A 55786-nucleotide genomic window follows, 5' to 3' on the forward strand; every position below is an offset into this window, starting at 1 on the left:
CCCCGCCATCCTCCAACTCAAACTCGGCACAGACCCCAACGGCCACTTCACAGCCCTAGAGGCCAACGTAACCCTGAACACGGGGGGGTATGCCGTGGAAGGCTCTGGAGTGATTGGAGCCTGCTACTCCTTCATTTTCGGCCTTTACAGGTTTCCCGCCTACAGGTTCGAGGGCAACGTCGTCTACACCAACCGCCCTCCCAGCTACGGCTTCAGAGGCTACGGCAACCCCCAGGCCCAGTGGGCTTTGGAGCAGCTTGTGGACATGGCTGCAGAGGAACTAGGCCTAGACCCCCTGGAGATACGGAGGAGAAACCATGTGAGAATCGGAGACCGCATGGTCTTCGCCCCCAAGGTCACCATTGAAACCTGCGGCTTGGAGGAGTGTATGGACCGGGGGGCTGAGCTCATCGGCTGGAAGCGGAGATACGACCCCGCCTACCGGGGAAAAGGCGCCAAAAGAAAAGGCATAGGCATGGCCGCCATGGCTGGGAACAGTGGATTGGGCGCAGCCGCAGCGTCTGTACCTCCGGAAGTCTCCAATGCATTGCTGGTGTTGAACGACGACGGCACATTCAACCTGCTGATGGCTCTGCATGAAATGGGGCAGGGAATCAAGACGGTGATACTTCAGATGGCCGCGGAGGAGTTAGGCGTACCTCTGGAGGCCATCAAGCTGAGCGCTGAGGTGGACACGGAGTTTCACCCCTTCGACCACGGCTCCTATGCAACCCGCGCCACCTACGTGTGCGGCGCAGCGGTGAGACTTGCGGCCGCTGATGCTCGAAGGCAAATTCTCCAACGGGCAGCGCGAAGGTTAGATGTCAAACCGGAGCGCCTCGAGATGGCTGATGGAAAAATCTACGTTAAAGACGACCCAGAGACGGCGATAACTCTTCAAGACCTAGCTGAATACATCCGGTTCCACGAACAGGAAGACGCAGGGACTATCGTCGGCCGCGGGTCCTATACGGCTAACATCAACTCCCTCCCCTTCGGAGCTCAGTTTGCCGAGGTGGAGGTGGACATGGAAACGGGGGAGGTGCAACTCCTCCGCTTCGCAGCAGTTCACGACATGGGCACGGCTGTCAACCCTCAGATGGTGGAGGGACAGATTGAAGGCGGTGTGACCCAAGGCCTAGGCTACGCCCTCACCGAAGACACCGTGGTTGATCCCCAGACGGGAGCAATTCTCACCACCAGTTTCCTCGACTACAAAATCCCTTCCTCCCTAGATATTCCTCCTCTTCACGTGGTTTTAGTCCAGCCTTCTGATCCCCACGGACCTTTTGGGGCGAAGGGCATAGGGGAGCCGCCTATTGTTCCCACAGCGCCAGCTGTCGCCAACGCTGTGTACAATGCTGTGGGCGTCCGAATTAAGGACCTGCCCATCACTCCTGAGAAGATTCTAAAGGCATTAAGAGAGAAGAAATCAGCGAGGACCTGAAAAGAGCTGAGAGGGGGACGAAGCCACATTAAGCCTTAGGCTTCGCTACGATGAAACTGTGGTCTTTGTCGTAGGGCTCCAAGCTTATCTTCTCCAGTACGGTCATTCCCCAGCCTTCTAAGACTTGAACTTCTTTTCGGAAAACCTCTGAGGGTTCTTTGGTGACGTCGATGCTTCGGGCTTTAACCGCCAGCATGGTTCTGCCTCCTGGTTTAAGAAACATCTCAGCGTTGTCCACCAACACTCTCGCCTGCTCCGGCTGGGCGATGTCACAGTAGATAGCGTCCACCTTCTCCACAGACCATCGATAGGTTTCCGGCTTTCTAGCGTCAGCCATCAGAGGTATCATGTTTTTCCTGTAGGCGCAAACATTGCTGACGAGCTCCCGTATCACTCTCTGAGCAAACTCCACGCAGTAGATTTTACCCTCGGAGCCTATGATGTCCGAAACATGGCTGGCTGTGGTGCCTGTGGCAGCCCCTAAATAGAGAACACGGCTGGAAGGCTGGAAGGGAAAGGTCTTCAACCCCTTCCAAAGGGCGGCGGCCAGCTTGCTTCGGTAGGGGTCCCAAAGCCTGAACTCCAGTCCTCCCACCCTCACCAGCTTCTCTCCGTAAACTCCCCTACCGGGGGTCAGGTTTTGGGTAGCCAGTTTTCGCGTTCCTTCTAAGCCGTAGACCCAGTAGACTCCTTGAAAATTTTCATGGGGCTTTATTCTCAGCGCCGTCGACCTGACCTCCCCTTGCCTTTCTTAGGTTTCTTGGCCTTGGGAGGCTTAACGGGAGGCTTCTTGTATTTCTCCCTAATCTCCTTTACTCTCCGCTCCAGCTCAGCCTTCAACCTAGCTCCCACATCCGACCCTGTTAGAGCGTCCACCCGGCTGGCGATGGCGATCTTCCCAGCCAACGCCCTCGCCATCTTTCCTCGCTGCCATCTCGGCGCTTGATGGACAAGAGGATGCTGGAAAAGGACTCCGTGCTTCGGAGGTCTAGCACCTGTTTTAAGAGACCTGAAAAGAGCTTTTTCCGCCCCTAAAACTTGAAGCTTGCTTGCAGGCATCATGGCCATCTTCTCCAATCCGCCGCTGAGGGCCAGCATCCGGGAGCCTAGGCTGGCGCCCACCAAGGCCTTCAGGTTTGGAGCAACCTCCTCCATGAGGCTTTCAGCTTTTTCCGCAAGTAGTTTTCGGGTTTTCCAAGTTTCGGAGTAAAGCTTGCAGAGGAGTTGGAGGCTTTTCAGGTCTTCTTCTAGAAGAGGGGCTCCCACAGAGTTTTGAGCCAAGGCTTCCAGCTTCTTGGATTTTGACTCGGGAAGGCCGAGTTTAATCAGGTTTTGAGCGTTAAAATTTTCCCTCAGCCCCAAGGTCTCCACCAGTCTGGCGTAGGTTTCATGGGACTCCACCGCCCTGTCCAGCTCTGGAAAATGGAGACCGTACCATTCTCGAAGCCTTCCCGCTAAGATGTTCAGAGCCTTATCCAGCTCGTCCACAGCGTTTATGGCTTGGATAATTATTTTATCCCTCTTCCCCGCCGCCCTCCGGATTTTAACCCTTGTCACCGCTGTAGAAACTTCCCGGAGGACGTCGTAGACTTCCTCCTCCCTCTCCGCATAGCCCACTTGGACAGCTACGTAGGCGAGGTTTGACCGCAAAAATTCTCCGGCGCCAGTAGACTTTTCCACGGCAACCTCTACGCCTAGCTGCTCGCGAAGGCCTGAGGCTAGGTTGCTGTTTTCAACAATGAAACCTTCGCAGCTACCTTTGAGCCTTTGAACCATCCCCCGAACTGCATCATCCACTTTCCCCTCTAAGGAGAGAATGCGCTCTGCCGCCTTTTCAGGGTCTTTAGGAAAAAGGACTTTATCTACAACCTTGCCGGCTTCGTCGAAAGCTAAAACCCCAATCACCGAATCAACTAGGTACACTTTTCCCATAGTCGTAGCCTCAGAAAGTTCCGCTACTCCATCATATAATAAAGGCTCTTATAAAGCTGTCAGGAAAAACTTTGCTCCTTCAGAAAGGAAGCTTGAATAAGCTGGAAAGCGAAAAGTTAAAGGGGTCTCACGTGTGAGGACGCCTCGCGAAGCTCCCTGCCTCACCGTAGAATTAGCCAGCGTTAGACTTAAGAATCCCCTAATGAACGCGGCTGGCATTTTAGGGTTGACCGCCTACTCCCTGAAGAGGTTGGCAGACGCAGGATTAGGAGCTGTGGTAACTAAGTCCTACGGCTTGAAGCCTAGAGCGGGTCATGCCAACCCCACCATCGTCCAAGTGGAAGGCGGGCTTCTGAATTCAATGGGCTTGCCCAACCCAGGAGTCGAAGCCGCTGCCTCGGAATTGAAAGAAGCCGTAGCCATGACAGACACGCCCATCGTCGCCAGCATCTTCGGGTTTAAACCTGAAGATTTTGAAGTGGTAGCCAAACGGCTTGACAGCCTCAAAGTCGCTGCCTTTGAAGTCAACGTTTCATGCCCCCACGTCAAGGAGGTGGGTGTGGAAATAGGGCAGAAAAAAGAAGCCTTAGCCGAAGTTGTGAAGCAAGTGAGGCGTGCCACAAAGAAGCCCATAATCGTCAAGCTAAGCCCTAATGTGGCTCAGATAACCGAGATGGCCAAGGCTGCCCAAGACTCGGGGGCAGAGGCTGTTACCGCCATCAACACTCTCAAAGCCATGGCCATCGACATCGAAACGGGGGCCCCCATTTTGGCAGGTGTTTTCGGCGGCCTTTCAGGGCCGGCTATAAAGCCGATAGCTGTTCGATGTGTTTACGAGCTTTTCAAGGAGATTCAGATTCCCATCATAGGCTGCGGAGGCATCAGCAACTGGGAGGATGCTGTGGAATTTATGATGGCCGGCGCCTCCTTTCTTCAAGTGGGAACAGCTGTCATGTTCAAAGACCTCGCCGTCTTCGGGGAAATCCTCCACGGTCTTCGAGATTACCTGAAAAAGAAAGGACTTCGCAGTGTAGAAGAGTTAGTGGGGCGGGCTCATTAAACGCGAAGGAAGTAGGTCATGAGCAAAAATATTCAGCTCGCTGCAAGGCCTCGAATGGTGAAGGTTCAAGCCGTCAGAGAGGAAACTCCCTCCATTAAATCCATTTTCTTCCGCGACAAACCCTGCTCCCAAGCTGAACCCGGGCAGTTTATCATGGTTTGGATTCCGGGTGTAGACGAAGTTCCCATGAGCCTCTCTAAAATTGGAAAAATAAACGGCGTGGAAATTTCAGGTATAGCCGTCAAAAAAATAGGCGAAGCTACGGAGGCCCTTCACAGATTAGAGAAAGGCAACCTTATCGGGGTTAGGGGACCCTACGGCGTCGGCTTCAAAATGGTGGAAGGCAGGGTTCTGGTGGTTGGCGGAGGAGTGGGCATTGCCCCTCTTCTTCCCTTGGTGGAAACGCTGAAACGGAGGAAAGGCGCTTTAACCGTGGTATTAGGCGCCGCTACCGGAAAGGAGCTTCTCGGTGCAACCGAAGCTTCCAAGGTTCTCCGAAAGGGAAAAGACAAACTTTTCATGGTGACGGAGGATGGAAGCCGGGGAATTAAAGGAATAGCCTCCCAAACGGTCGAACGTCTGTTAGAGGAGGAAGAATTCAGACAAATTTACGCCTGCGGCCCTGAAGCCATGCTTAAGAAAATTTTAGATGCTTCACTTAAGCACAATGTTCCAGCCCAGATGAGCTTGGTCCGCTACATCAAATGCGGTGTCGGCCTATGCGGAACCTGCATGCTGGGTAAACACCGCGTCTGCCGAGAAGGCCCTGTTTTTTCAGGGAAAACCTTGGCTCAGATTAGAGAATTCGGTAAAACTGTTAGGGATTCTTCAGGGCGGCTGACGCCTCTTTGACTCGGTTTTCGCCATTCAAAAAATAAATATAGTAAATTTTTCGAGTATTTTTTATTGTCATATATATAATTAGGGAGAAAAAAATAAAAACCATTGACTATATTTATATTAACGTGTCTAAATTTGTCTCTCGAGAAAATGGATGTAAAAGAGACGGAAGTGCACAGGGCTCTTTCCGTTGAGCCGAGAAGACAGGTTTTAGGTCTTCTCGCCAGCTACGGGCCATTAAGTCTGGAGGACCTTTCGCGAAAAACTGGTTTGAAGACGATAACCCTCCGCCATCATATGAGGATACTGGAAAACACAGGCTTGGTGGAATCCTTTTTGAAGGGACGGGATGGCCCTGGGAGGCCTACGCAGCTTTACACAATTGTGAGCCGATACGTGAACCTCAGTTTTCCTAAACGCCAATATGAAATGCTTACTCAACACTTGCTAGAGTTTCTTCTCAAAAAGAAAGGTGAGAAATATACCGTTTCCATCTTAAGGGAAATCGGGGCAAAACTGGGAGAACAGTTGATGAAGAATCTCAGCTTTCAATATGGAATTCAACGCTGGGATGAAGACAAATTCAGCGAATACGTGCTCCCCGAGATCGCTAAGATGGGCTCATATCCTTCCTTGACCAAGAGGGCTGATGGGAGTTTAGAAATAAGAATATCCAACTGCATTTTTTACGAAGTCGCTAAGGCTAACCCAAAAATCGTGTGCGAAGGGCACAAAGCCTTCTTCCAGACTATAGCCAATTATTTAGGGAAATACGAGGCTGTAAACGAATACTGCATCGCGGAAGGAAATAGACACTGTATAACCATCCTCAAAAACCTTGAAGCCGCGCGCAAAGTTTAATTATGCATCCAAACTTCCAAACATAGGTGAAGCGCCATGCCGACCCACGGATCCCTTACCAAAGCCGGGAAAGTCCGCTCCCAAACGCCTAAAATCCCAGCTAAGGAACGACATTCCCCCATTCCTAGGTTTAGAGTTAAAAGAAACTATGAAAAAAGGGTCCTTTTGAAGAGGGAAGTAGGCCAAAACTGGATGAGGCCTAGGGGAAGAAGGTTTAGGTAATATCTCTTCAGCGAAAAAGTCTCCCTAGGAATAAAGGCTCCCCAGCCTTTTTAAAGCATCCAACTTGTCTTTTCTCCCTAATTCCGCTGCCTCCACAGCCTGTTTAAGATACTCAGCCGCCTTCTCCATGGCCCTCTTCCTAACTGGAAAGGGAACACCGTCCTTTCCGCCGAAGGCAAAGGAAAATCTGAGAGGGTCCTTCCAACTGGGTTTGGCTCCGTAGATGAGCTGGGAAACCAAGGCCAGACCCCTCACCGTCGCGGGGCCTATTCCCTTCACGGCTAAAACTTCTTGGAAGTCCTTAGGCTTAACCTCATAAGCTTCCCGGAGGGCTTGCCAGTTGACTTTTCCAGAATATACCCTGTAAAACTTCGCAGCAGCTACTGAACTAAGCCAGCCTTCTAAGGTCTGCTGGCTTGGGGGCGCAACCACCAAATAGGGCCGGAGGGTCTTGTCCGGATTGTCGACCACTAGGTCTCTGCAGGTTTTCCGGCATTCTCCGCTTTCTTGAGCCGTCATGTCTAAGACTTGCTTGTGAACTTTTTCACCCCATATGCCGCTGTGAGGCTCCTCTACGAAGCTTTTCAAGTTTCGGCTCTGCCAATGATATCTTCGAGCTGTTCTGGTGGCCGGGTTCAATCCCTGCTGAACGACCACCCAACTACCTCCCTCTGCCATGAAGAGGGTGTGATGGTAGATCTGATATCCAGCTTGGATGGCGGCGCTGTCCACCTTAGCTGTCATGCGGCTGGCGTATTTCAGCTCTTCCACCCGGCTGGTGGAGAGCCCCAGCGGCTCGCTGAGTGTTTCAATTTCTTCAAGGGTTTTCTTGGAGGCCTCTCCCTTCCCTCCCGCAGCCTTAATCCCCAAGTCCTCCTCCCTGAAGACGTCTTTCAGCACTCCGCATGTCACCGTGGTGGAGCCGCTACTGTCCCAGTCGAATCCTAAGACATTGGAGCAGGCTTGAAAGAATAAGGGGTCGGACAGTCTGACCAGAAGTTCTTCAACCCCAAGCTCGTCGACCATAACTCTGAAGATGACCTTAGCTAGCCTCACCATCCTTGAAACAAGCCATTGGGGGGCGGTGCCGTAGTGTAGCTTTAGCTCTAGTACTCCGGAACGCCGCAAGGAATCCCACCTAGGCGAGCTGAATTCCTGTCTTCCAGTGTTTTTAGGATAGGTTTAAACTGGAGCAAGTTTGAAAATACCCCTAGGTTGGGTTGAGCCTGATATCAGTCGTGTTTACTATATATATTGGGTTATGGTGTGGGGATACTTTTCGTAGAGAAGCCTCTCCAACTGTCTCCTAAGCTCCGAGTCTAACTTTCTATGGCCTTCGGAAAGAATGCCTAAAGGCTTCTCAGCATGCAAAATTGGGCCTTGCATGACGATGGGGCTGTTCAGCTGGCGGAGGGAAGTAGGCTGGGTGGCGAAAAGGCTTTGAACGACTTTCTGAAGGTTATCCCCGGTCCGGAAGACTTCAGCCAACTGGGCTGTTTGATGGCGGGTTAGAGGCCTGAATCCGTAGGGAAACTCGGCGGAAAGGCCGGGAGGCAGCTTGCGGTCTTCCAGTATTCCATGGACACCGAAACCTACGGTTTCATAGGGGTTGAGGCTTTGCTCTTTGATATGCCAGAATTCAGAGTTGTGGATGACTAAGATGTCATGGTAGCCTTTGACATCCCTTCCAACCAGCATATGCCAGCCTTTAGGGTCCTCCTCGTAGATTCTGGCAATCGTCCTCTTTACCTTGTCGGTTGGCAGAATTCTGCTCATCAAATAAAAGTTTTTCTGGGCGACTTTTAAACCTATTCCGAGGGCTGGAAGGCTCCGGGGGAATCACCCAAGATTTTAAATAGTTCGAGAAGGCAAGAAATGTTTCTAATGAGGGGTTTTGACAAAGAAAACCATCGCCGTCCTCTTGGCGATAAGCTTCCTCTTGCTACCGGCGGCCAACGTTCACTCTGAGGAAATAGCGGCGCCTCTTACCGCAGCTATGGCTTTCTCATCCAGTCAAGTCTACCCCGGAGAGTCCGTGGTCGCTGTTATCGTTTTGGAGAATATAGGCGTAGAAGAGATAAAACAGCTACGGGTAGAACTGGTTCTGAGCAGCGGCTTAACAGCCTCCCACGAGGCTTGGAATATTCCCTCCCTTCCTCCCGGAGGGTTGGAAACGTTGACTTTCGACGTGACAGCGGAAGAAGGCGCTCATGAACGGGGAGAAGTTAAGGCTAGGATCACCTACGATTCTGAGTCGTTTTACTTGGCCAAGGAGTTAGCTGTTAAAAAGGTGCCGCTGAAATTTGAAGTGGATGAACCTCTCCCCAGTAGCATAAAGTTGGGTGAAGTGAAAGAGATCAGCATTCCTTTCCGCCTTAAAAATGTAGGAGAAGAAAAACTAAGCAATGTCGTGGTCTCGGTGGAAGTAGACAGGGCTGCCTTCGAAGTTTTAGGAACCAAAGTTTACGAAACCATGGATAAAGGGGACGAGCATAGGGAAAACCTCAAAATAAGGTCCTTGGAAACTACCGAAGCCAAAGAATACAGCTTAAAGGTAAAAGTGGAGTTCACGGACTCCACGGGAAGACACGTCCTTACCGAAACAGAGAAAATCAACGTGGAAGAGGATAAGGAATGCATCATCGCCACCGCCACCTTCGGCTCCCGGCTTTCCTCGGAGGTTCAATTTCTAAGAAACTTCAGAGACCAGATCGTCTATTCAACCTTCGCCGGAGGAAGGTTTATGGTGCTTTTCGATCGGTTCTACTACTCTTTCAGCCCCCAGGTAGCCGGCTTCATCGCCGACCACGGTGCCGCTCGAACCGTGGCTAAAGGCTTTTTGTATCCGCTACTGGCCATTCTTCACGTTTCAGCCTTGGCCTACAACTTCTTCAACTTCGAAGAAGAATTCGGTATAGTCGTAGCCGGCTTAACCGCCAGCGCCCTCATCGGCTTGGTGTACTTAGCGCCTCCCTTAACCTTATGTTTCACCCTCTGCCGACGCCTAAAGAAGACGTTTACAATCTTCAACCGCTGGTGGCTTAGAGGCCTCTTTTTATTATGGGCGGGCTCAGGTGCTTTAATGGCCGCCAGTTCCCAATTCTTTCTGTCTGAAGTCATGATGGCTTCCTCAGGAGCCTTGGTCATTGCCACGATGAGTCTATCTGCCTGGTTGGCGGCCGGTTGGGCTCTAAACGGATTCCCTCTTAGAAGAGGAAGCCGCTGATCCGTCTGTCTCCCTCTTGCTATGTTTCTTTTCTTCATGTTTTCAGCGATTTTTCGGCTTCCGGTAATACATAAATAGGCGCGAAGGCTTGAAATGAATCGTGGTATCAGGCAGATGAATGTACTGGATGCAATAAAGACTAGGAGAAGCATCAGAAAGTACACGTCGGAAAAAGTCGACCCTTCGCTGCTGGAAAAAGTCCTCGAAGCCGGTAGGCTGGCGCCTTCCGCCCACAACAAACAGCCTTGGCATTTCGTCGTCGCCACGACCCCTCAAGCTGTGGAGAAGGTGAAAAACGCCTATGTGGGAAGAACCGAAATCAACGCCCCAGTCTTCATCGTGGTCTGCGCCGACCCCAAAGAGGCTTGGGTCAGGGAAGTGGATGGGGAGGAGTTCTGGAAAATCGACGCCTCCATCGCTATGCAGAACATGATCCTCGCCGCTACCGAACTGGGGCTTGGAACATGCTGGATAGGGGCCTTCAAAGAAAAGGCCTTGAAAAGGGCTTTGAAGATACCCCGCCGCATTCGCATCGTGGCTATAACCCCTCTGGGCTATCCGGCTGTTAAGAAGGGGGAAGTTGTCGACAGAAAGCCTCTGAGCCAGATTGTTCACTACGAACACTGGTAACTTGTGTGCGGAATCACATGTTCTACTCGCCTTCCGCCAATTTGGACGAGGTTAAAAGTATTTAGAAATGAAGATAAGTCTCCTCTAGGGAGACGGGGAGGGAAGTGGCTTGCTGGTTGTGGTGAAAGGCGGCGGAGATGTGGGCAGTGGTGTAGCCCACAGGCTGGTTAAAGCCGGAATGCATGTGGTCATCACTGAAATTGAAAGACCCACGGTGGTTAGGCGGGCGGTATCGTTCGCTGGAGCCGTGTATGAGGGGGAAGTTGAAGTGGAAGGAGTGAAGGCTAAACGCGCCGAAAACCTCGACCAAGCTCTCATCCTCCTGAATGAAGGTTGGATCCCTGTCGTCGTGGACAGCAGAGCTGAAACCGTAAAGACCATGCGCCCCGACGTGGTCGTGGATGCTCTCATGGCGAAGAAAAACCTAGGGACAAAAATGACGGACGCCCCCATCGTGGTCGGTCTAGGACCCGGCTTCACGGCCGGCCTAGACGTTCACGCTGTGGTGGAAACGAAGAGAGGCCATTACTTGGGAAAAGTCATCTACGAAGGGAAGGCTGAAAAAGACACAGCAACCCCGGGGCCTATAGAAGGCTACACGGTGGAAAGAGTGCTGAGAGCTCCGGCGGACGGGCTGTTTCGTTCCATAAAAAAAATCGGCGACAAAGTAGCTAAGGGGGAGCAGGTTGCCTCCGTGGAAGGGCATCCCATCTTCAGCCAAATTCCCGGAGTGATCAGAGGGCTGCTGCGAGACGGTCTTCAAGTGGTGAAAGGACAGAAAGTTGGCGATGTGGACCCTAGGGGCATTGTTGAGTACTGTTTCACTATTTCCGACAGAGCTAGGGCGATAGGCGGAGGCGTCTTGGAGGCCATCCTCAACCTGCAAAGAAAGGCTCGCAAACAGAGTTAAAAACAGGGTTTAAACTGTGCAAGTAATCCCTGTTCTAGACGTTAAAAAAGGCAAAGCTGTGCAGGCTGTGGCGGGTAGGAGAGAACGTTACCGTCCTCTCAGAAGCTGGCTTTGCTCAGATAGTGATCCACTTCAAGCAGCTCTAAATTTCAAAAACGTATTTGGCTTCAGAGAATTGTATATCGCAGACTTGGAAGCCATTGCCGGGAAGAAGCCGGATCTCCCCCTCATTGGGGAATTGGCTCGCTGCACAGGTCTAAAGCTTCTGGTGGACGTGGGAGTCAGAAAGGTTGCCGACGCATTGGCTGCTGTGAACTCAGGAGCATCGGAAGCGGTCATCGGAACAGAAACCTTACCTGAAATAAAACTTGTGGAAAACTGCGTAAACCGGCTGGGAGCTGAGAAGGTTACTGTCAGCCTTGATATAGTAGGGGGTAAAATCCTCAGCCCTTCGCCCTCCATCCGTTCGTCGAGTCCGTCAAATCTGGCTGAGGCTTTGGAAGCCTTAGGAGTTCCACGCATTATCCTTCTTGATCTCTCCAAAGTTGGAACTGGGAAAGGTGTAAACCTCGAACTCCTCAGAGGTGTTCTAGCTCGAGTTAGCGTGAAGATCTTGGTAGGCGGTGGGGTGAGAAACATCAGCGACCTAAAGCTTCTGAGAGGTTTGGGGGTTGAGGGAGTCTTGGTGGCTTCAGCCTTCCACAGCCATGAGCTCACTCGGGAGGTTCTTGAGGCGGAAGGCCTCCTTCCCTAGGCAGTTGGATTGGCACTCTTAACCAGCCTTCACACGGCTTGGATGAAGCCTAGGATCCCCGTTCTGATGAAGCTTATGGCTATGGCGCCTATGATGAGGCCCATGATTCTGGAGATCACCAAGGACCCTTGGCGGCCTAGATACTTATGAATGTAGGCTCCCGGGCGAAGGATCAACCAAGCTAAGAGAACGTTTAAGACTATAACTGCGAACACCGTCAGAGGCCCGAAGGGAGGGCTCCTCATCAACATCACCACGCTGATGCTTCCCGGTCCTGCCAGCAGAGGTGTAGCCAGGGGGAAGATGGCCACCTCCTCCGGCCTAGCTGACTTGTAATGTTTTTCACCCCTCCCTAGCACGTATTCCACGGCGAAGATGAGCAAGATGAGTCCGCTGACGATTCTGAAGTCGTCGAGGGTTATGTTGAGAAGCTGGAAGAGGTAGATGCCTCCGTAGGCGAAGACCATGAGAATTCCGAAGGCGACGAGGCATGACTTAGCTACAACCCTCCTCCGCTCCCACTCAGCCATCCCCTCGGTGATGGACAGAAATATGGGAATGTTTCCCACAGGGTCGAAGATGGCGAAGAGGGTGATGAAGCCTTGGAGGAAGATCATCCACTCCATCTGGAGGAGGGCGTCTTGGACCATGGTTCAACCCCACAATAATTCACCACCCTAGCCATATAACAGTTTTAAAAGAAGAAGCCATTAGGAAACATAGCAATGGAACGGTTGAGAGGGGCAGATTTGAGCCAATCTGATAAATGCCAGAAAATCATGGAACTGGCCAAGAGAAGAGGCTTTTTCTGGCCTTCCTACGAGCTCTACGGCGGGGAAAGCGGCTTCATCGACTACGGCCCCCTAGGAGCCATCCTCAAACGGAAGATAGAAGAAAAATGGATTAACCAGTTTGTGGTGAAAGAAGGCCTCATGCTCATCGACACGCCGGTCATAGGCCCCAGCGCGGTCTTTGAGGCTTCAGGCCACACCGCCCACTTTACAGATCCCATAGCCTCCTGTAGCCGATGTGGAAGAAAATGGCGGGCAGACCATTTGCTGGAAGACCAGGCGGGGATTTCAGCGGAAGGCCTAGCATTAGTCGAGTTGGACGCTGCCTTGAAAGAGCATGAAGTCCACTGTCCCGAGTGCGGAGGAAACTTGGAGGCTCCTCAGGTTTTCAACGAGCTTTTCAAGACCACCATAGGCCCTTACAGTGAGCACGTAGGCTACGGGCGGCCTGAGACGGCGCAGGGGATCTTCGTCAACTTCAAACGGCTTCACGAACTGGCCAGAAACAGGCTTCCCTTCGGTGTGGCTCAGGTGGGGAAGTGTATGAGAAACGAGATTTCCCCTCGCCAAGGCCCTATTAGGCTTAGAGAGTTAACCATCATGGAGTTGGAGTTTTTCTTCGACCCCGAAAATCCCCACTGCTCCAAGCTTAAGGAGGTGGAAGAAGAGAAACTCAGACTCTTACATGAAGAATTGATCAGGGAAGGAAAAAATGAGCCTGTGGAGCTTTCAGTGAGAGAAGCTTTAGAGCGCAACCACATTAAGGCGGAATGGAACGCCTACTTCATGGTTAAGGCTAAAAGATTCCTCAACGAGTTAGGAATTTCGGACGGTGACCAGTTTTTCAAGGAGAAACTCGTAGGTGAGAGAGCCCACTATTCAGCTCAGACCTACGACCAGGTGGTGAGGCTTTCCCGGTGGGGTTTCGTCGAGGTTTCAGGCCATGCGTGGCGGACAGACTACGACCTCAAGATGCACATGGCCTCCAGCGGCGTAGACCTGAGGGCTTATGTTCAGTTTGAAAAACCCCGTAGAGTTAAAAAATTCACCCTCAAAGCCCATCATAAACAGTTGGCTCAAGTCTTTGGGAAGGATTCGGGCCGCGTAACTAGGCTGCTGGAGTTGACTCCGCCTGAGGAGGTGGCTGAAGCCTTGAAGGCGGATGGGCGCTACTTGCTCAGGGGAAACGGTCAAACGTACACCATCCTCCCCGAGCATGTGACCTTAAAGGAGGAGGAAGTGGAGGAAAAAGGGAGGAGAATTCTGCCCAGTGTAGTAGAGCCCTCCTTCGGCCTTGACAGGCTCACCTACGCAACCTTGGAATATGCGTACAGTGAAAAAAATGACAGAGTCGTCTTGAAGCTTCCCCGGGATGTAGCCCCCATCCAAGTTGCAGTGCTGCCTTTGGTTTCTAAGAACGGTCTTCCTGAAAAAGCTGAACAGATTCACAGCCTTCTAAAAGGTGAAGGATTCGCCGTCGAGTACGATGACGCTGGCAGTATAGGGCGTCGATATGCTCGCATGGATGAAGCAGGAACCCCCATAGCCGTCACCATCGATTACCAAACCTTAGAAGACGGAACCGTGACCGTCCGCGACAGGAACAGCTGGAAACAGGTGAGAGTCTCTGCCACGAAGCTGCCGGCTTTTTTGAGAGAGTTTTTCCAAGGCCGCGACGTATTCGCGGTCTCAAGCTGAACTTATTCTCCCAGGACTTCCACCGTCACCCGGCGGCTTCTCGGCCCATCTAAGTCTAGGAGGAAGATGCTCTGCCAAACCCCTCTCGCTATTTTCGAGTTCCTTAAAGGGAATACTTGGGAGAAGCCTAAGAAGACCGAGGCAAGATGAGCGTGGGCGTTGTCGTCGACAAGGTCATGGCGGTATCCTGCGCCAGGGGAAAAGAAGCCTTCCACCTTGTTTAAGATGTCCTGAATTAAGCCCGCCTCGTTTTCGTTGGCAATGAGAGCGGCTGTAGAGTGGGGAACGTAAACCAGGCATAAGCCGTTCCTCACCCCTGAAGCCTCCGCAGCCTCCTCAACACGTCGGGTGATGTTCACCAGTTCGACTTTTTTGGTGGTTGAAACTGTAAATTCGGTGAAAACCGTTTTCAACGAGGATCCTCTCCTGTATAAACTGGGGCTTCCTCAAAAGTTTAGGTTTCAGTTATTCTTTTAAGCATCTCCCAGCTATAAAATCTTGGATTAGAATAGGTTGGTGCGGAAAGGTGGCTTTACCTCGGGAAGCAGCGGAGCAATTGAGGCGGCGGATTCTGGAAACCTGTCAAGAACACATAAGGAAAGCTTTGGACTCTCTTCGGGAGGTCTGCCTCATGATCGCCGCCTATCAAAGCGGCGATGAAAACCAAGTCTTCCAGCACCACATAAACGTGGTCAGTAACAACGAGAAATCCTCCCAAATTCGGGACACCATCATGAATGAGGTGGCGGACGTGGGAGCCGTCCTCCTCAGCCGGGAGGATTTCATCCGTCTGACTTCCGAGGTTGAAGCCATATCCGACATTTGCATGGGGATATCCTACAGAATTTCAGAGATGACCAAACGAAAATGGAAAGCTGACTTGGAGGTCATGAAGGAGGTGGGAAGCTTAGCTGAAGCTTCCCTAAACTGTTTGGTCAGGCTGCGGGAGACGATCTTAGCCCTCAGCTACGGAACCTCCAAGGTTTTGGAGGCAGCGAGGAACGTGGAAGCAGCGGAGAAGACCGTGGACAACATCCACCGGAAAGTGGATTTGAAGATCATATCCAGCGGCATGAAGGTGAACATGATATTCCTCGTCAGGGAGATCGCCGAGTTTCTGGAAGAAGTGGCAGATGTCTCAGAGAACATAGCTCAAACTTCCAAAATCCTCGCCCTCATAACCTAACCCTCCAGAACCATGCCTGGGAAAAAGATCACAGCTCAGCTGATTGAAAACAGGCTTATCGTTTGGGAGCCCGGCTTAGGAAGCCAGCTTTACAAACTAGGCTACTATGGGAAGCCTTTGGGAATCGCCAAACCCAAAACCTTTGAGTTTCAGGTTCCCCTTCTCCTAGACCTCATGGAGGGCCTCTACCTCCAAGAAAAAGGCCTCATCCAAGTCTTTGAGAATGGGAAACGGATAAATCGAAGAGAACTGGCTAGGATGGCTGGGGAAACTCACAGGGACTTCCAGCTTAAATACATGGTCTACCGTGACCTAAGGGAAAACGGCCTCATCGTTCAGCCCGGCATCAAGTTCGGCTGCGACTTCGCTGTCTACCAGCAGGGTCCCGGCATAGACCACGCGCCTTTCCTGATCCAAGTTAAAAAGCCTCAGGAAGACATCGACGCCGTGGAGATCGTCAGGGCTGGAAGGCTGGCTACCACTGTTAGGAAGCGTTTCATCATTGCCGTCCCCAATCTTAAGACTAAAACCATCCGGTACCTCATGTTCAAATGGTGGAAAGCATAGCGCTGGAAAGACGGAGGGATAACCCGCTAGGGGTTTTCTAGGACTTTAAACTAGAGCTCGAAGATTTCTCCCGGTTTAGGAGCATAGGCTTTGAAGCCTAACTCTTCTTCTACCCACCGGGCTAGGGCTTGGCAGCTTTCATCTTCCCCGTGGACAGTGTAAACCACCGGGTTTCCTTGAAGAGTTTTCAAGAGGGTTTTCAACTCTTTGCTGCCTGAGTGAGAGGAGAAGCTGAATTTTTCAACCTCCGCCTCCACAGGTTTAAGCTTACCGTTAGAGTAAATTTTTCTCTGCTCCAGCAGGACTCTCCCCGGTGTTCCTGGAATCTGATAGCTCACTAAAAAGATGGCGTTCCGCTTTTCTTTAGCCACTTTTTCCACGTAGAAAGCAGCTGCTCCACCTTTAAGCATTCCCGCCGGGGACACGATGACGCAAGGCTGCCGAACGGCTTCCCTCCGCTCCCTCCACTGGGTGATCCATCTAGCCTTCTCCAGAGCCCTGCGGAGAAGAGCATAATCCCTGAAATAGAGGGGATGCTGGAGCATGATTTCGTTGACCTCCAAGGCCATACCGTCCATGAAGACGGAGTACTCGAAACCGTGCGCTTCTAGGACGCAGAGAACCTCCTGAGATCTCCCCACCGAAAAAGCGGGAACCAAGACTGTTCCTCCCGCTTCCACAACCTCCCTGACTCTGCCGACGAAAAGTTTCTCCATTTCCAAACGGTCGGGGTGGTCTTCCACAGCGTAGGTGGATTCTAGGATGATGGCGGAGATTTCCCCGTAGTCTAGGTCGGCTCCCTTCAGAAGCCTAGTCTCCAGAACATTGAGGTCGCTGGTGTAGACTATCTTCTTTCCGTCTACTTCAACCAGAAGCTGGGCGCTCCCGGGAATGTGCCCTGCCTCCAAAAACTTCACCCTAAATTTGCCCACTTGAAACGTTTCCCCATATTCGACGAAGATTCCATTATCAACCATAGCCTCTAACTCTGGATGTTCGTAGGGTAAATAGTAACCAGCCAGTTTTAGGAAGTCGTTTATCAGAATTTTAGAGAGCCTGAGAGTAAGCTCGGTGCTATAAAGAGGAAGCTTGCTGCGGAAGTAAAAAATAGGTATCCCACCACTGTGGTCTAAGTGGGCATGGGTGAGGATTATTCCATCTAAATCTTTGGGAGGAATATGAAGGGGAAAATCCGGATCCCGGTCTACCTGAACTCCGTAATCAAGTAGAACACCAGAATGTTCACTGTTTAAAACGACAGCGGACCTACCTACCTCTCTAACTCCGCCTAGAAATCTTATCTTTATCGATTCCAGTTTTCCCATACACCTACAGCTACGATGATGCCTAAACCTACGGACAGCCGGTTTTAACTTTAAGAAGAGCTGGAAGGATAAAAGGTTTCCATTCTCTACAAAACACAGTAAAAGTCTCCTAATGGGTTGCTGCTGAAAAGAAGCCAGCGATAGGCCGCAGAGAGACTGTTAGGCTTGTTCCCCTTGCTCAGCTACGCATTCTTCACAGACAAAGCTTCCGTTGGCTTCTGTGAGCATGTCAGACCATTGGCCGCAACTGTCACAATATCCGGCTAGAGGTAGTCCGCCTCTTACAGGGGTAATTACGCCAGCTTTCGCTTTTTCTTGGATTATCTCCAACAGCGTCGGTGTAACCTGAATAATTTCTTTACTTGAAACAATGCCCACCATCTTGCCTTTGTCCATGACTAAGAGTCTTCGAACGTTTAGCTTATTCATTATCTTCGCCGCTTCATCGAGGGAATATTCCGGCGGCACGGTGGCTAGGGGAGAGCTCATGATGTCTTTAGCCTTAACCAGAGAGGGCACAGTGTTGTGAACGACAACCCTCCTAACGATGTCTCTTTCCGTAATGATCCCCACAGGGTTCTTATCCTCATCCACCACAACGATGCTACCTATCTCTTGGTCGCACATGATTTTAGCCGCTCTATCGATATGCTCGTCTTCTTCTATGGTATAGACAGGAGTCCGCATCACGTCTTTGATTTTAACGGTAGCGCTTGGACTCGCAGAACTGACTTGGTTTGAATCTTTTGGAAGCCGAGTTTGAGCCATATTGTAAACACCGGTTAGGGTCACGGATCACTTCATCCTCAAAGAGAGGAAATTCAGTAAACTATAAATGTCTTACTACTAAAACAGGCTAAACGCAAAAAAGTGGAAAAGCTATGATAAAACTTTCACCACTGAAATAAAGATATTGAAGACCATGATGGAGCTCCGCGAACTAGATGAACAAGTTAACAGGTTTCTGCGAGGAAATAACGTAAAAAAAAGTCATATCAGTAAGCGATACCTGCACTTCAGGAGAAAAGGGAATGACCATAGGCCTCATTCGAGTAGTTGCCTACGAAGCCTAAGTTCCCAGCTTCCGCCCAATGAAACATCCGACAAGCAGGAGCTTAGTTGTCTCCCTTTTTGGGAGAACTTATAAGCATGCCGTCCCATATATCTGGAAAAGTGGTCCTTTTTGGCTCCTCATCTGATAGTAGGCATTTCAGGGGCAAGCGGAGCCGTCTATGGCATAAAACTGCTGGAAACACTTCGGAAAAACCACAATGTGAAAACGCATCTGGTAGTAACCAAGGCAGCTTGGACTACCATAAAACTGGAGACAGGCCTAAGTAAGGATGATGTGAAGAAACTCGCCAGCTTCTACCATAAAATAGACGACCTGTCCGCCGTCATCTCCAGCGGAAGCTTCAAAACTCAAGGGATGGCGGTGGTACCTTGTAGCATGAAAACCCTAGCCGGGATAGCTCACGGTTACGCAGACAACTTGCTCCTAAGAGCTGCCGATGTTACTCTGAAGGAAAGAAGACCCTTAGTCCTAGTTCCGAGAGAGACCCCCCTGAACATCATCCACCTTGAAAACATGCTGAAAGCAGCCCACGCAGGGGCTGTGATATTACCCCCCGCACCTGGCTTCTACCATAAACCTAAAACAGTCACCGACATGGTAAACTACGTCGTAGGTAGGATTTTAGACTGCTTCCAGATCGAACACGGTCTATACCGAAGGTGGGAAGGCGTTAAGCCGGGGAAACCGTTGAAGTCTCCAAGGCTTTCGTAGTCTTGGCAGAATTTTTATAAAGATACTGCCATTCTAACCTTTCGCTGCCGGAGGCAGAGCTGGGAAGCTGAACCATGCTCAAAGTCCTCTGCATAGCTCACCGAGGAGCCAGCGCCTACGAGCCTGAGAACACTTTAGCCGCTGTGGAGGCGGCTATTGCTTTGAAAGCGGACATGGTGGAGGTGGACCTTCGGCTGAGCAAGGACGGTTTTCCCGTGGTCGTCCATGACAGAACCGTGGACAGAACCACCGACGGCTCAGGTCCTGTCGGAAACCTAACCTTAGACCAGTTGAAAAAGCTGGACGCTGGAGGAGGAGCCCGCATACCCACCCTAGAAGAAGTTGTCTCAGCCGTGAAAGACAAAGCAGGCTTGGTCGTTGAACTGAAGGAGAAAGGCTTAGAGAAAAAAGTCTTAGAATCTTTAAAACCCCTCCGCAGCCGGGTGATGGTTACATCTTTTTTTCACACGGCTTTGAAGAAAGTTAAAGAGCTCGATCCCCAAGTCGAAACGGGGATCATCATCAAAAGCGAACCCCTACAGATCTCCCAGCTTATCCTCCAAGCCAAGGCGAACGCTGTTTTCCCAGACTACAGGTATGTAACAGCGACCATGGTGAAGGAAGCCCACCGCAATGGCTTCGCCATCATACCTTGGACGGTGGATGAAATCGGAGAAGCCCAAAGGCTTGTTCGCATGGGAGTCGACGGCATCGTTACCAACAGGCCCAATCTTTTCTCCGCTGATCCTTCTAAGCTTCACAGAGCCTGGAGAGTCTTTCTTGCAGGGCCTATTCAGGGAATGGAAGCAGACCAAGGCTACAGGGAGACTCTAAAGCGGATTCTGAGGGAGAAATCTTTCGAAGTTGTAGACCCTTGGGAGAGGGAGAAATTCTATTATCCCCAAAGCCAAGAGGGGGTCAAAGGTCTCATCCGAAGAGACCTGATGGACATCGACCGGTGCGAATTTTTTCTAGCCTTTCTTCCCCGACTGTCTATGGGAGTGGCTATGGAGCTTTTCCACGCCAAGAAAAAGGGTAAGGAAACCTTTGTCCTAACCTCCCTGAAGGAGCTGAGCCCATGGGTCGCCGCCCACGCCGACCGGGTCTTTCGAACGTTTGATGAGCTGGAAACCTATCTGGCAGAGTTAAGGTGAACAGCCGCCAGCCTATTTCTGCATGTTTTTGACGAGAGTTTGAAGGCCCTCCGCTATCTTTGCTATTTGTTCTTCCACTCTTCTATCCAGAACCATGAACCTTCGCGGATAAGGAATCTCAATCCCGTTGGCGTCGAACTCCTTCTTGATCTGGTAGAGCAAGTCCCGAGCCATCATGAAGGCGGTAGGCTGGTCTTTGGCTCTGGAAAGCAGCCGGAGGGATATCCCGGATTCAGCGTACTCCATCACCACCACGTTGGGAAGGTTGCCGATGGGCATGCAGTCAGGGTGCTTCTTGGCTACCTCCACCATGATTTTCATCGCCTTGTCGAGGTCGGATTCGTAGCTTATCTGGACGAACACCGGAACTAGCATCGTTGGGTCTCCGATGCTGTAGTTTATGATAACCTCCGACTGGAAGACAGAGTTAGGAACCATCAGCCGCCTGTTATCCCAAGTGCGGAGGATGGTGTGCACCAGTTTGATATCCTCCACGAAGCAAAAATCGTTTTTGAACACCACAGCCTCCCCTATTCTGAAAGGCTGGGAAATAGCCACCAACATCCCAGATATAATGTTGGACAGACTGGACTGGGCGGCTAAACCTATCACAATGGAGGCGAAACCTGCTGCTACAAATATGGAGGCTATGACTCCCCCCGCTGTGGGAAAAGTGCTGAGGGTTACGGCTGCAACGCCTATGAAACTTACAACCATCAGCATCAGCCTCCTCAGGAAAAAATACGTGGTCATCAGCTTGGGCTCCTTGACGACTAGGCCGTGAATATACCTGCTGGTAACGACGTTTAGAACGTAGACCAGCATGAAGACAGCGGCAACTCCGGCGATGAAGTACAAGGCTGAAGACACTGTCCTCGTGCCGATGGCCGGAGTCAAAGGTGAAGCGATGAAAATGTATATCACAGCGATGAGGCTGACAAGGTAGAGGCTGTAGACGATCATCCTGCGGAGAATATTGAGAGAAGCAGTCACCTCAGGCCTCTGTTTGGAGAGCCTTTCGCTTCGCGCGATGAGGAAGCCGTTGAGGACTACACCCACAATCCTGACAGCGAGGATGACGACCAGTATTTCGGCGACAATCGCCAAGTAGCTTGTTTCCACCCACCCGGGGAGCAGTCCGGGAAGTCTTGAGTTAAGGTATCCAGTAGCTGAGATGACGCCTGTGGCGACTATGAGCAGCGATATAGGTCCCTTCACCGTTGCCAAAGCGTACCTCTGCATCCCCCTTCTCCGCCCGAACAGCTTCACAGCGTATTTTTTGGTCAGGAAAAAAAGGCTGGCTGCCATCAAAACCGAGGCAGCTACCATCACCCCGGCGACGGCTAGGTTGATGAACAGAGACAAGTCCTGTTTCCCCCATTCTCCATGTTTCCTGAATTACCATACCAGCCCGGCTATTTAAATCACCAGCTCCAACCGGTTCTCCTCCAGTTTTGAAATAAACTTTTTCTACCGTCAAAACAGGCAATCATACCGGGAAGAACCTCGGAAAACTTGGTGGGAGCAAATGTGCCAACCCAAACCACGCTTCACGGCCCGGCTGAAAAGCCTGTGTTCAGAAGACGGAAACGTCAATCCCCCTTCATCCGTCTTTTCAACAAAGCCCCTGCCGGCATTCTCTGCCCAAATTTTTGGCTTCTAGCCTGGGCGGACGGCTGCCCATACCAGTGCACCTACTGTTTTCTTCAGGGGACGTTTCGCGGGCAGGTGGAGCCGGTGGTCTTCATCAACCTCAACGATCTCTTTCGAGAGTTGGATTCATGGCTTAAAGCGGACGGGGCGCCGAGGCTTCTGAACGCGGGGGAACTCACTGACTCCCTAGCTATCACCACTTATGTTGCTGAGAAACTCGTAGAACGTTTCGGAAAGCAGAGCCGACATAAACTCCTCCTGCTGACCAAATCGGATGGAGTGAACGCTCTCCTGTCGCTGCCTCATCGAGGGCAGACAATCCTCAGCTTTTCTCTAAACCCTCCAACCGTAGCGAAACGCTTTGAGCTGGGAGCCCCCCCTCCTTGGCATCGTTTAGACGCAGCCACGGCAGCGAAAAAGGCTGGCTATCCGGTGCGGATAAGGGTGGACCCCATGATCCCTGTGGAAGGCTGGAGGGAAGCCTACACAGAATTAGCCGACAGAATTAGCAGATTGAGGCCTGAAAGGGTGACCTTGGGCAGCTTGAGGTTCTTCCCCATCGTTCCAGCCCACAGCCGGAGGGATAAATCTGTGTTCAGCTACGGGGGCGAGCGGAGTGGGGACGGTCGAATACGGGTTCCCCGGGATACGCGGATGGAAATGTATCGGCTGATGGTTGAGAGACTTGAAGATGTGCCGGTGGGTCTATGTAAGGAGACTGTGGATGTAGTCAAGGCTCTAGGGTTGCCCAATAAATGCAATTGCGTACTCTGAAGTTGGAGAGGGTTTCCTCAGGTTGCAGGGGACAGACTTACAGATTTTGCTTTAAACTGGACAAAAACCCGGCTTCCGATTTGAAGGCTTAATTCCTCCAAGTAGCCTAAGCCCATTTCGGAGGTCAACTGCACTCCGGCATCCACGGTTATTCTGGCATGGGAATTCATGGTGATGATATCGACGACGGTTCCGGGGAGTATATTGCATCGGCAGCTACACCACCGAGGGTTCTGGATTTTTTCTTCGGGAGAGAGAATGATATTTTGAGGCGCCACTACTGCTAGGACAAGCACACCTTCTCGGGCGGTTTGGTCTTCCGCCAGAATGCTCACTTCGCCTACTCTGACTTGGACGATGCTCCCTGAAACCTTGTAGACGCGGCCTTCGAGAACGTTTAATCCGAGAAATTCGGCGACAAACTTGGAGTTAGGTCTGCTGAGGATTTCTTCCCTGCTCCCCACCTGTTTGACTTCTCCGCTGTTGAGGACGGCGATGGTGTCTCCCAGTACGAAGGCCTCCGTCAAGTCGTGGGTTACGTAGATGGAGGTTATTTCCAGTTGGCGGGGTATTTCCTTGTACATCCTCTTCAATTCCCTTCGAAGCCGCTCCCGGGTCAGCATGTCTAAAGCTGAAAGAGGCTCGTCTAGGAGGAGAAGTTTAGGCTGGATCACTAACGCCCTCGCCAAGGCAACCCTCTGCTTTTCCCCCCCGCTCAAGGTTTTAATACTGCGATCTTTCAGGTTAGAAATGCCTAGTAGGTCCATGATTTCAGCTGTTTTCCTCCTTTTCCCCTCAGAATCCTTGCCTTTCAAACCGAAGGCTACGTTTTCTTCCACGGTTAGGTGAGGAAAGAGGACGTAGTCTTGGGGAACATAGCCTATCTGGCGGCTTTCCGGAGGGAGACGGGTGACGTTTCTTCCCTCAATCCATATTTCTCCTGCTTGAGGCTGCCGGAGACCTGCGATGCACTCCAATAGGAGGGTTTTTCCACTTCCCGTGGGACCTACTACAACGAAGCATCCTCCCTTCTCGACATGGAAATCTATGTTGGAGAGGGAGAAGCTTCCCAAGCTTAGGGATAATCCTTTCACGTCGATCAAAGGACGACACCTCTTCCAGAAATTTTCTGAAAAGCTAAAAGAGTCACAACAGCCAGTCCGATGAGTATGAAAATCACGGCCGCCGCCTTCTCCACGCTGGCTGTGGCGAGGCTGAGGTAGATGGCTATGGGCAGAGTTTCCGTCTTCATCCTCGTTGCTCCCGCCAGCATGACGGTGGCTCCGAACTCGCCCATGGCCCTAGTCCACGCTAGAATGGCTGCGGCTATAATGCCTCCCCTAGCTATGGGCAGAGTTACTTTGAAGAAGGCTTGAAACTTGTTGTAGCCCAAGGTTCTGGCGACGTTTTCATATCGGGGGTCGATGTTGTCGAAGGTGGCCTTCATCAGGCGGATGGCTAAGGCTGTGATGACGGTGAACTGCGCCAGCACGATTCCCGCCACTTGGAAGACGAACACATCCCTGACTCCGACTCCTAGGGGTGTGTTCATGAATATCAGCAGGGCGGCTCCCAAGGCCACGGGCGGCGTGACTATGGGAATGTTCAATATCACGTCTACGAAGTTTTTCCCGAAAAATTCTGTGCGGGAGAGCGTGTAGGCGGCTGGAAGAGCCACCGTCAAGCAGGCGGCGGTTGCAGCTGTGGCGGTAACCATGCTTAGTCGAATTGAAAAGAGAACTTCCCCTGAGAACAGGGCGGAAAACAAGGCCTGAGGGTCCGTATAGAGGGCTAGGGAGGCGATTATCAGGAGTAGGAAGATGAAGAAGGCGAAAAGAAAGCTACCTGTGGTCAGCTTGAACACTTTCTCTCTACCTAAATCCATGATTCTCCCCTTCAGAGAGGCGGCACTTCCGCTGTGGGGGCGTAGGCTTTAGCTTCTTCAAGACTGGTGATGTAGCCGTGGCTTCTGTAGATCTCTTGACCTTGGGGGGAGGTGAGAAATTCTAAGAATTTTTCCGCTGTTCCTTTTTTGTCGGAGAAGCTGGTAACTGCTCCAGAGATGTAGGATAGCTTTCGAAGTTTATGGGGCTCTATGGTTAAGGCGTCGACCTTATCAGGGTGCCAGCTTTCAAAGACCCGCCAGCCGATCATGGCGTCCACCTGTCCCAAGGTGAGGTAGGATACGGCCTCCAAGTAGCTTCCGGCGTAGGTGACCACGTTTCCCTCAACTTCCTCCCAGAGGCCATTGGAGGCGAGAATGTCGACGGCGTACGCTCCGATGGCAACAGCGCCAGGGTCTGCGAGGCCTAAGCGTACTTCTGGTTTAGACAAGTCTTCTAGGGAGCGGATTTGCTGGGGATTTCCTTCCGGGACGAGGATGGCTGGGATGAGGTAGGCCAGTATCCGGACGGTTTCAGGTTCAACTAAACCGGCCTCTACCGCTTGCTGCATGTAGTCGTGGGAGCTGGGGATATAGAGGTCTCCAGATTGAGAGATCTTCATCTGAGAGAGCATGGTCCCGGAGCCGCCGAAGTGGAGTTCTACCTTTATCCCTGTTTCTTTTTCGAAGACTTTGGCAGCTTCTTCTAGAACCGGTGTGCTGACGCTGCCGCTGAACACTACAAGGGTCTCCGGCTGAGTTTCCGCTTGAAAATTTGCTCCTTTGAGGGCGCCGGCTATGGCGAGGGTTAAAACTGCAGCTAGGAGGAGAGTTAGGGTCTTTGTTGAAGCCGTTTCGCCCACCCTTTCTTCTAGGGTGATGATCTGTCAGATTTAACTCATATAGTTTACTGATTAGGATAAGTAAACAAAATAGTTTATAATAGGCCTTTCAAAGTCTCAGGTTCGCCTTACTTCGCGTCTCCTGCGTAACGTTATTAGGGAAATACCGCCATTGATCACCTTAGATAAGGCATGGCCAAGACTCCTCAAGCCCTTCTCACAAGCCGGCAAATCGAAATCCTCCGGCTGAGAAGGCAGGGGTTAACCCAGAAGGAAGTAGCGGAGAGGCTGAACACCACTCGAGAAAACGTCAACATACTGGAAAACAGAGCCTACAGAAACATCAGGCGGGCGACCGCCACCTTGGAGCTGCTGAACAGCCTCCAACTCTCAACCCGGTTCACCATCCCGGCTAAGACCCCTATCTTGGAGATCCCCCGAATGGTGTTGGACAAGGCGGATGAGGCTAAGCTGAGGGTGAAAAGCGACTGCATAGAAATCTTAGAGAGGATTAAATCTAAGGCGCGAAACAAGATCAGACATAAGCACTTGGTTAAGCCGCTAACCATCACCCTTCTGCTGGACGGGGAATACACCGTAGAATAAGGGCGAGGAGTCACCGTAGGCTTGGGGAAGACGAGGCAGATAAAAGAGCGTTTTGAGTAGCTCTAACCGAAGCTCTTACATCTCCACGGTCTTTACTGCTCTGAGGATTTCCTCTGCCACATCTGGGAGGTTGAGTTCCTTTTCAACCCGGGCTACTTCCCCTTTGTCCAAATCCGCCCAGCCTTTCCCTCCTCTCGTGGGCTTGAAACTTAAACCCAGCCTTTCACAGATTTTTTCCACCTCAATCCTTTCTAAGGCTATGAGCGGATGGAAAAGAGGCCGGTCGGAAACCTCTGTGAGGAGGGAAAGCAAGGCAACTGCATCGGAGGGATCAGAGTCTAAGGTTAGACCTAAAACCACCCCCATGCCGCCTCTCTCCGCGGCGAGGCCGCAAGCAATTCGGACCGTCGTCCTTTGCACCAAGGCTTCTTGGAGGTTTTCTTTCAAGTTTTCTCCTAGCAGCCTATGGAGGTTTTGGAGGGGTGCAACATAGGCCTTAAAAATGGGGAGTGGAATATAGGGCCTCAAAGCTTCGACTGGACGTGTTTTTTCCTGTAGGTTTTCCCAATCCGCGGAAGAAGCCGCCAAGACCAAGGGAAGAATATGGACTCCCCGTTTCATCATCAACCATGCGGCCGCTGTGAAGGTGGGAGAGCCGTTTAGAATGGCTACAACTCTTCCCTGGCTTCCAAAAGGCAGACCGCCCAGCCCTCTGTGAACTTCAGTATAAAGGTAAGCGTCCCCCTCCCTCGCCTCCACGTGGAGAGTTAATTCGGGATGCTTCAGGTTCACCTTTAATTTCTTCGTTCCTCCGCAGCGTTTCAGGATGGCAGCCCCTATCTCAACCTCAAGGTCCCGGCTGGTATAGGGGTGCTCTCCCGCCCTCCTAGCCTTCACAGCGAAGCTACGTTTGCCTTTCAACCTTGACTCTGCAAACTCTACAGCGTCTTGAACCAAGGTTTGAAAGTCAGTTGAAGTCTTTAAGGCTGGGGCTGTGTATTCGACCCCGAAAACCTTGGAGGCCACCTGTTCGGCTGCACGCTCGGGCTCCTGAGCTGTCACATAGATTCTCCCTCTTTTTCTTCCTATTCGCTGGAAAGCGACACCTTCCCTCTTCAAGACATACCGAATGTGGCTGAGAAGCATAGTTTCCAATCTCCGTCTCACAGGCTCACTTTTCAGGCCTATTTCCGAGTAGGCAACTAAGACGACGTTAGGATTTTTCCCCAAGGATGAGACCCCTTGAAGCTAAGGAGACCGTATCCAAAAAGGTTAACGGAGACTGGAAATGCTTAAGGCGATAGGCTAATGAGGGCTGGCGGCTAAACTTATCCCATGGACTCCTCGGGCTGGGATGAAGCTTCACCATGACTAAGACTTCGGAGGAAAAGGAGGAATTAAAAAGACTCTTGGAGAGTAAAAAGAAGATCGAAAAGAGAATATCTCGGCATCAAAACGAAATAGAGCACCTGAAAACTGTCTTAGGTTTGCTGGACAAACTTATCTTAGAGCGAAGCTATAAGGTGGCTGCGGAATTACCTCGGAAAGAAACGCCGCCTTCGCCTCCGGAAGCGGCCAAGGAGGTTTTTTCCCTAACGGCCAGAGACGGAACTTTGCTTGCCAACGTCTATCTCGCCGAAAATTTTCTCAAGGCGGTTCCAGAGGAAAACTTGAAACTCAACGTGAACACTCCCCCCTTTCAGCAGTTTTTGGTCAGGAAGGTGCTCAATGGGATGGCGGCGCAAGATAGGGAAGCAGTTTCCGCGGGGAAGATAGACCCCGGAGAGGCTTTAAGCTTCCGTGTCAAGGATGAGGGTGGACTGATAAAAGAAATAACAGTGGAAAACTACCGAGACCAAAAAAGGCTTGCAACCTTGAAGAACGCTCTCCGCTGGACCTTGGAAAAAATGTATGAAAAAACAAAAATCTAAGTCTTCTGCCCACAATCATTATTTTATTAAGACCAAGCCTCTTCCTCTACGAGAGGGGGCGTTCTCCGGTGAGACTCGGACAGATAGGCCGCGGCCTTGTAGGCTTGGGAATTATCACCCTTCTAGTATGGGTCTTGTTAAAATTTCTATGGATTCTCGGAGTGCTCTTGATACTCGCTGGAACGCTAGCTTATGCGGTGGGGCTGGTGAAGAAGCACAGCCGCAGGTAAGGCCTCCCGTCTTTTGCAGGGGGATATGCTGGCGGCAGGGTTCTATTTAAAGGATGGCTGAAAAATAGCTGGGGGGTTTTGTATCTTTTTATCAAAAAATTTTAAATATGCTACGGAAAATATATTTTATCTATGAGAATCTCATGGGCTGAAATTGAGCAGGCCTGCCGGTATCTGTACGAAAGAATTTCCAAAGAGTTTTATCCAAGCCAGATAGTGGGCATAGGCCACGGAGGCTGGGTTCCCTCCGTCATCTTGGCCCAAAAATTCGACTGCAACATTTTCGCCTTCAACGTGAAATCTTACGCGTATGAGAAGAGGGAGAGGAGAAACCTCCGGCTTGTTTCTGTGCCCTCCATGGAAAACTTTCGAAATGAAAAAACCTTGATAGTAGACGACATCTGCGACAGCGGGGCAACTTTAAAATTCATGGTGGAACATCCTCTGCTCAGAAACGTGCCCTTTAAAACCGCTGTGATCTTTAAACGCGCAGGATCCACCTACACGCCTGACTTCTACTGGAAGGAACTCATGACCAAGGAGTGGGTGGAGTTCCCCTGGGACATGGTCCTAGAATGCTACGCACCCGAACGCTGAGGGCTCTGTGCTAAAAGAGAAAGGCTAATTAGCCAGCCGACTGAATTTTTCTTTAGACAACCGGCCCTCGCTAGGCCGGTAAAAGAAGGGGCCGATGAAGAAACCTGACAAGATCGACTTGCCCATGAGAGATCAGAGTTAAGCTGAGGCACCTACATTAACCCTTTCTGAACCTATTCCAGCAGTTTAGGCATGAGTTTACACTTTAATGACTTCTTTCAGATAACCGAGTTTTTCAACACGTCCGGTTAAATTGGGTGATTTCCTAAAAATTCCCTTAGAAATCGAATAAATTACACCCGTGAGTCTATGGTGCGGGGGGAGGGATTTGAACCCTCGAACCCCTTCGGGACAGGATCCTCATTCCTGCGCCTTTGACCATGCTTGGCGACCCCCGCGGCTGCATTCATTACGTAGTATTTTCTCAGTTAAGTTTCTTTCTTCACCGCCGGCTTTTACATCAACTGCTCTTTTAAGTGGGCGTTCATTTATTTCTTGATTTTTCCGTGGATATTGACATAGACACTATAGGTCATCAGTCCCAGCAGGTACATGAGAATGAAGGCTAAGGCTAAGATGACGAAGGGGCTTATGTAGAAGGGCGGGATCTTTTCCCCAGCTGTTTCAGCTAGACTGAGCAGCAGGGTTTTATCTTCGCTGAATAAGGCGGAATAGGTGTCCCCCTTGATGAATTCGATGGCATAGGCTTTTGCTACGGCCCCATTCTCTATTTTTGTGAGAGTGTACATTCGAGCTTCAAAGCCGATGTTGGGAGGGGGCAGTTCCTCCACCTGCCACTCGGCCAACCTGATGGGAAAGCCTAGAACCTTCGTTATGTTCTCCTTTGGGTAGATGGAGATATCTTGCTGAACTACCAAGCGGCTGTCTTCCAGAAAAACTATGCGGTAACCTTGCTTCCACCCCAACTCTAAGCTTTCCGCTGAAATGTCCGAAGGGCTCCTCGGAGACGATATGACGATGTAGCTGCCCAGCGGTAAGTCTGACTCGTCCAGCGCCACCTTATCCAGCGACCTGCCTGCCTGTATGCTCATCGGAAACGCTGCCATGCTTATCGCTGCCATGACCAAGATTATGGCGCATACGGCTGAGCCTAAGATGAGCGGGATCCTGTTTTCTTTCATCATTGTTAGCAAACCGGGTTCGACAGGTTGAGACACAACATATTCTCTGAACAAGCTTATTAATTATATCGCTCCCCCTTCATAGAGCGCACATGTACCTTGGAATCAACGGCCAGTTCAGCGTCATCCTGAAACTGTTTATGCGCCAAAAAGGGGCATCAGCGCTTGAGACAGGCAGACTGAAAGGCTTATTTCTGTGGTGGGCCGGGCAGGACTTGAACCTGCGACCCCCCGCGCCGCCTGGTATTCAATATCTAATGGTGAATTCTGTCAGGCGGGGATCCTAACCGTCTAGACGAATGCCCTAACGTGGCTTTCACCTTTCGCTCAGGTTTCCACGTTTCCGGCCCGTCCGTCAACCGGCCCACGATGGAAGGGATGGAGCTTTTTCAATTTTAGCCTTTCGCTTTAAAGGAAGCCCAAGATGCTGGGACATGTCTTTTGGAGGATAAACTTGTAGCTGCCGGACGTCTGAATTAATTAAGCCAGTAATTTCCCAGCCTCGTTTTTCTCCCGGGGGACCCATTGGACTGAAAACTTTTCAAATCTCTTCACCAGCCGAGATACTTCTTTATGCAGTTTTCTGAGCTGCGGGTCTTTCACTCTGTATTCTCCTGCAAGCTGCCGGACTAACAGTTCACTGTCACTGTAAACCTTTACAGTATTAACCTTCTCAGCTAAAGCTAAGTTAAGCGCCTTGAGTAGTGCCATATATTCAGCTTGGTTGTTGGTTACCGCTCCCACGTCTTCCACCAGTTTAAATCCGTTCATCACGATAGCAATGCGGCCCCTCCGCTTATCTTTAAGCTGATGCCTCTTTACTCCACCGTCTATGAAGATCCGGATCTTTCACCACACCCCAGTCCTCTCTCACAAGAATTATAAAAAGCCGACATAGTATTAGTTATCTCGCTTAAGAGCTTAACGTCAAACGCGTTGGAAACCGCTAAGCGATTCAAAATTTAGCGGTGGTCCCCGTTGCCAATTTTCTAAATGCAGCATATAAAGCATATAAATAAAGAAGAATCGATTTCTTTAACTCATTTTTCTGTTAGCCATCCGCTCGAGGATTTCCGCAGCGGTTTCACCGAGGAATTCTTCTACAGTCTCCCTCCACGCCTTACATCTCTCGCACATTACGGCCTAGCCTTCTCTTTCCTGCTTCAACTGTTTCGCTCTTGTCTCTATAAATTCCGCGATCTTCTCTTGGGTCATCACTAAATCTTCCTGCTGCCTCCGTAATTGCCCCTTAATAGTTTTCAACAGTTCTTGAGGGTTGAGTGGCTTCATTATGTAGGCGTCAGCGCCACGGTTCACTGCCTCCACAGCATTATCCAACGTACTTTACAAAGTTGCGGCATTTTTGGTCGGATTCCCACTGTAGCTCCGTCTGTTTCTGTTTGTTTTTTTTTATCATAATTCTCTGAATCTTCTCCTGAAGCTTCGAATAGGAATTCTTCATATTTAGCACAAAAATTTTATTCAATATTCCCGGGGTTTCTTCTGGATAGCGAAATTGAAAGAAATCCATATAGCCTCTCAAAGATAAAGAACATTCAGGCTTGAGCTGGGTATCCTGATGGATTTAACAGTTCTAATCATGGCTGGGGGAAAAAGCAGCCGAATGGATTCCCCCGAAGAGAAACCCCTTATAAAAATAGCCGGCAGACCTATGATTGAGCATGTCCTCCGCGCTCTCAAAGATGTGAAAGATGTGGGCAGAATTTTTGTCGCCACCAGCCCGCATACGCCGAAAACCGCTGAAGAAATGGCGAAATATCCAATAGAGGTTGTTGAAACTCCCGGAAAAGATTATGTTTCAGACATGCAATTCGCCGTGAGGAAGTTGAAGCTAGGGGCGACCCTCATAGTCTCAGCAGACCTACCTCTCCTGACAGGTCGTCTTCTCGAGGATGTCATTAACCATTTTCACCGCTGCAAAAAACCTGCCTTGGCAGTGATGGTTCCTCAGGAAACGTTTCAGAAACTCGGTTTAAAACCGCCTGAAGGTTTGGAGGTTGAGAGCCGGCGACTGGTCCCCGCTGGAGTAAATGTGATAGAAGGGGGGAGAATAGATGAGGCTGAAATTGAACAGGAAAACCTTATTCTAGACCGGCCTGAGCTGGCGGTCAACGTCAACACTTCCTCAGATGTGAAGATGGCGGAAAAGATTCTTCAAGAAAAACTGAAGCCGAGTTTTAAATCAGTGGGAGGTCAGCCTTTTTCCGCGAAAAACCATCAAGCTTTATGTGCTGGAGATAGTTAGGTGGCGGTGATATGGTTTTAGCTGGGAAGATCTTCAGAGTCAGAGAAAAAGTGGAGCTTGACAGTTTAGCGGCCAAACTTAAAGACTTCAAAAGGGAAGAAGCCTATGTGGAGGAGAATTTTCAGCACAGATTGGTCACCGAAGTTCAACGTTTAAACAAAACCTCTCTAGGCCTTGAGGGAATTCTGTCTTTCGATAAGATCCTTCACATACCTCACCGGGGAGAGCTGGTTCCCGTGCCCAGAACCTTCCTAGCCCCCTTCCTTTTCACGGAGTATGGAGGAAAACTTCTCCTGACCATTCTGGAGAAAAAATGGCGGGCCAACAATTTCGCCAACCTTTTGAGCGAAGCTCTCTTCACCACCGTCGGCTATGTCGTCGAGGTTAAAATTCCGGCGGAAAACCTGAGAAGCTACCATGAGGAAAACCCGGAGGGGACAAAGGTGATTTTCTTCAGCAACGTGGACATCCCCAACGTCAGGAAGCTATCCCTCTATGGGGCCAGCTTAGCCAATGCCTCCCTTTACGGAGAGTTTCTGAGCCACGGTAACATCTGGTATGTCGTGGTCACTTCTAAAAGGTACGGCTACGTGGTGGGGATAACCGGCAATGGCATCGTGACCATCTTCAACAGGGTTGAGCCTAAAGACTTTCTCACCTACACCACCGAGGAAGTCTTCCCCCTCATCGAGATGCCTGAAGAATGAGGAGGCGGGCGGGCCTAGATAGGTTGATATGGGATGAGAGCAATTAATATTTTAAAAATCAGGGCTTCCGGGAGGCCTGAAGGGGCTTGAGGCTGGAGGAAGAAGCAAGGAGGTTAAAATACAACACCGCCAAATTCATCAGGATTCCTCTGATAATCCACGTCGTTTTAAAGAAAGATAACTCTTTCAACCTGCAGGTGGAGCACTTAGAGGTGAAGAGAACCTCTATCCACATTCCACGGGACGCTATCAACCTGAAGCATCAGGAAATCGAAGACTTTATAAAGCAGATGTACCCTGAAGCCCGGGCCTTCGTCATCCAATACGAGAAAAAAGGAGAAGAAGTTGTACCCTTCTGCGCACAGCTGTTCCTCTCTGGACGGCCAAAAGGGCCTCAGGCTTACTGAAGCAAGACCGCCCATGGAGATGTTTTTCATCGAGGCTTAATGGAAACAGCTGCGGGGTCGCCAAGCATGGTCAAAGGCGCAGGAATGAGGATCCTGTCCCGAAGGGGGTTTGGGGGTTCGAATCTCCCGCACTACTAGCTTTGGTCGATTTCTAAAGGATATTTTTCGAGAAATAATTTAACTCTTCTGAGTTGAAAATTTAAATATTGAACAATTGAATAATTATTCAATTATATCAGGTAATATCTATGGCGAAGAACGATGAAGTTTGTGAGATAATCTATGTGGATGAGAAGAAAGTTAAGAAAGTGCAAAAAGAGATGCTTAGTGAAGAGGACACAGAAACTATATCCGGGATTTTCAAAGCTCTTGGCGACCTGACGAGATTAAAGATTCTCTATGCTCTGTCAAAAGAGGAACTTTGCGTCTGCGATCTCTCCAGTCTTCTAGGCATAACCCTATCTGCCATATCTCACCAGTTGAGAATTCTCAGAAATCTAAAGCTTGTCAAATCGAAGCGGCGGGGGAAAATCGTTTACTACTCGTTAGCGAACGATCACGTCCTCAGCCTGTTGCATGTGGGCGTGAAACATGCAGAAGAGTCCTGATGGAGATGGAAGGATAATAAGAAAAAATACTGAAGGGCGAGCGTGAGTTAAGATGGAAGAACACGTCGGTGAAAAGAGTTGTTCTATCTGTGCAGTTGGAATTATTGAGGAAAGAGAGCCTATATGGAAAAAGAGAAGCCTACACATAATACTGGCTTCGTCTGCAACTCTTACAGTCGGATTAATCTTCGAATTCGTTCTGAACATTATTCTTCTTGCCCAGATTCTCTTCGTAGCTGTAGTTATTCTCTCAGGATTTGACATCGCAAAGAATGGTCTCCGCTCGCTGCTGAAAAAGCGTTTGGATATGAACCTGCTCATAATGGTTGCCGCCATAGGAGCGTTTCTCATAGGTCATGGCGAAGAAGGGGCAGCAATAGTTTTTCTGTTTTTCATAGCAGAATTTTTGGAAGAGCACGCTATAGAAAGAACGAGAAGGTCGGTTGGAGCGCTGATGAAGCTAGCTCCAGACATCACTACCGTAAGAAGAAACGGTAAAGAAGTGGAAGTTCATACGCATGACATCAAGGTTAATGAAGTCATTCTTGTGAAACCTGGAAATAAAGTGCCTTTGGATGGCGTTGTAGTGAAAGGTGTTTCCAGCGTGAATCAGGCTCCAATTACAGGAGAATCCATTCCGGTAACAAAGCAGCCGGGAGATGAAGTTTATGCAGGCACAATAAACTGCGAAGGTTTCTTGGAAGTTAAGGTTATGAAGAAATCGGATCAGACGATGCTCTCCAAGATTGCCAAGCTTGTGGAAGAGGCTCAGAAAAGGAAGTCTCCGACTGAGAAGTTTGTGGACAGGTTTGCCAAGTATTATACTCCAAGCGTTCTGTTCTTAGCCCTTCTAGTAGCCACAATACCAACTCTGGTATTCAATCTGCCTTTCAACGATTGGTTTTATAAGGCACTGGTTTTGTTGGTGGTTTCTTGCCCATGCGCATTAGCGATCTCCACACCAGTGTCGATAGTCTCTGGGATAACTAGTGGAGCTAGGAATGGTGTTTTGATAAAGGGTGGCAGGTATGTCGAAGAGATAAATCAGATAGACGTTTTCGCCTTCGATAAGACTGGCACCTTGACAGAAGGAAAGCCTGAGGTAACTGACATCATAGGGTTAGGCAACCCCGACAGAGAAGTGTTAAGCATAGCCGCTTCCTTGGAGGCTATGTCAGAACACCCTATCGCCAAAGCAATAACTTATAAGGCGAGCGTAGAAGGCGTAAAAACAAAAAACGTCACTAACTTCAAGTCAATCGCTGGAAAAGGAGTCTACGGTAAAATCGGAGACCAAACCTACTATCTAGGCAGCGCAAAAATATTTAATGACATGTCCTTGACCATTCCTGAAGAAGCTGGAAAACTTGAAGAAGAAGGCAAAACGGTGATACTCGTTGGAAATAGAAGAGGCATCGTCGGTGTAATAGCTGTCATGGACAAGATTAGAGATGGCACGGTTAGAGCTATATCTAGTATTCGAAAATCTGGAATAAGGACAGTGATGATAACAGGAGATAATAGGAGAACGGCTAAGACAATAGCGGAGAGAATAGGCATCGACGAATTTCATGCAGAGCTGCTGCCGGAAGAAAAGGTGAAGATAATTGAGGACTTGAGAAAAAACAAGGGCAAGGTGGCTATGGTCGGTGATGGTGTGAATGATGCCCCAGCGTTGGCTAGAGCAGACGTGGGCATAGCCATGGGAACCATAGGCAGCGATGTTGCCCTCGAAACGGCTGATGTGGCCTTGATGCAGGACGACCTCTCAAAGCTACCGTATCTGGTAAATTTAAGCAAAAAGACTGTCAAAGTAATGAAGACGAACATCTTCGCTTCAATACTAATAAAAGGATCGTTCGCCGTCCTAGCATTCCCAGGCATTGTAACATTGTGGATGGCTGTTGGCATAGGAGATATGGGGCTTTCACTTGCTGTAGTACTTAACGCAATGGCGCTCTCTATGCTAAAGCCCAAATGATTAAGGTTATCAAACATTAAATGAAAGAGGATGGTCAAGCGTTTAAAAGCGAGAAATGCGTGTACAGTTATTTTAGGTAAAGATAACATTTAATATCAAATGCAGTTATACCTGAAACATTTTTCTAAACTAGCGGTATGGAAGCCGGGGACGCAGGGATTGGACTGGATGGCTCTGATAGTTCCTTTCGGCATCGTTGCCGCTGCTGAGCTGGGGGACAAAACTCAGATCGCAACCATATTGATGGCAGCCAAGTATGCTCTACCTCTCCAAGTGTTCGCAGGAGCTTTTTCAGCCGAACTGTTCATCACCATCATAGGAATCCTTTTGGGAACCAGCTTGCGGAGGGTAGTCCCGCTGCGGGTGGTGAAGAAAGCCTCTGCCGGTGTCTTCATGGTTTTCGGCTTTCTCTTTCTGGTCACTGCTCTAGGGGGGTTCAACGCAGCCTAGGAAGCAGGCAGGCTTCTCCCTAGGGTTAGGAGCCCATGGCAGGAGTCAGCCCTGAGAGAAGCTGGGAGAGGAAGGGCGCTGCCACGTTGGTGAGGACAGTGGGATAAATGCCGAGGACGACCGCCACCACGGCCAAGACTAGGATGGGCGCCGTCATCAACCTAGGCCCTTCTTTCGCCTCCTTCAAAGGTTCAGGGGTTCCGCCGAAGAAGACCCGGCGCACCGTCCAGAGGCCGTAGCCCGCGGTCATGGCGGAGAAAACCACGGCGATGCCCGTCACCCATATACGGGTCAAGTTGGGGGCTGTCACCCCACCGAAGCCTGTTCCTGTGTAGATGGAACCTCCGAAGGTGAAGAACTCCCCCCAGAACCCGATGAGGGGCGGGGCTCCCATGAGAGTTAGAAACCCTAGGAGGGTAGCCGTGGCCGAGTAGGGCATTCTCCCCGCCAGTCCGCCCAGTTCCCGGATGCTCCGGGTGTGGAGGGTGTGGATGAAGATGCCGGCTACCATGAAGAGGATAGCCTTTCCCAAGCCGTGGCTGACGTAGATGAGCACAGCCCCCGTGAGGCCTAGGGCTGAGAGGGAGACGACGCCGAAGAGCAAGTAGCCCATCTGGCTGATGCTGGAGTAGGCCAGAAGCCTTTTGATGTCGTCTTGAGCCAAGGCCATGTAGCCGCCGTAGATCATAGTCACCACCGCCAAGACGACCAAGGCCATGACGAACTGCCCATGCCCTAAAACCATGGGAAAGGCCGTGTAGACGATGCGGATGGCGGCGTAGCCTCCGATACCCACCATGGCCGGAGACAGCAAGGCGCTGATGGGCGTCGGCGCCTCGGCGTGGGCGTCAGGCAGCCACGTGTGGAGGGGGAAGATGGCCATCTTGACGAAGAGGCCGAGGAGTATGGCGGAGACTATAGCCACAGCTGTGCCGACACTGACTCTCTCCATTCCCGCGGCGATGGCGAACACGTCGAAGGTCCCCGCCAAAAACCGGGCGGTCACAATGCCTGCTAGAAGGAACAAGGCTCCTGCCTCGGTGAACATGAAATATTTGAAGGCAATTTTCTCCCGGGCCCCTGTGCCCCAGACTCCTATGAGAGCCCAAGAGGGGATAAGCATCAGCTCGAAGAAGACGAAAAAGGCTGCTAGGTTGGTGACCAACACCGTGCCCATCATCCCAGCAGAGTAGAGAAGGTAGAGAGCGAAGTAGGCGTGGAGGTTGCGCTCATGCTCCATGTAGGAAATAGAGTAGATAGCGATCAAAGCAGCCAACATGGATATGACCAAAGCGAAAGGTGTGCTCAGACCGTCGGCCACCAAGGTGAAATCGCCCAAATAGCGTCCCCAAGGATAGCTGGCCACTAGGCTGCCGCCCCAACTTCGAAGCTGGAAGAGGATGAAGCCCAGAAGCCCTGTGGTGTAGGTTAGTACGGCGAAAGCCAGCCAGCCTGCGTATTTGCCCAGCCTCCCTCCCACGGCAAGGGCTATTGCGGAGAAGGCGATGGGAACCATGACCACTTGTAGTAGCAGCTGATTGGTGTCTATCGTTTCCCTTCACCCCATCACTGTTAAGGCCAAGAGGAGGAAGAACACCACGAAGCCGAGGATGATCCCCTCCACATTGTGGGTGAGAATTCCAGAGTGAGTTTTTCTGAAGCTGTTGGAGAAGCCGGCTGTGGCGTTGGCTAAAACGTAGTTGAACCGGTCGATGACCCCCAGCTCTATTTTCTTCAACGCCCACATGCACCCTCCGATCATCGGGTAGACGATAGCCTTGTAGAAGAAACGGTTAATGTACCACCTGTTCAACACAAACTGCCTCAACACCGCCAGCAAACCGTAGCGTTGAAGAAACACCGAAGGCTCCAGCTTCCGCTTTACATAGAGGAAGTAGGCGGGAAGAGCTCCGGCCAGAAGCATGGCCACTGATATGCCGGCGGTCACCCAAACAGCTAGCTCATGGGGGAACCCATGAACAGCCACAGCCTCCGAATGGCCTCCGCCTGCGGGGAGAAGCTCTCCCAGATATTCGTGGAAGACCCCTTCAAACCATCCTTTGACGAAGGGACCCATGACCCCGAAGGCTAGAGTGCCGATGACCAAGGCCAAGAAAGGAATCCACATGACCTTAGGCGCCTCGTGGACATGGTGGCCGTGGCGTTCTTGCTCCGCGAGGTGGGAGCTCTTAGGGCCGAAGAAGGTTAAACCCAGCATCCTAACGCTGTAGAAGCTGGTCACGGCCACGGTCACCGCTCCTAGGGCGAAGATCCAATACTGCCCCGCCAGCAGAGGGGCCTCCAGAACCATGTCCTTACTCCAGAAGCCGCTGAAGAGAAGGGGCACCCCCATGAGGGAAAAGGCGGCTAGGGACATGCACCAGAAGGTAATGGGCATGTACCGCCTGATGCCTCCCATGTGGGTCATAAACCGGGACTCGCAGGTGTGGATGACGGCCCCCGCGGTGAGAAAGAGGGCTGCCTTAAACATGGCATGACTCATGAGGTGGAAGACTCCGCCCACGTAGCCGACGAGAAACTCCGCAGTGGAGCCGGCTATGCCCAAGGCCAGCATCATGTAGCCCAGCTGGCTGACCGTGGAGTAGGCCAGCACCTTCTTTATCTCGCTGGAAACCATGCCTTGGCTGCCTGCCACAAAGGCGGTGATAGCTCCAACCCAGGCGATGACGTAGAAAAAGGTGATAAGCTCGTTAGCTGCTCCCCCATGCCACACAGCGGTGTAGAACATGGGGAAAACCCGCCCTACCAAGTAGACACCGGCATTGACCATGGTCGCGGCGTGGATGAGAGCGCTGACCGTGGTAGGCCCTGCCATGGCGTCGGGAAGCCACTCCATCAGGGGGAGCTGCGCTGACTTCCCAATAGGGCCTCCGAAGAGGAGGATGGCAGCGGGGATCAGGACGGCTAGGGGCACTCGTAGGATGGCGCCTCCCTGAAGCTCCACGAAGTTGAGGGTGCCGGCGAAGGCTAGGAGGAGGAAGGCTCCGAGGAGGAAGAAGAGGTCGCCCATTCTCGTCGTGATGAAGGCCTTCATGCCGCAGTGGGAGGGCGGGTAGGCTTCAGGGCCTTCCCCAACCCAGCATTTAAGCCAGTCCTCCTTGGAGTCGCGGTGCCAGAACCCTATGAGGGCGTAGCTGCACAGGCCGACGCCCTCCCAGCCGAAGAGAAGCTGGATGATGTTGTCGGACATCACCAGCAGAAGCATGCTGCCGATGAAGAAGTTCATGAAAAACCAGTAGCGAGTCAGGCTGGGGTCGCCGTGCATGTAGCCGAGGGAGTAAACCATGATGAGGAAGCCTATCACCGCGACCACGTTGGCCATGATGATGCTGAGGGGGTCGACGATGACCCCGGCCATCAGCCGGCTTAAAACCGGAGCGCCCTCCATGACCACCCAGAGAACCTGGTTGTGGAAGTACTTCCCTTCCCAAAGGTAGGGGATGAGGCTGAGGGTCATAACCATGGCGAGGAAAGAGAAAACAATCGCACCGTAGTCCCTGACTTTGGAGTGAACCTTGGCCAACAGAGGAGTTAACACAGCTCCCAGCATGGGGAAAATCCAGCTGAGCCAAGCCGGCCAAACGAAGATTTCGGTGATGTACTCCATACCTTCACCCTCCTATCAAAGCATGGGCGGCGCTGTCCGCCAGCTGAATTACAAGGTCAGGCCATATGCCCACCACCACGCAGGCAGCCGCCAGCAGCACGATGGGTAAAACCATGGTTCCCGGGGCTTCCCTAGCGCCCTCCGCCCTCGTCTTGGGCTTCCGAAACATCACCCTCTGCATGACCCAAAGGTAATAGGCTGCTGCGAAGACGCTGTTAACCACCACGGCGATGGTCACCCCCACCATGAAAGGGTCCTTGGCCATGTTGAAGCCTGCGAGGATGATGAACAGCTTACTCCAGAAGCCGCTGAGGGGAGGAACCCCCGCCAAAGTCAGAAGCCCAACGGAGAAAGACGCCCCAGTCCAAGGCATCTTTTTCCCTATCCCCTCCAACTCCGCTAGGTCCCTGGTCTTGGCTTCGTGGATGAAGCAACCGGAGCAGAGGAAGAGGAGGCCCTTTCCCACAGCGTGGTTGAACACGTGGAACAGCGCCCCCATGATGGCTAGGCCTGCCACCACCAAGGCGATTTCAGGGGCTGTGGAATAATAATGGGTGAGGGCGTAGGCTCCGATGCCGGCTCCGGTGAGGATGTAGCCGATGTTGACGATGCTGGAGTAGGCCAGCAGCCTCTTGATGTCCCTCTGCAGCAGAGCCATGATGTTGGCCACGGTCATGGTGAGGATGCCGAAGAGCATCAGCACCGTTCCGAAATCGAAGACCAAAGGTGTAAAGGCCACGAACAAAACTCTGTAGATGGCGTAAACACCTACCTTGATGACTACCCCCGACAGCATGGCGCTGATGGAAGCCGGAGCAGCTGGGTGAGCGTCTGGAAGCCATGTGTGGAAGGGAACCACCGAAGCCGTCACTCCGAAGCCGCAGACGATCATAGTGACCAAAAAGAACATGGTGAGAGTGGAAGGACCTGCTTCCTGAAGACCTTGGGCTAGGGCCTCGAAGTTGAGGGTGCCTGTTATGCCGTAGAGAAAGGACATGGCGTAGAGGAAGAGGAGGGAGCCGAAGGTGCTCATCACCAAGTATTTGAAGCTGGCTTCTATGGGCTCCCACCGGTGCTTCCGGAAGGCTACGAGGACGTAGGCGGAGAGGGACATAGTCTCCCAGAAGATGAAAAGGTTGAAGAAATCACCCGCGAAAGCCACTCCGATCATGCCAGCCACCATGGCCAAGAGCAAAGCGTAGTACTTGTCCAAGCCTGAATCCTTCTCCATGTATCGCAGAGAGTAAACAGCCACCATCAGACCCACCCCCACGTAGACGTAAGCCATGTACACGCTTAGAGAATCCACAAAGTAGGTGACCCCGAAAGGCGGCCCGTAGGCTTCTAGGTGGTAGACAGCGAAGCCTTCCTCTGAAGCCTTGACCAAAAGGTCCAGCTTAAAAACATAGTACAGGGTGGCGGCGAAGGCTCCTATGGAGAAAAGGTCCCTTGCCTTCTCAAACCCGACGGCTTTCCCCAACGCTGTAACAAGCGGCGTTAGAATAGCTGCGAAGAGAAGAGTCAACACAGGCATCAAGACGAGTAAAGACACAGCTTACCACCTCAGCCTCCTCAGTCTTCTGACATCCAAGGTTGCATAATGGCGGTGGGCGTTGATGACCAGCAGCAGGGCTAAGGTAGCTATGGCCGCCGCAATGACGATGGAGACGATGACCACGCTCTGGGCTAAAGCCTCCACGGCCAGGGTGGGAGAAAGCTCCGAGCCCAAAGCCACAAAGTTCAGGTGAACAGCTGAGGTTAGAATTTCCACTCCGATGACGATTTTGATCATGTTCCTTTTCACAGCGATGCAGTAGGCTCCGAGGATGAAAAGGATGGCAGCCGCGGCCAAGTACCAACTCGTTTCTAGGCTCATAGGCTATTCTTCCTCCTCTTCGGAGATTTCTTCCTCCACGCCCTCCACGAAGACCTCCTCCTCCGGACCTGCCTCTTCAGTTCTGAAGAGAGCAGCGGCTCCGACGATGGTGACAAAGACCGTCAGAAACAGGAAGAGGATGTCGAACTCCCGGTAGGTCCAAAGCCAAAGTTGCTCTGGGAGGGGAGAAGGAGGTAGGGTAGGATTGGGGATGATGAAGTAGGAGCCCATAAAACTGGCTATGATGACGGTGAAAGCAAGTAGAACGGCTAATCCCACTATCCTACCTGCAAGCGAGTTCATCTTTTCACAACTTCTTGACGGTGTGGAAGGTTACCAGCAACAGGACGACAACGGCTCCCACGTAGATGAGAACCTGCACAGCCGCCACGTAGGGCGCGCCCAAAAGGAAGAAAGCCACAGCCAAAAGGATGCTCATGAAAAAGAAGGAAGCAATGGCCTTGGGTATGTTTCGGAACTCAACAGCTAGAAAAGCGCAGCCGATTGTGAGGAGGATGACGGCCATTTCAAGAAGAGCCAGCGGTTCCAATCTTACACCACAAAGCCTTCGTTTGAAATGTTTTTTATCTAAAAGGAGATGAAGATATAAATTCTTCGCTCCCTTTTTCGGGAAAATGCAGGCGTATATACAGTTCAAAAGATGTTTACTTTCAAAATTAAAGGATAAACCATAAATGCGACATTAATGTACTATTTTCTCGAGAACAAACAAAGGAAAAGGGAAGAGCAGTGGCAGACCTTCTGGGCCTAGTGGTGTACATTGTCATCATGCTCCTGTTTCCCATAGGCCTAGTGCTGTCCGGAAAGATATTCGGCCCGTCCAATCCCAGTCCCACCAAGAACTTGGCCTTTGAATGTGGACAGGTTCCTCTTGGAGACCCTCGGATAACCTTCAACATTCGATACTATCCTTACGCCATGATCTACGCGGTCTTCGGGGCCATAGCTATCTTTCTCCTCCTCACCGCCCCTGCCATCATCAGGTTGGGAGGCGAGGTTTCAACTTTCATTTCCATCTCTCTCGCTGTGGTGATCCTCGCCTTGGTCAGCGCTGTGACTTCTCTCCGTTCGGCTAGGAGGAGGTTGAGGTGACCCTAAGCCCTGTGGCTAAGGCTAAGGAAACATACACCCTCCTGAAGGATAAAATCCTCAACTGGGGTCGAGCTTGGTCTCTGTGGTCTGTTCACCTTTGCACAGGCTGCTGCAGCCCTGAGCTGATGGCTGTTTCGTGTTCCCGGTTCGACGCGGAAAGGTTCGGCACTCTGCCCTTCCCTTCTTTAAGGCAGTGTGACCTTCTCTTCGTGTTGGGTGTGGTTAGCGAGAAAATGGCGAAAAGGGTTAAATTGATCTACGATCAAATGCCTGACCCGAAATATGTCATAGCCTTAGGGGACTGCGCCATCTCCGGAGGCTTGTGGTGGGACTCCTACTGCGTCGTTCAGGGGATCGATAAGGTGGTCCCTGTGGACGTCTATGTGCCGGGATGCCCCCCAAGGCCGGAAGCCTTCATCCAAGGCATTATGATGTTGCAGAAGAAGATCCAAGGGAAAGAAGTTTGAGCGAGGCTGCTGAAAAAGCTGAAGCCATGGTTACTGAGGATGTTAAATCTAAATTTGGTGATGCTGTTCTCCAAGCTGAAGTCCAGCGGAAAGGCAGAATAAGCATAAAAGTCAATAAAGACCGCCTAGCAGATGTCGCCAGATACCTGAAGGATAGCTACAACTTTGACCATCTGGCCTCTGTTTCCGGAACCGACTACCCTGACCGGAAGGAGTTCGAAGTCGTCTACCATGTCTGGTCCATTCCCCGGAAGATTCTGGCAGCCTTAAGAGTTTCCCTGCCCAGAGAAGACCCTCAACTGGACACGCTTATCCCTGTTTGGGAAGCTGCCAATCTTCATGAGAGGGAAACCCATGAAATGTTGGGGATAAACTTCGCCGGTCACCCCAACCTTTCCGGGCTATTGCTTCCGGAGGACTGGAAGCAGATGCCTCCCCTGAGAAAAGACTTCAAACTACCGTCCAAGCCGAGGTAGGTGTGGCTCTATGCCTGTCATGCGTGTGAAATTCGGTCCTCAGCACCCTATCAGCGGCCACCTTTGCCTTGCCCTTGACGTTGACGGGGATGTTGTGGTCAACATTGAGCCTGACATCGGTTACACGCATCGGGGATTGGAGAAGATAGCTGAAAACCGCAACTACGTTCAAGCGGTTCCCCCATTGGAGAGAGCTAACATCGTTGACTCGGTCCACATGGTTTTAGGCTATGTGGAGGCGGTGGAGGAGCTCATGGGGGTGGAGGTGCCGGAGAGGGCGAAGTTCATCCGGGTCATCATGGCTGAGATGAGCAGAATAGCCAGCCACCTCTACTGGCTTTGTTTGATGGCGGTGGCTGTGGGTTTGGAAACAATGCTCATGTGGCCCATTAACGACAGGGAACTGCTCCTAGACCTCTTCGAGATGTATACGGGGGCGAGGATAACTCACTCTTTCTTCATCCCCGGAGGGGTTCGGCGGGACCTTCCTCAAGGCTTTAAAGAGCAAACCTTCAGAGCGCTGAGCTATCTGGAGCAACGGCTGGGCGATTATGACCGAATGCTTTACCAAAGCTACACTTTCAAAATAAGGACCCAAGGAGTTGGGAAGCTTAAACCTCAAGAAGCCATAAAGCTGGGGTTGGTTGGCCCTTCTATCAGAGGGTCGGGGGTGAAGGTGGATGTGCGAAAAGATGAACCTTATGCTGCGTATGACCAGCTGGAGTTCACCGTGCCCACGGGGAAGGTGGGAGACTCCTACGACAGGTCTGTGGTGAGGCTTAGGGAAATGGAGCAGAGCATCTCCCTCATCCGCCAAGCGCTGGAGAGGCTTCCCAGCGGGCCCATTAAGGCTCCTGCCCCTTCCTCCGCTCCGAAAGGGGAAACTTATAGCAGAGTGGAGTCGGCTCGGGGGGAGTTGGGCTACTATCTGGTGGGGGACGGAACCACCCGGCCTTACCGTTTGAAGATAAGCAGTCCCTCTTTTAGAAACCTCCCTGCCATGGGTTATCTATCTAAAAATGTCCCCTTCGCGGACATACCCGTTATACTGTGGAGTCTAGACCTCTGGCCGTTGGACATGGATAGGTGAAAAAGCTTGGTGGGGTTGGAGTCTCTGACGTTGCAGCTGTGGCAGCTCTGGCAGAGCGGCTACCTGACGGAGCTCTTCATCAAAGTCATCATCTTCCCAGGCTTAGTCCACATATCCCTTGTCGTGCTACTGGCTGTGTGGTTTGAGAGAAAAGTAAACGCGAGAATCCATCTTCGAGTAGGACCCTACCATGTAGGCCCGGTGATGGGCTTTTTCCAGCCTATCGCCGACTTCGTTAAACTGATAGGAAAGGAGCTCATCGTCCCTGAGAAAGCTCATAAGCTCCTTTACAAGACGGCGCCCATCTCCGCTCTAGCTCTTTCCACGTTGAGCTTCGCTTTCATTCCCTTCGGGGTCATCGGCTCGGAGATGAGTTTACCGTTCATTCCCTTCCACCTAAGCCCCGGAGAATACTGGGTTGTCTACTACTCGAACATCAGCCTCCTCATCGTCATCCTGCTCTTCAGCGTGCGCCCTTTCATCATCATAGCAGCCGGCTGGGCATGCCGGAGTAAATACTGCACCGTAGGCGCCCTTCGTACAGCTTTTCAGCTTCTCGCCTATGAAGTTCCCCTTCTAGTGGCCATCGTCGGCGTCGTCATGGTGGCCGGGTCCTTCGACCTTGTGGCCATAATAGAAAGCCAGTCCTCCATTTGGCATGGAGTCTTTCAGCCTCTCGGCCTCGCTGTCTTCTTCGTCGCCATGATGGCGGAAGTGTCCCGGAGACCCTTCGACCTACCCCACGCTGAACAGGAATTGGTCTACGGCTGGGCTACGGAGTATCCCGGCGTCCTCTACGGATGCTTCATGATGGCGGAATACGTTGACCTGTATCTGGGGGCGGTGCTGATGACAGCTCTTTTCTTGGGAGGATGGCTAGGCCCAGCTTTCCTGCCGCCCATCGCGTGGTTTCTGCTGAAGGCTGGGATCATCGTCTGCATCGTCACCCTCCTCCGAGGAGTGTTCCCCCGGGTGAGAATAGACCAGCTTCTGGACGCAGGTTGGACGTATCTGATACCTCTGGCTCTTATCCAGGTGCTGATCATCCTAGGCCTCGCTCATGTGGCACCAGGCCTGCTGGGTTTGGCGTAAAATGGAAAAAGTAAGGTGAAAAGAAAATGTCTTCCATCGTAAAGCCGTTGAAAGTTGTGCTGGAACATTTCCCAAAAAGAACCTTTACGGTCTTTCATCCCTATGAAGCTCTAAAGCTACCGGAAAGGTCTCGTGGCGGCATCCAGCTGGACATGGAAAAGTGCACTGGCTGCGGTGTATGCGCCTACATCTGCCCTAATGTAGCCATAGAACTGGTCACCAGAGGAGAGAAGAGATACCCCAAACTGGATTATGGAAGATGCTGCTTCTGCGCTCTTTGTGTGGACTACTGCCCTAGGAAGGCGCTGAAAACCACACCGGTACATGAGCTGGCGGAGTTCAGCAGAGCGGAGCTGGAATATCCCCCTGAACGCCTCGCTCAACCTCCGCAGATAACCAAACCTAAGCCCGCCCCTCGCCGAAAAATTGTTTCCATAAAAAAGATCGACCAAAGGGGAGTTTCACACCACTAAGCTGGGAAAACGCCCGCGGATACTCGGCTGCACCTTCTCGAGTTAAAGTTGATTTTTCCGTGAAAACTTAAACTATAATAACCTCTCTTTCTCTATGTCGGTAGAAAGGGAAGTTTCAGGTTGAATGCCTAAAGGAGAAGATTTTTCCCATGGGCAGTATTTCCATCATCTGCAAGGTTAACGCCATCCATCCCTCCGCTGCACCTTTCGGAGGGGAGTTCGTCTGCGTGGAGTTCGCGGTGGAGGCTCAGAAGCCTCCCAGCTTCATTCAGATACCTAAGGATATTCCCCAGGAGGTTTCAGCCGTCATGCCCATTCTCACCCAACTGCCGAAGATGCTTCCTCAAGTTAAGCCCTACAACAACAGGCTGGTTCTCTACCTGACTCCTCAAGAATGGGAAAAATTACCCAGAAAATATCAGTATGGGGATGAGGTGGAGATCAAAATTAACCCCGACGGCTCTATTCATGTCTCCCTCATATAAGCAGAAGGGGCTGTTAAGGCTTTTTTACGACATAAAAATATATGGTGTGCTGACCTAAGGTTTCTACCTTTTCAGGCTTCCACCCTACTATTTCGTAGTCGTGGGAGACAACCCTAACCCCGTTTCCCAGCTCCTTCTCCAGTTTAGGTCTGAGGCGCTCGTTGGCGGAAGTTGTCAGAAAGAGGGTCACCACGTCGGCGTCGACTATGGGTGTCTGGTAGAGGTCTCCACGGATCACCGTAATCCGGTCCTCTAAACCGGCTTTCTTTATTTCCTCCATGGAGTTTTTGGCTAGGTCCTCTCTAGCCTCCACTCCGACGGCTTTTTTGGCTTTAAATTCCTGAACGGCTGTTATCAGTATTCTTCCATCCCCAGAGCCTAGGTCGTAGACGACTTCCCCCTCCCGAACTTGAGCTATCTCCAACATTTTCCTGACAACTTCGGGTGGGGAGGAAATAAAGGGAACGTAGGCCAATTCCAAGGGGCCTCCTGTTTTATTATTGATGATAAACCAGACAGGCCTCCGATATTAAGGTTTCTTGTATCCAGAACAACTCCCATCCCTGAGAGGAATAGATATAAGTAACGGAAGCCTTTCTCGTGGTATGGCTGAAAAATTCGGTCAAGTTGTTGTACCTTACTATTGCAAGTTAGCTCTTCTGCTCTGCCAGCAGGCAAGGGAGCTCCTCTACAGCGGCTTAGACCTCCAAAGTGCCTCTAAGCTGTGCAGCTTCATTTCCACCCTTTGCGTGAAAAACGGATGTTCTATTTGTAAGGAAGAGTCTCAGCTCTGCTCCAAAGTGTCGGAAACATGCGTATTGGAAGGCGGCGAAAGGGAAGCTAAAAACCTCTGCGATGTGGCCAGAAGACTATGCCCGAAAGGTTTCAGCATCCATGGGAGTTGAGGACCTATGCCGGCTTGGACTAGAATCTACCTTGTGGAAGACTTGAAGTTGAAGTCCCCCATTCTAGTCCAAGGGCTGCCGGGGCTAGGCCTTGTGGGGAAGCTGGCGGTGAACTACCTCATAGATGAATTGAAGCCTAAACTTTTCGCGGAGCTTTACTCCAGCTATCTGAATCTCCCTGATGGAAGCACAGGCATCCAGATCAAGGAGGACGGAACCTACTACATGCCGAAGATCGAACTCTACGTCCATCGACATCCTAAACATGACATCATCCTGATAACCGGAGACTCTCAGCCTACCCTCCACGGCCAATACGAGGTGGTAGACCACATCCTAGAGCTCGCTCAAAAACAAGGCTGCGAGCGGGTCATAGCGCTAGGCGGCTTTCAGACCCCGGTGGAAAAAGAGATAGGGAAAGTTTACGGGGTTTTCAACGATGCGAAGCTGGGGGAAGACCTGAAAAATCTAGGTGTTCAGATAACCAGAAGCGGCGCCATCACAGGTGCCTGCGGCGTGATCCTGGGGCTGAGCGACCGGAGGAGCATACCTTCCATAGCTCTGCTGGGAGCTACGAGAGGCGACTACCCGGACATGCAGGCGGCTAGGGGAGTTTTAAACGTCCTGTTGAAGATCCTTGACATTTCGATCAGCTTCGAACGGATGGATAAGGAAATCGAGGACATAAAAGTTAAACTGGAAGAGTTGAGGAGGATTCAGGCGGAAACCTATCCTCAGCTTAAAAAAGAACTGGGTAAGCGGCCCTTCTACGTGTAGCCGCTGCCTAGCCTTCCCTCGTTTTTTTTGGCTTAACCACCAGCAGAGGGCCTTCTTTACCGATTATTTCGACTTTCTCCCCAGGCTTGATGGGGACGGCTGACTTAGCCTTCCAGTATTCGCCCTTATACCGGATGAAGCCGACCTTTTCCGGGGTAACTTCCTCCAAGGCCTCTCCTTCCTCCCCTACTATGATTCCCATCGCCGGCTTCATTCTCCTAGCCTTAAGCACCTTGTAGGCGGCGAAGATGAAGAAGACGCCTATGGCTAAGGGAGCGGAGATGAGGGCGGCGTAGAGAAGGTTAAGCCACTCCGGTGAAACAGACCACTGGCTGGGGAAAAGAAGGACAGCCCCCAGTAGCATGCAGGCGAAACCGGAGCCGCCTACGATTCCAAACCCGGGGGTGAAAAGTTCAGCCAGCAGAAGTGCTGCTCCTAAGACCATGAGGATGAGGGCGCCCACGTTTATGCCTGTGATGCCTAGGCCTATCAGGCCGAGGACCAGAAGCACCGCGCCTATAACTTCGCCTCCCGCCCCTGGAGAGGTTAGACCGAAGATGAGAGCGTACATGCCCACGGTGAAGAAAATGAAAGCCAGCATGGGCTCGGAGAGAATTTTGAACACCAGCAACCCTGGGCTGGGGGTCCATCTCACCAATTCAGCGCCGCGGCTTCGGAGGACATACTCGCCTTTAACTGTCTCCACGGAGAAGCCGTCGATTTCAGCCAGCAGGTCTTCCAGCGCAGGGGCTACCACTTCGACGACGCCCATTTCCATCGCCTCTTCGGCGCCTAGGTTGAGGTTTTCGGTGACGAAAAGCCGTGCTGCTGTTTCGTTTCTTCCGTGAGCTCTAGCCCTTTCAGCCATGTAGGCTTCTAGGGCGTTGAGCACCTTGGTGTCATTGATAGGCTGGGAGCCTCCGAAGGGAGAGAAGGCCACAGGCTGGGCTGAGCCTATGATGGTATGGGGCGCCATGGCGGCTATGTGGGTGGAAAGCAGAATGTAGGTCCCCGCCGACCAGGCGGTGGCCCCCGGAGGGTAGACGTAGCCTATGATCGGAACCTCAGCCCGCTCGATGGCTGCGATGATCTTCTGGGTGGCGTCCAGGTTTCCGCCCGGCGTGTCGAGGGTGAGGACCACCGGCTGGTTTCGGGCCTCCGCGTAGGCTAAGGCCTCATTGACCAGTTCAACAGACATGGTGGTGATGGTGCCTTCCAGTCTGACTACGAGGACCTCCGGCTGCTGGGCTGCGGCTGGGGAGAGTAAAGGAGCCGATAGAGTAACGGCTACTAGGACGAGAAGGAGGAAAGAGAACCGATGCACAGAGGTTTACTCACCCGAAGTGGACCTAGTCTTCTTTTCGGCTTTCATGAGCCCTAGCATGGTGGCAAGGTCGGCGCCTCCTCCAATGGCCGCAGGTGTGACGACGACCAAGTTTCGCTCTCGGGCTATGTCGGTGAGGGTTTGAAGCTCTCTCAACCTCATGGCCATAGGTGTCATCTGGTACATTTTAGCCGCGTCTGTCATGCGAGTTGCCGCTTGGTATTCACCCTCAGCAATAATGATCCGGGAGCGCCTTTCTCTCTCCGCTTCCGCCTGCTTGGCTATCGCCCTCTGCATGTCTTCGGGGAGGGAAACGTCTTTGATGGCCACGTTGGACACTTTTATGCCCCAAGGATCCGTGGCTGTGTCGATGATTTCCGTCAGCCGTTTGGAGAGTTCTTCCCTCTTGGTCAACAGCTCATCCAAGTCCACTTGGCCTAGGACATCCCTCAGGGTGGTTTGGGAGAGAAGGTTGGTAGCGAAGATGAAGTTTTCCACGGCCACCACAGCCTTTTGAGGGTCGACTACGCGGTAGTAGACGGCGGCGTCCACGTCCACGGAGACATTGTCCCTAGTGATCACCCGCTGTTTGGGGACGTCGAAGGTCACCACCCTCAAGTCCACCACTCTGAAGACGTCGATGAGGGGGATCCGGAAGAAGATGCCGGGGCCTTTGGCACCTAGAAGTCTTCCAAGCCTGAAGATCACAGCCCGCTGGTATTCCTTCACTATTTTGAGGGAGGAAGCCAGAATTATCAGCACGATGATTATCAGGAAGAAGGCAGGGGCAAAGTTAGCGGCAGCCATTTATATCACCTATACATCTTTCCAAGGTACTCACATCTTCCTAAAATTTAAACCTACCTAATTGGGGATCCCTAGGTTAAACTTCGCAGCGAAAAGGGGAACATCTTGACAGCCTCCAGCCGACCGGTAGTGGGCATCGACCTTGCGGGAGTGGAAACCAGACCCACAGGCTTCTGCACCTTAGACCAAAACCTCAGAGCGAAAACCCTCCTCCTCTGGAAGGATGAAGAAATAGTCAGCCATGTTGCAAAGTTGAAACCCCGCCTCGTCGCCGTGGACGCTCCCCTAGGGCTGCCCAAGGGGAGATGCTGCCTCAGGGACGACTGCCCCTGCCGCTCCGCAGGCCATCTGAGAGAATGCGACCGGGAGCTTCTTCGAATGGGATTGAAGCTTTTCCCTCCCACCTTGGGGGCCATGAGGAAGCTGACTCTCCGAGCTGTGGCCCTCAGAAAAATCCTTGAGCGGGGACGCTTTCAGGTGGTGGAGGCTTTTCCCCACGCCGCCAAAGCCCTCTTGGGGTTTCCTGAAAAAAGGGAGGGAGCTGAAAAGTTGAGGGAGGCCCTCAAAAAATTCGGCGTGAAGGGGGAGCTTCGTAGGAAGCGAAACATAACCATCCACGAGCTGGACGCTGTGGTTTCAGCCTTGGTTGGAAGACTCTGGCTGGAGGGTGAGGCTCAAGCCGTAGGAAAACCGGAAGAAGGCTTGATAATAATTCCGAAGAAGCCCCAGTAGGCTGCGGCCAAAGAGCCGCGGTTTGCAGAAGCCGTGGATCCAAGTTAATGTGCAAGGTTTTTATCAGGCAGCTTTCTTCTTCAACTTCAGGGGCTGTGAAGACTCTAGCCCAACTGAGCTGAAGCCGTGATGTGGATCTTGAGTGCAGAGCCCCTAGTTTTCAGCACTTTTAGGATAAGGTTCTCCGAAGGCTGTGAATGGCCCTCTTCTGGCAGTCTAAAACAGCCTCTTTGAAGGCTTCTGACAGGGTTGGGTGGGGGATCACGGTGCGGGCGACGTCTTCCACGGTAGCCTCCAAGCTGACCGCTGTTATGGCCCCTGAAATCAGCTCCGAAGCATGAGGGCCTAAGATGTGAACGCCTAAAAGCTCCCCGGACTCGGCTTCCGCAACGACCTTAACAAAGCCCTCAGCCGCCTCTAAGGTTACGGCCCTCCCGTTGGCGGCGAAGGGAAACCTACCTACCTCCACGCGGTGCCCTCGCTCCCTCGCTTGCTCTTCCGTGAGGCCTACGGCGGCGACTTCGGGGGAGGTGAACACACACCGGGGAATTGTTTCCCTTCGAAGGATGGAATTGCCCCCCAGCGCATTCTCTGCAGCCACCAGTCCCCCTGCATAGGCTTCATGGGCGAACTGCCCTCCGGCTACGTCTCCCACCGCAAACACTCGGGGAACGTTGGTTTCCATCCTCTGATTTACAGGTATGCCTTTCCTCCCAAAGGATACCCCCGCGTTTTCAAGCCCTAAATTTTCAACGTTGGGAACCCGGCCTGTTGCGAGGAGGACCTTTTCAGCTTCCACCTCCTTCACACCCTCTTTCGACGTTAAAGCCACTTTTTTCCCTTCGGGGGAGCTGGAAATCCGCTTAACCTCCACGCCCACCGAAACCTCAACTCCCCTACGGCGTAGCAGCTGCTCCAAGCGGGAGCCTATTTCACCGTCTTCCGCCGGTAAAAGGCGGGACATCATCTCCACAAGCCTCACCTCCGTTCCCAGCCCTGAAAACAGGGAGGCGAACTCGCATCCCACAGCGCCGCCCCCCATGATAAGCAGACTATGGGGGGCATTTTCTAATGCCAAGGCTTCATCGCTGGTTAGGACATCTTTCCAGTCGGCTCCCGGTATGGGCGGCTTCAGAGGCTTGGAGCCCGTGGCGATGATGATACTTTCAGCCTCCAACTCGAGCATCCCTTCGCCCTTTTCCACCACCCTAACCTTCCGAGGGCTGGTTAAGGCGGCGGAGCCACGGATGAGTTGGACCCCGTTTTTCTCAAGAAGATACTCCACGTAGCCTACCATCCGGTTTACAATTTCCTCTTTGCGTTTCATCAACCCCTTGAAATCCAAAGCTACACCTTGGACGGCCACGCCGAATTTATGGCAGCTTTTGATTTCGGAAAGCAGCTCCACCGACTTCAACAAAGTTTTAGTGGGAATACATCCTACGTTCGTGCATACGCCTCCAACCCTGTCTTTTTCCACAACAGCCACCTTACCTCCCAGCTGAGAGGCCCTGATGGCCGCAGTGTAACCTCCCGGCCCGCCTCCCAAGACCAAAACATCCAACCGGCCTAAACCTGCCACCATGAACGCTCAACCCCTGCTGTTAAAACGAAACTTTTTCTTCAACCTCTGTAAAAAATCCTTCCATCCTGCTGGGCGAGCAGCACATCAACCTTATAGGGCCTTGTTTCCGATGGTTGAAGTTGAGGGGCTGCAGCCTAATGGGGGAGACAGGAACCTACAAGGCTAAGCTTCAACATCTGCTTTTCCCCTTGTTAACCCTCTCCATGGCGATGGCTTTCGCCGCCCTTCTCTCGGCTGCTTATACTTCGCCGCCTCTGAACCCTCTGCCTTTTGAAGGCGGCCTCTCCGCCTCTGCTTACAATGCTCTGTACTACGCAGCCTTGATAGCGGGGATGGGGCTGGTCTTCTACCTTCTCACCAAGGCCGGTATGAGAAAAATTTTGAAGACTCTCATCCTCGGAGTCTACGCCCTCCTAGTTTTCGCTCTTGCCTCCATATATTCTGCTGCAGGCTTCTGGATAGCCGGTTTGAGTCCACCTTTCAGCTCCTACCTTGGGGGGTTAGGCTCGGTGGCAGTTGTTTTTCTGGCCCTCTACGCTGTTTTCGTCAGGGGCGGAGTCTGGAGGTCCATCGTCATGTTTCTGGTGGCCGCAGGTTTAGGGGCTCTCCTAGGCTTTACCATTCCAAGCCTCAGCGTCTACGCCATTCTCATCGCTCTCTCCGTCTACGATGTTTTCGCCGTGTTCAAGGGGCCTCTGGGGAGAATGCCTTGGACGGCGGAGCCAGAGGTTTTCACAGGTCTCATTCTCACCCACGACAATTTGAAAATAGGGCTGGGGGACCTAGCCTTCTACTCTATGCTGGCATCCCACATCTACCTTCTCCAAGGCTTTTACCCCTTCCTAGCGGCTTCCTTGGGGATACTTCTAGGCGTCTATCTTTCCCTCAAACTTTTGGAGCGGAGAAGCATGGTTCCGGGACTGCCTTTAGCCGTCGGCCTAGGGATAATCTTCACCCAGCTCCTCAACTTTCTCCAACCCCTTATTTGAAAATCCATCAGTTTAAGGGACTGGGGGAAAAGCTTCCTGTTCCTAAGTGATATGGACGGACTGCGCTAGGCTACTAGAAAAATATCAGAATATTGATAACATGCTGCACGCATAGTAAATTATAAATATATATTCCAAAATAATATAACTAGCGTGATAAATAATGACCGTACATCAAATCATAGACGTAGTATATATTCTGTACGCGGTAGGCGTAGCGACATTTATGCTTCTCTATGTTCGCAAAATCACGCAGAAAGGAGGGGGGTAAAAAGGTGGAGAAAGCGGAAAAAAGATGGCTGGTCATCTTAGTTGCCGTAGCAGTGGTCTTTAACGCTACAACGCTTTCTCCTCTAGTCCCTTGGCAAAACTGGCTTTTCTGGTCTCCGCCTACTCCAGTGGAAGAATTCCATATAAGGATGAAAAATTACACTTTCCAACTTCCCCCGGATGGGATAACAGTCCAAGTAGGTGAGCCTGTTAGGTTTATCGTGACGTCGGAGGATGTAACCTATGGTTTCGGAGTCTTCAGAGAGGATGGGAGCATCGTCTTCCAGATGCAGGTGCTCCCCGGGTATCGCAATTCGATCCTGTGGGTGTTCGATGAACCCGGCGACTACACCATCCGTTCCACGGAGTACTCCGGCCCATACCATCCCCACATGGTCTTACCGAATGCCATTCGCGTGGTGGAGTGAGGTGGAGGCTTTCCCATGACCTATGAAAGGCTTACTCTGCGTTATGCGATAATCTCAACACTGTTCCTAGGCCTAGCTGGCATTGAAGGTTTGCTGATGAGGGTGCAACTGGTGAACATTCCGTTGTTCGACTTCGAACACTACTACGCCATGCTGACCGTTCACCCGTTTGTGGGAATCTACGGATGGGCTTACTTGGGGGTGATAGGCGCCTTTTACTATCTCGTCCCTAAACTCCTTAACAAACCCCTCTACAGCCTCAAGCTGGCCGACGTGAACCTGTGGACCTTCGTCGCAGGAGTGCTCATCGTTTGGTCTTCCGGGCTTCTCACCAAGTTCGGCTCCCTCTACACCCTCTACTGGCCGCTGCCTGTGGAGAGGTTCCCTCCCAACAGCGTAGTCTTTTTCTCCTCAGGCCTACTGCTCATAGAACTGTCGGTGTTGCTGTTCATCTTCAACATCTTCGCCACCGTTTTCAGCAGAAAAGGGGAGAGTTCGGGGAAAACCTTCAAAAGTCTTCTCTTATCCGCCTTCGGGCTTGAGGGTTTGTCCCAACGGTTCAGCATGGCCCTCAGCAAGTTGGGAGTAAAGTCTTCCAAGCGTATGTTGAACGGAGGCAGCGGCTCCAATCCTCAACCCATGCCTGTGTTTGTTGTGGCGGTGATGCGGGGAAGCGTCGACGCTGTTCTCAACGCGCTGGTTCTAGCTGGGGCAGGAGGCTTGCTGTTGGCTTTCAGCCTGCCGGCGCTTTTAGCCGGTGTGATGCTAAACCCTCTCATCGTCGACCCACTAGTCTACAAGAAC

General features: G+C 51.7%; 64 protein-coding genes and 2 tRNA genes (1 of these 66 cut by a window edge). 38 read left to right on the forward strand and 28 right to left on the reverse strand.

Annotation, left to right across the window (positions count from 1 at the left end; translation table 11 throughout):
* On the forward strand, positions 1–1447 hold a 1447-nt coding region (locus BWM17_RS00025; RefSeq protein ID WP_309491826.1), incomplete at its 5' end, for a xanthine dehydrogenase family protein molybdopterin-binding subunit.
* Between the two features lie 28 nt (positions 1448–1475).
* Here BWM17_RS00025 and BWM17_RS00030 read toward each other — a convergent pair.
* Both BWM17_RS00030 and BWM17_RS00035 read right to left on the reverse strand, forming a co-directional pair.
* A complete protein-coding gene (locus BWM17_RS00030) occupies positions 1476–2168 on the reverse strand; it encodes a fibrillarin-like rRNA/tRNA 2'-O-methyltransferase (protein WP_309492362.1) in 693 nt (230 codons plus the stop codon).
* A complete protein-coding gene (locus tag BWM17_RS00035) occupies positions 2165–3379 on the reverse strand; it encodes a hypothetical protein (protein WP_309491827.1) in 1215 nt (404 codons plus the stop codon). The genes BWM17_RS00030 and BWM17_RS00035 overlap by 4 nt, the downstream gene beginning before the upstream one ends.
* A gap of 133 nt (positions 3380–3512) precedes the next feature.
* Here BWM17_RS00035 and BWM17_RS00040 point away from each other — a divergent pair, with 133 nt between their 5' ends.
* The 4 genes from BWM17_RS00040 (at position 3513) to BWM17_RS00055 (ending at position 6362) form a co-directional block, all read left to right on the forward strand.
* Complete coding sequence (locus tag BWM17_RS00040; RefSeq protein ID WP_309491828.1) at positions 3513–4439, forward strand: dihydroorotate dehydrogenase; 927 nt, start codon at positions 3513–3515, stop codon at positions 4437–4439.
* An 18-nt stretch (positions 4440–4457) separates the two neighbouring features.
* Positions 4458–5291: a dihydroorotate dehydrogenase electron transfer subunit gene (locus BWM17_RS00045; RefSeq protein ID WP_309491829.1), complete on the forward strand. Its 834-nt coding sequence runs from the start codon at positions 4458–4460 to the stop codon at positions 5289–5291.
* Positions 5292–5414: 123 nt separating this feature from the next.
* The gene (locus BWM17_RS00050; RefSeq protein ID WP_309491830.1) at positions 5415–6140 is read left to right on the forward strand and encodes a helix-turn-helix transcriptional regulator; all 726 of its coding nucleotides are present in this window, start codon (positions 5415–5417) and stop codon (positions 6138–6140) included.
* A 36-nt stretch (positions 6141–6176) separates the two neighbouring features.
* The gene (locus tag BWM17_RS00055) at positions 6177–6362 is read left to right on the forward strand and encodes a 30S ribosomal protein S30e (RefSeq protein WP_309491831.1); all 186 of its coding nucleotides are present in this window, start codon (positions 6177–6179) and stop codon (positions 6360–6362) included.
* A 24-nt stretch (positions 6363–6386) separates the two neighbouring features.
* Here the strand turns inward: BWM17_RS00055 and BWM17_RS00060 are convergent, their stop codons facing one another.
* On the reverse strand, positions 6387–7490 hold the full coding sequence (locus tag BWM17_RS00060; RefSeq protein ID WP_309491833.1) for a DUF763 domain-containing protein: 1104 nt from the start codon (positions 7488–7490) through the stop codon (positions 6387–6389).
* Between the two features lie 117 nt (positions 7491–7607).
* The gene (locus BWM17_RS00065; RefSeq protein ID WP_309491835.1) at positions 7608–8138 is read right to left on the reverse strand and encodes a hypothetical protein; all 531 of its coding nucleotides are present in this window, start codon (positions 8136–8138) and stop codon (positions 7608–7610) included.
* A 118-nt stretch (positions 8139–8256) separates the two neighbouring features.
* Between BWM17_RS00065 and BWM17_RS00070 the strand changes: the two genes are divergently transcribed.
* From BWM17_RS00070 to BWM17_RS00085, 4 genes are all read left to right on the forward strand, one after another.
* Complete coding sequence (locus tag BWM17_RS00070) at positions 8257–9588, forward strand: CFI-box-CTERM domain-containing protein (RefSeq protein ID WP_309491836.1); 1332 nt, start codon at positions 8257–8259, stop codon at positions 9586–9588.
* 114 nt (positions 9589–9702) lie between these two features.
* Positions 9703–10218, forward strand: a complete 516-nt coding sequence (locus BWM17_RS00075) for a nitroreductase family protein (protein WP_309491837.1) — start codon at positions 9703–9705, stop codon at positions 10216–10218.
* Between the two features lie 118 nt (positions 10219–10336).
* Positions 10337–11128 carry a selenium-dependent molybdenum cofactor biosynthesis protein YqeB gene (gene yqeB, locus BWM17_RS00080; protein WP_309492363.1) on the forward strand — a complete coding sequence of 264 codons (792 nt, stop codon included), beginning with the start codon at positions 10337–10339 and terminating at the stop codon, positions 11126–11128.
* A 16-nt stretch (positions 11129–11144) separates the two neighbouring features.
* Entirely contained in the window at positions 11145–11882 is a 738-nt protein-coding gene (locus tag BWM17_RS00085) for a HisA/HisF-related TIM barrel protein (protein WP_309491838.1), read from the forward strand.
* Between the two features lie 29 nt (positions 11883–11911).
* Here BWM17_RS00085 and BWM17_RS00090 read toward each other — a convergent pair whose 3' ends face one another.
* Complete coding sequence (locus BWM17_RS00090; protein WP_309491841.1) at positions 11912–12532, reverse strand: MarC family protein; 621 nt, start codon at positions 12530–12532, stop codon at positions 11912–11914.
* 99 nt (positions 12533–12631) lie between these two features.
* On the opposite strand from BWM17_RS00090, the gene glyS reads away from it, so the two are divergent.
* Positions 12632–14371 carry a glycine--tRNA ligase gene (gene glyS, locus BWM17_RS00095; RefSeq protein ID WP_309491842.1) on the forward strand — a complete coding sequence of 580 codons (1740 nt, stop codon included), beginning with the start codon at positions 12632–12634 and terminating at the stop codon, positions 14369–14371.
* Between the two features lie 2 nt (positions 14372–14373).
* Here glyS and BWM17_RS00100 read toward each other — a convergent pair whose 3' ends face one another.
* Positions 14374–14784: a secondary thiamine-phosphate synthase enzyme YjbQ gene (locus tag BWM17_RS00100; RefSeq protein ID WP_309491843.1), complete on the reverse strand. Its 411-nt coding sequence runs from the start codon at positions 14782–14784 to the stop codon at positions 14374–14376.
* Between the two features lie 113 nt (positions 14785–14897).
* Here BWM17_RS00100 and BWM17_RS00105 point away from each other — a divergent pair, with 113 nt between their 5' ends.
* Complete coding sequence (locus BWM17_RS00105; protein WP_309491844.1) at positions 14898–15557, forward strand: DUF47 family protein; 660 nt, start codon at positions 14898–14900, stop codon at positions 15555–15557.
* 12 nt (positions 15558–15569) lie between these two features.
* The gene (gene endA / locus BWM17_RS00110; protein ID WP_309491845.1) at positions 15570–16124 is read left to right on the forward strand and encodes a tRNA-intron lyase; all 555 of its coding nucleotides are present in this window, start codon (positions 15570–15572) and stop codon (positions 16122–16124) included.
* A 50-nt stretch (positions 16125–16174) separates the two neighbouring features.
* On the opposite strand, the gene BWM17_RS00115 is transcribed toward endA, so the two are convergent.
* On the reverse strand, positions 16175–17449 hold the full coding sequence (locus BWM17_RS00115) for an MBL fold metallo-hydrolase (RefSeq protein ID WP_309491846.1): 1275 nt from the start codon (positions 17447–17449) through the stop codon (positions 16175–16177).
* Between the two features lie 159 nt (positions 17450–17608).
* Positions 17609–18241 (reverse strand): cyclic nucleotide-binding/CBS domain-containing protein, encoded by a 633-nt coding sequence (locus BWM17_RS00120; protein WP_309491847.1) that lies wholly within the window; start codon positions 18239–18241, stop codon positions 17609–17611.
* A gap of 391 nt (positions 18242–18632) precedes the next feature.
* Between BWM17_RS00120 and BWM17_RS00125 the strand changes: the two genes are divergently transcribed.
* Together BWM17_RS00125 and BWM17_RS00130 are read left to right on the forward strand one after the other, a co-directional pair.
* Positions 18633–19235, forward strand: coding sequence for a UbiX family flavin prenyltransferase (locus BWM17_RS00125; RefSeq protein WP_309491848.1), 603 nt, complete (start codon positions 18633–18635; stop codon positions 19233–19235).
* A 74-nt stretch (positions 19236–19309) separates the two neighbouring features.
* Positions 19310–20389 carry a glycerophosphodiester phosphodiesterase family protein gene (locus BWM17_RS00130; protein ID WP_309491849.1) on the forward strand — a complete coding sequence of 360 codons (1080 nt, stop codon included), beginning with the start codon at positions 19310–19312 and terminating at the stop codon, positions 20387–20389.
* 12 nt (positions 20390–20401) lie between these two features.
* On the opposite strand, the gene BWM17_RS00135 is transcribed toward BWM17_RS00130, so the two are convergent.
* Positions 20402–21754 (reverse strand): mechanosensitive ion channel family protein, encoded by a 1353-nt coding sequence (locus BWM17_RS00135; RefSeq protein ID WP_309491850.1) that lies wholly within the window; start codon positions 21752–21754, stop codon positions 20402–20404.
* Between the two features lie 165 nt (positions 21755–21919).
* On the opposite strand from BWM17_RS00135, the gene BWM17_RS00140 reads away from it, so the two are divergent.
* On the forward strand, positions 21920–22816 hold the full coding sequence (locus BWM17_RS00140) for an SPL family radical SAM protein (protein ID WP_309491851.1): 897 nt from the start codon (positions 21920–21922) through the stop codon (positions 22814–22816).
* A gap of 17 nt (positions 22817–22833) precedes the next feature.
* Here BWM17_RS00140 and BWM17_RS00145 read toward each other — a convergent pair whose 3' ends face one another.
* The 3 genes from BWM17_RS00145 to modA are packed head-to-tail and all read right to left on the reverse strand — an operon-like array spanning position 22834 to position 25561.
* Positions 22834–23910 carry an ABC transporter ATP-binding protein gene (locus tag BWM17_RS00145; protein WP_309492364.1) on the reverse strand — a complete coding sequence of 359 codons (1077 nt, stop codon included), beginning with the start codon at positions 23908–23910 and terminating at the stop codon, positions 22834–22836.
* A 5-nt stretch (positions 23911–23915) separates the two neighbouring features.
* Entirely contained in the window at positions 23916–24701 is a 786-nt protein-coding gene (locus BWM17_RS00150) for an ABC transporter permease (protein ID WP_309491852.1), read from the reverse strand.
* Positions 24702–24712: 11 nt separating this feature from the next.
* Positions 24713–25561 (reverse strand): molybdate ABC transporter substrate-binding protein, encoded by an 849-nt coding sequence (gene modA / locus BWM17_RS00155; RefSeq protein WP_309491853.1) that lies wholly within the window; start codon positions 25559–25561, stop codon positions 24713–24715.
* A 171-nt stretch (positions 25562–25732) separates the two neighbouring features.
* Between modA and BWM17_RS00160 the strand changes: the two genes are divergently transcribed.
* On the forward strand, positions 25733–26146 hold the full coding sequence (locus BWM17_RS00160; RefSeq protein ID WP_309491854.1) for a Tfx family DNA-binding protein: 414 nt from the start codon (positions 25733–25735) through the stop codon (positions 26144–26146).
* Positions 26147–26221: 75 nt separating this feature from the next.
* Here BWM17_RS00160 and BWM17_RS00165 read toward each other — a convergent pair whose 3' ends face one another.
* Positions 26222–27376 (reverse strand): tRNA sulfurtransferase, encoded by a 1155-nt coding sequence (locus tag BWM17_RS00165; protein ID WP_309491855.1) that lies wholly within the window; start codon positions 27374–27376, stop codon positions 26222–26224.
* A gap of 137 nt (positions 27377–27513) precedes the next feature.
* On the opposite strand from BWM17_RS00165, the gene BWM17_RS00170 reads away from it, so the two are divergent.
* The 3 genes from BWM17_RS00170 to BWM17_RS00180 all read left to right on the forward strand — a co-directional run bounded on the left by BWM17_RS00170 (position 27514) and on the right by BWM17_RS00180 (position 28904).
* Complete coding sequence (locus BWM17_RS00170; RefSeq protein WP_309491856.1) at positions 27514–28077, forward strand: hypothetical protein; 564 nt, start codon at positions 27514–27516, stop codon at positions 28075–28077.
* 68 nt (positions 28078–28145) lie between these two features.
* Entirely contained in the window at positions 28146–28307 is a 162-nt protein-coding gene (locus BWM17_RS00175; protein ID WP_309491857.1) for a hypothetical protein, read from the forward strand.
* Between the two features lie 132 nt (positions 28308–28439).
* Positions 28440–28904: a phosphoribosyltransferase gene (locus BWM17_RS00180; RefSeq protein WP_309491858.1), complete on the forward strand. Its 465-nt coding sequence runs from the start codon at positions 28440–28442 to the stop codon at positions 28902–28904.
* 310 nt (positions 28905–29214) lie between these two features.
* On the opposite strand, the gene BWM17_RS00185 is transcribed toward BWM17_RS00180, so the two are convergent.
* The 5 genes from BWM17_RS00185 to BWM17_RS00205 form a co-directional block, all read right to left on the reverse strand.
* Positions 29215–29302, reverse strand: a tRNA-Leu gene (locus BWM17_RS00185).
* Positions 29303–29392: 90 nt separating this feature from the next.
* Positions 29393–30046, reverse strand: a complete 654-nt coding sequence (locus tag BWM17_RS00190) for a hypothetical protein (protein WP_309491859.1) — start codon at positions 30044–30046, stop codon at positions 29393–29395.
* 197 nt (positions 30047–30243) lie between these two features.
* Positions 30244–30351: transfer RNA gene (locus BWM17_RS00195), tRNA-Val, on the reverse strand.
* Between the two features lie 175 nt (positions 30352–30526).
* Positions 30527–30892, reverse strand: a complete 366-nt coding sequence (locus BWM17_RS00200) for a reverse transcriptase-like protein (RefSeq protein ID WP_309492366.1) — start codon at positions 30890–30892, stop codon at positions 30527–30529.
* A 297-nt stretch (positions 30893–31189) separates the two neighbouring features.
* Complete coding sequence (locus tag BWM17_RS00205) at positions 31190–31384, reverse strand: hypothetical protein (protein WP_309491860.1); 195 nt, start codon at positions 31382–31384, stop codon at positions 31190–31192.
* A 241-nt stretch (positions 31385–31625) separates the two neighbouring features.
* Here BWM17_RS00205 and BWM17_RS00210 point away from each other — a divergent pair, with 241 nt between their 5' ends.
* The 6 genes from BWM17_RS00210 to BWM17_RS00235 all read left to right on the forward strand — a co-directional run bounded on the left by BWM17_RS00210 (position 31626) and on the right by BWM17_RS00235 (position 36465).
* Positions 31626–32312: an NTP transferase domain-containing protein gene (locus BWM17_RS00210; RefSeq protein ID WP_309491861.1), complete on the forward strand. Its 687-nt coding sequence runs from the start codon at positions 31626–31628 to the stop codon at positions 32310–32312.
* An 11-nt stretch (positions 32313–32323) separates the two neighbouring features.
* Entirely contained in the window at positions 32324–33019 is a 696-nt protein-coding gene (locus BWM17_RS00215) for a hypothetical protein (protein ID WP_309491862.1), read from the forward strand.
* A gap of 86 nt (positions 33020–33105) precedes the next feature.
* The gene (locus BWM17_RS00220) at positions 33106–33426 is read left to right on the forward strand and encodes a hypothetical protein (protein ID WP_309491863.1); all 321 of its coding nucleotides are present in this window, start codon (positions 33106–33108) and stop codon (positions 33424–33426) included.
* 248 nt (positions 33427–33674) lie between these two features.
* Positions 33675–34034 carry a metalloregulator ArsR/SmtB family transcription factor gene (locus BWM17_RS00225; RefSeq protein WP_309491864.1) on the forward strand — a complete coding sequence of 120 codons (360 nt, stop codon included), beginning with the start codon at positions 33675–33677 and terminating at the stop codon, positions 34032–34034.
* Between the two features lie 52 nt (positions 34035–34086).
* Positions 34087–36015, forward strand: a complete 1929-nt coding sequence (locus BWM17_RS00230; protein ID WP_309491865.1) for a cation-translocating P-type ATPase — start codon at positions 34087–34089, stop codon at positions 36013–36015.
* A 168-nt stretch (positions 36016–36183) separates the two neighbouring features.
* Positions 36184–36465 carry a TMEM165/GDT1 family protein gene (locus BWM17_RS00235; protein ID WP_309491866.1) on the forward strand — a complete coding sequence of 94 codons (282 nt, stop codon included), beginning with the start codon at positions 36184–36186 and terminating at the stop codon, positions 36463–36465.
* A 25-nt stretch (positions 36466–36490) separates the two neighbouring features.
* Here the strand turns inward: BWM17_RS00235 and BWM17_RS00240 are convergent, their stop codons facing one another.
* Genes BWM17_RS00240 through BWM17_RS00265 form a run of 6 tightly spaced genes read right to left on the reverse strand, consistent with a single transcriptional unit; the run spans position 36491 to position 42519 of the window.
* Positions 36491–37981 carry an NADH-quinone oxidoreductase subunit M gene (locus BWM17_RS00240; protein WP_309492367.1) on the reverse strand — a complete coding sequence of 497 codons (1491 nt, stop codon included), beginning with the start codon at positions 37979–37981 and terminating at the stop codon, positions 36491–36493.
* 42 nt (positions 37982–38023) lie between these two features.
* Positions 38024–40093: an NADH-quinone oxidoreductase subunit L gene (locus tag BWM17_RS00245; RefSeq protein ID WP_309491867.1), complete on the reverse strand. Its 2070-nt coding sequence runs from the start codon at positions 40091–40093 to the stop codon at positions 38024–38026.
* A gap of 4 nt (positions 40094–40097) precedes the next feature.
* Positions 40098–41645 (reverse strand): complex I subunit 5 family protein, encoded by a 1548-nt coding sequence (locus tag BWM17_RS00250; RefSeq protein ID WP_309491868.1) that lies wholly within the window; start codon positions 41643–41645, stop codon positions 40098–40100.
* A gap of 3 nt (positions 41646–41648) precedes the next feature.
* Positions 41649–41969 (reverse strand): NADH-quinone oxidoreductase subunit K, encoded by a 321-nt coding sequence (locus tag BWM17_RS00255; RefSeq protein WP_309491869.1) that lies wholly within the window; start codon positions 41967–41969, stop codon positions 41649–41651.
* A gap of 3 nt (positions 41970–41972) precedes the next feature.
* Positions 41973–42272, reverse strand: coding sequence for a hypothetical protein (locus BWM17_RS00260; RefSeq protein ID WP_309491870.1), 300 nt, complete (start codon positions 42270–42272; stop codon positions 41973–41975).
* Positions 42273–42276: 4 nt separating this feature from the next.
* Positions 42277–42519 (reverse strand): NADH-quinone oxidoreductase subunit J, encoded by a 243-nt coding sequence (locus BWM17_RS00265; protein ID WP_309491871.1) that lies wholly within the window; start codon positions 42517–42519, stop codon positions 42277–42279.
* Between the two features lie 200 nt (positions 42520–42719).
* On the opposite strand from BWM17_RS00265, the gene BWM17_RS00270 reads away from it, so the two are divergent.
* The 7 genes from BWM17_RS00270 to BWM17_RS00300 all read left to right on the forward strand — a co-directional run bounded on the left by BWM17_RS00270 (position 42720) and on the right by BWM17_RS00300 (position 47165).
* A complete protein-coding gene (locus BWM17_RS00270; RefSeq protein WP_309491872.1) occupies positions 42720–43082 on the forward strand; it encodes an NADH-quinone oxidoreductase subunit A in 363 nt (120 codons plus the stop codon).
* Positions 43079–43549, forward strand: a complete 471-nt coding sequence (locus BWM17_RS00275; protein ID WP_309491873.1) for an NADH-quinone oxidoreductase subunit NuoB — start codon at positions 43079–43081, stop codon at positions 43547–43549. Before BWM17_RS00270 ends, BWM17_RS00275 begins: the two co-directional genes overlap by 4 nt.
* Entirely contained in the window at positions 43546–44025 is a 480-nt protein-coding gene (locus tag BWM17_RS00280; RefSeq protein ID WP_309491874.1) for an NADH-quinone oxidoreductase subunit C, read from the forward strand. Before BWM17_RS00275 ends, BWM17_RS00280 begins: the two co-directional genes overlap by 4 nt.
* 10 nt (positions 44026–44035) lie before the next feature.
* The gene (locus BWM17_RS00285) at positions 44036–45115 is read left to right on the forward strand and encodes an NADH-quinone oxidoreductase subunit D (protein ID WP_309491875.1); all 1080 of its coding nucleotides are present in this window, start codon (positions 44036–44038) and stop codon (positions 45113–45115) included.
* Between the two features lie 9 nt (positions 45116–45124).
* Positions 45125–46207 carry an NADH-quinone oxidoreductase subunit NuoH gene (nuoH, locus tag BWM17_RS00290; RefSeq protein ID WP_309492368.1) on the forward strand — a complete coding sequence of 361 codons (1083 nt, stop codon included), beginning with the start codon at positions 45125–45127 and terminating at the stop codon, positions 46205–46207.
* 26 nt (positions 46208–46233) lie between these two features.
* Entirely contained in the window at positions 46234–46680 is a 447-nt protein-coding gene (locus BWM17_RS00295) for an NADH-quinone oxidoreductase subunit I (protein ID WP_309491876.1), read from the forward strand.
* 149 nt (positions 46681–46829) lie between these two features.
* Entirely contained in the window at positions 46830–47165 is a 336-nt protein-coding gene (locus BWM17_RS00300; protein ID WP_309491877.1) for an arcadin 1, read from the forward strand.
* A 13-nt stretch (positions 47166–47178) separates the two neighbouring features.
* On the opposite strand, the gene BWM17_RS00305 is transcribed toward BWM17_RS00300, so the two are convergent.
* The gene (locus BWM17_RS00305; RefSeq protein ID WP_309491878.1) at positions 47179–47646 is read right to left on the reverse strand and encodes an SAM-dependent methyltransferase; all 468 of its coding nucleotides are present in this window, start codon (positions 47644–47646) and stop codon (positions 47179–47181) included.
* Positions 47647–47770: 124 nt separating this feature from the next.
* Between BWM17_RS00305 and BWM17_RS00310 the strand changes: the two genes are divergently transcribed.
* Both BWM17_RS00310 and BWM17_RS00315 read left to right on the forward strand, forming a co-directional pair.
* The gene (locus BWM17_RS00310; protein WP_309491879.1) at positions 47771–48070 is read left to right on the forward strand and encodes a hypothetical protein; all 300 of its coding nucleotides are present in this window, start codon (positions 47771–47773) and stop codon (positions 48068–48070) included.
* Between the two features lie 6 nt (positions 48071–48076).
* A complete protein-coding gene (locus BWM17_RS00315; protein WP_309491880.1) occupies positions 48077–48847 on the forward strand; it encodes a PAC2 family protein in 771 nt (256 codons plus the stop codon).
* A gap of 7 nt (positions 48848–48854) precedes the next feature.
* Here BWM17_RS00315 and BWM17_RS00320 read toward each other — a convergent pair whose 3' ends face one another.
* Together BWM17_RS00320 and BWM17_RS00325 are read right to left on the reverse strand one after the other, a co-directional pair.
* Positions 48855–50171, reverse strand: coding sequence for a nodulation protein NfeD (locus BWM17_RS00320; RefSeq protein WP_309491881.1), 1317 nt, complete (start codon positions 50169–50171; stop codon positions 48855–48857).
* Between the two features lie 6 nt (positions 50172–50177).
* Positions 50178–50978 carry a slipin family protein gene (locus tag BWM17_RS00325; RefSeq protein WP_309491882.1) on the reverse strand — a complete coding sequence of 267 codons (801 nt, stop codon included), beginning with the start codon at positions 50976–50978 and terminating at the stop codon, positions 50178–50180.
* 105 nt (positions 50979–51083) lie between these two features.
* Between BWM17_RS00325 and BWM17_RS00330 the strand changes: the two genes are divergently transcribed.
* Positions 51084–51710, forward strand: a complete 627-nt coding sequence (locus BWM17_RS00330; protein WP_309491884.1) for a DUF429 domain-containing protein — start codon at positions 51084–51086, stop codon at positions 51708–51710.
* 169 nt (positions 51711–51879) lie between these two features.
* Here BWM17_RS00330 and lpdA read toward each other — a convergent pair whose 3' ends face one another.
* Positions 51880–53295, reverse strand: coding sequence for a dihydrolipoyl dehydrogenase (lpdA, locus tag BWM17_RS00335; RefSeq protein ID WP_309491886.1), 1416 nt, complete (start codon positions 53293–53295; stop codon positions 51880–51882).
* Positions 53296–53432: 137 nt separating this feature from the next.
* Between lpdA and BWM17_RS00340 the strand changes: the two genes are divergently transcribed.
* The 3 genes from BWM17_RS00340 to BWM17_RS00350 form a co-directional block, all read left to right on the forward strand.
* Positions 53433–54284 (forward strand): hypothetical protein, encoded by an 852-nt coding sequence (locus tag BWM17_RS00340; protein ID WP_309491887.1) that lies wholly within the window; start codon positions 53433–53435, stop codon positions 54282–54284.
* A 275-nt stretch (positions 54285–54559) separates the two neighbouring features.
* Positions 54560–54982, forward strand: coding sequence for a hypothetical protein (locus BWM17_RS00345; RefSeq protein ID WP_309491888.1), 423 nt, complete (start codon positions 54560–54562; stop codon positions 54980–54982).
* 15 nt (positions 54983–54997) lie between these two features.
* Positions 54998–55786: the start of a cbb3-type cytochrome c oxidase subunit I gene (locus tag BWM17_RS00350; protein ID WP_309491890.1), read on the forward strand. Its footprint extends 801 nt past the window's final position; the window shows 789 of its 1590 coding nt (coding positions 1–789); the start codon lies at positions 54998–55000; its stop codon lies beyond the right edge, outside the window.

The sequence above is a fragment of the Candidatus Hecatella orcuttiae genome (genome assembly GCF_002009985.1).
GTDB lineage: Archaea > Thermoproteota > Bathyarchaeia > Hecatellales > Hecatellaceae > Hecatella > Hecatella orcuttiae.

Bases quoted from the DNA above. Each gene is read 5' to 3' on its own strand.
- BWM17_RS00240 (WP_309492367.1), bottom strand. From the start codon at position 37,981: ATGGTTCCCATCGCCTTCTCCGCAATAGCCCTTGCCGTGGGAGGGAGG.
- BWM17_RS00090 (WP_309491841.1), bottom strand. From the start codon at position 12,532: ATGGTCCAAGACGCCCTCCTCCAGATGGAGTGGATGATCTTCCTCCAA.
- BWM17_RS00210 (WP_309491861.1), top strand. From the start codon at position 31,626: ATGGATTTAACAGTTCTAATCATGGCTGGGGGAAAAAGCAGCCGAATG.
- BWM17_RS00310 (WP_309491879.1), top strand. From the start codon at position 47,771: ATGGCTGAAAAATTCGGTCAAGTTGTTGTACCTTACTATTGCAAGTTA.
- BWM17_RS00225 (WP_309491864.1), top strand. From the start codon at position 33,675: ATGGCGAAGAACGATGAAGTTTGTGAGATAATCTATGTGGATGAGAAG.
- BWM17_RS00215 (WP_309491862.1), top strand. From the start codon at position 32,324: ATGGTTTTAGCTGGGAAGATCTTCAGAGTCAGAGAAAAAGTGGAGCTT.
- BWM17_RS00035 (WP_309491827.1), bottom strand. From the start codon at position 3,379: ATGGGAAAAGTGTACCTAGTTGATTCGGTGATTGGGGTTTTAGCTTTC.
- BWM17_RS00340 (WP_309491887.1), top strand. From the start codon at position 53,433: ATGGGGGAGACAGGAACCTACAAGGCTAAGCTTCAACATCTGCTTTTC.
- BWM17_RS00170 (WP_309491856.1), top strand. From the start codon at position 27,514: ATGACTAAGACTTCGGAGGAAAAGGAGGAATTAAAAAGACTCTTGGAG.
- BWM17_RS00045 (WP_309491829.1), top strand. From the start codon at position 4,458: ATGAGCAAAAATATTCAGCTCGCTGCAAGGCCTCGAATGGTGAAGGTT.
- BWM17_RS00300 (WP_309491877.1), top strand. From the start codon at position 46,830: ATGGGCAGTATTTCCATCATCTGCAAGGTTAACGCCATCCATCCCTCC.
- BWM17_RS00235 (WP_309491866.1), top strand. From the start codon at position 36,184: ATGGCTCTGATAGTTCCTTTCGGCATCGTTGCCGCTGCTGAGCTGGGG.
- endA (WP_309491845.1), top strand. From the start codon at position 15,570: ATGCCTGGGAAAAAGATCACAGCTCAGCTGATTGAAAACAGGCTTATC.
- BWM17_RS00130 (WP_309491849.1), top strand. From the start codon at position 19,310: ATGCTCAAAGTCCTCTGCATAGCTCACCGAGGAGCCAGCGCCTACGAG.
- BWM17_RS00260 (WP_309491870.1), bottom strand. From the start codon at position 42,272: ATGAACTCGCTTGCAGGTAGGATAGTGGGATTAGCCGTTCTACTTGCT.
- BWM17_RS00055 (WP_309491831.1), top strand. From the start codon at position 6,177: ATGCCGACCCACGGATCCCTTACCAAAGCCGGGAAAGTCCGCTCCCAA.
- BWM17_RS00245 (WP_309491867.1), bottom strand. From the start codon at position 40,093: ATGGAGTACATCACCGAAATCTTCGTTTGGCCGGCTTGGCTCAGCTGG.
- BWM17_RS00160 (WP_309491854.1), top strand. From the start codon at position 25,733: ATGGCCAAGACTCCTCAAGCCCTTCTCACAAGCCGGCAAATCGAAATC.
- BWM17_RS00180 (WP_309491858.1), top strand. From the start codon at position 28,440: ATGAGAATCTCATGGGCTGAAATTGAGCAGGCCTGCCGGTATCTGTAC.
- BWM17_RS00255 (WP_309491869.1), bottom strand. From the start codon at position 41,969: ATGAGCCTAGAAACGAGTTGGTACTTGGCCGCGGCTGCCATCCTTTTC.
- BWM17_RS00285 (WP_309491875.1), top strand. From the start codon at position 44,036: ATGCCTGTCATGCGTGTGAAATTCGGTCCTCAGCACCCTATCAGCGGC.
- BWM17_RS00075 (WP_309491837.1), top strand. From the start codon at position 9,703: ATGAATGTACTGGATGCAATAAAGACTAGGAGAAGCATCAGAAAGTAC.
- BWM17_RS00065 (WP_309491835.1), bottom strand. From the start codon at position 8,138: ATGAGCAGAATTCTGCCAACCGACAAGGTAAAGAGGACGATTGCCAGA.
- BWM17_RS00190 (WP_309491859.1), bottom strand. From the start codon at position 30,046: ATGAAAGAAAACAGGATCCCGCTCATCTTAGGCTCAGCCGTATGCGCC.
- lpdA (WP_309491886.1), bottom strand. From the start codon at position 53,295: ATGGTGGCAGGTTTAGGCCGGTTGGATGTTTTGGTCTTGGGAGGCGGG.
- BWM17_RS00230 (WP_309491865.1), top strand. From the start codon at position 34,087: ATGGAAGAACACGTCGGTGAAAAGAGTTGTTCTATCTGTGCAGTTGGA.
- BWM17_RS00315 (WP_309491880.1), top strand. From the start codon at position 48,077: ATGCCGGCTTGGACTAGAATCTACCTTGTGGAAGACTTGAAGTTGAAG.
- BWM17_RS00115 (WP_309491846.1), bottom strand. From the start codon at position 17,449: ATGGGAAAACTGGAATCGATAAAGATAAGATTTCTAGGCGGAGTTAGA.
- BWM17_RS00295 (WP_309491876.1), top strand. From the start codon at position 46,234: ATGTCTTCCATCGTAAAGCCGTTGAAAGTTGTGCTGGAACATTTCCCA.
- BWM17_RS00325 (WP_309491882.1), bottom strand. From the start codon at position 50,978: ATGGCTGCCGCTAACTTTGCCCCTGCCTTCTTCCTGATAATCATCGTG.
- BWM17_RS00150 (WP_309491852.1), bottom strand. From the start codon at position 24,701: ATGGATTTAGGTAGAGAGAAAGTGTTCAAGCTGACCACAGGTAGCTTT.